57 protein-coding genes and 1 tRNA gene (1 of these 58 running past the window's edge) are annotated in these 57,671 nt (G+C 36.1%); 23 read left to right on the top strand and 35 right to left on the bottom strand.

Features of this window, described 5'->3' with window-relative positions; genetic code table 11:
* The 7 genes from GXZ72_04425 to GXZ72_04395 form a co-directional block, all read right to left on the bottom strand.
* Positions 1–889, bottom strand: the 5' portion of a protein-coding gene (locus tag GXZ72_04425) for a UbiA family prenyltransferase (GenBank protein ID HHT18785.1). 35 nt of this gene lie to the left of the window's left edge; the window shows 889 of its 924 coding nt (coding positions 1–889); its start codon is at positions 887–889; the stop codon falls past the left edge of the window.
* Entirely contained in the window at positions 819–1,649 is an 831-nt protein-coding gene (locus GXZ72_04420; protein ID HHT18784.1) for a winged helix-turn-helix domain-containing protein, read from the bottom strand. Before GXZ72_04420 ends, GXZ72_04425 begins: the two co-directional genes overlap by 71 nt.
* A 455-nt stretch (positions 1,650–2,104) precedes the next feature.
* Positions 2,105–2,254, bottom strand: a complete 150-nt coding sequence (locus tag GXZ72_04415) for a hypothetical protein (GenBank protein HHT18783.1) — start codon at positions 2,252–2,254, stop codon at positions 2,105–2,107.
* Between the two features lie 171 nt (positions 2,255–2,425).
* Positions 2,426–3,046 (bottom strand): endonuclease III, encoded by a 621-nt coding sequence (locus GXZ72_04410; GenBank protein HHT18782.1) that lies wholly within the window; start codon positions 3,044–3,046, stop codon positions 2,426–2,428.
* 116 nt (positions 3,047–3,162) lie between these two features.
* Entirely contained in the window at positions 3,163–3,630 is a 468-nt protein-coding gene (locus tag GXZ72_04405) for a GTP-binding protein (GenBank protein HHT18781.1), read from the bottom strand.
* 385 nt (positions 3,631–4,015) lie between these two features.
* Entirely contained in the window at positions 4,016–5,404 is a 1,389-nt protein-coding gene (gene aroA / locus GXZ72_04400) for a 3-phosphoshikimate 1-carboxyvinyltransferase (protein ID HHT18780.1), read from the bottom strand.
* 33 nt (positions 5,405–5,437) lie between these two features.
* Positions 5,438–8,170, bottom strand: coding sequence for a valine--tRNA ligase (locus tag GXZ72_04395; GenBank protein HHT18779.1), 2,733 nt, complete (start codon positions 8,168–8,170; stop codon positions 5,438–5,440).
* Between the two features lie 371 nt (positions 8,171–8,541).
* Here GXZ72_04395 and GXZ72_04390 point away from each other — a divergent pair, with 371 nt between their 5' ends.
* Positions 8,542–8,898, top strand: a complete 357-nt coding sequence (locus tag GXZ72_04390) for a hypothetical protein (GenBank protein ID HHT18778.1) — start codon at positions 8,542–8,544, stop codon at positions 8,896–8,898.
* Positions 8,899–9,092: 194 nt separating this feature from the next.
* Positions 9,093–10,760, top strand: a complete 1,668-nt coding sequence (locus tag GXZ72_04385) for a phenylalanine--tRNA ligase subunit beta (protein HHT18777.1) — start codon at positions 9,093–9,095, stop codon at positions 10,758–10,760.
* Between the two features lie 26 nt (positions 10,761–10,786).
* On the opposite strand, the gene GXZ72_04380 is transcribed toward GXZ72_04385, so the two are convergent.
* The 9 genes from GXZ72_04380 to argB form a co-directional block, all read right to left on the bottom strand.
* The gene (locus GXZ72_04380; GenBank protein HHT18776.1) at positions 10,787–11,233 is read right to left on the bottom strand and encodes a hypothetical protein; all 447 of its coding nucleotides are present in this window, start codon (positions 11,231–11,233) and stop codon (positions 10,787–10,789) included.
* Positions 11,226–11,633, bottom strand: a complete 408-nt coding sequence (locus GXZ72_04375) for a YjbQ family protein (protein HHT18775.1) — start codon at positions 11,631–11,633, stop codon at positions 11,226–11,228. The genes GXZ72_04380 and GXZ72_04375 overlap by 8 nt, the downstream gene beginning before the upstream one ends.
* A 124-nt stretch (positions 11,634–11,757) precedes the next feature.
* On the bottom strand, positions 11,758–12,231 hold the full coding sequence (locus tag GXZ72_04370; GenBank protein ID HHT18774.1) for an aspartate carbamoyltransferase regulatory subunit: 474 nt from the start codon (positions 12,229–12,231) through the stop codon (positions 11,758–11,760).
* A 243-nt stretch (positions 12,232–12,474) separates the two neighbouring features.
* Positions 12,475–13,683: a preprotein translocase subunit SecD gene (locus tag GXZ72_04365; GenBank protein HHT18773.1), complete on the bottom strand. Its 1,209-nt coding sequence runs from the start codon at positions 13,681–13,683 to the stop codon at positions 12,475–12,477.
* Positions 13,680–14,519, bottom strand: coding sequence for a protein translocase subunit SecF (locus GXZ72_04360; protein HHT18772.1), 840 nt, complete (start codon positions 14,517–14,519; stop codon positions 13,680–13,682). Before GXZ72_04360 ends, GXZ72_04365 begins: the two co-directional genes overlap by 4 nt.
* A gap of 168 nt (positions 14,520–14,687) precedes the next feature.
* Positions 14,688–15,182, bottom strand: a complete 495-nt coding sequence (locus GXZ72_04355) for a flavodoxin (GenBank protein HHT18771.1) — start codon at positions 15,180–15,182, stop codon at positions 14,688–14,690.
* A gap of 173 nt (positions 15,183–15,355) precedes the next feature.
* On the bottom strand, positions 15,356–16,366 hold the full coding sequence (locus GXZ72_04350; protein HHT18770.1) for an N-acetyl-gamma-glutamyl-phosphate reductase: 1,011 nt from the start codon (positions 16,364–16,366) through the stop codon (positions 15,356–15,358).
* A 376-nt stretch (positions 16,367–16,742) separates the two neighbouring features.
* Positions 16,743–17,396: a DUF166 domain-containing protein gene (locus GXZ72_04345; GenBank protein HHT18769.1), complete on the bottom strand. Its 654-nt coding sequence runs from the start codon at positions 17,394–17,396 to the stop codon at positions 16,743–16,745.
* Between the two features lie 80 nt (positions 17,397–17,476).
* Positions 17,477–18,358, bottom strand: coding sequence for an acetylglutamate kinase (gene argB / locus GXZ72_04340; protein HHT18768.1), 882 nt, complete (start codon positions 18,356–18,358; stop codon positions 17,477–17,479).
* 266 nt (positions 18,359–18,624) lie between these two features.
* Between argB and GXZ72_04335 the strand changes: the two genes are divergently transcribed.
* The gene (locus tag GXZ72_04335) at positions 18,625–19,380 is read left to right on the top strand and encodes a hypothetical protein (protein HHT18767.1); all 756 of its coding nucleotides are present in this window, start codon (positions 18,625–18,627) and stop codon (positions 19,378–19,380) included.
* Positions 19,381–19,402: 22 nt separating this feature from the next.
* On the opposite strand, the gene GXZ72_04330 is transcribed toward GXZ72_04335, so the two are convergent.
* The 3 genes from GXZ72_04330 to GXZ72_04320 all read right to left on the bottom strand — a co-directional run bounded on the left by GXZ72_04330 (position 19,403) and on the right by GXZ72_04320 (position 21,132).
* The gene (locus tag GXZ72_04330) at positions 19,403–20,095 is read right to left on the bottom strand and encodes a hypothetical protein (protein ID HHT18766.1); all 693 of its coding nucleotides are present in this window, start codon (positions 20,093–20,095) and stop codon (positions 19,403–19,405) included.
* 297 nt (positions 20,096–20,392) lie between these two features.
* Positions 20,393–20,746, bottom strand: coding sequence for a winged helix-turn-helix transcriptional regulator (locus GXZ72_04325; protein HHT18765.1), 354 nt, complete (start codon positions 20,744–20,746; stop codon positions 20,393–20,395).
* 314 nt (positions 20,747–21,060) lie between these two features.
* Positions 21,061–21,132, bottom strand: a tRNA-Gln gene (locus GXZ72_04320).
* A gap of 972 nt (positions 21,133–22,104) precedes the next feature.
* Here GXZ72_04320 and tsaA point away from each other — a divergent pair.
* Positions 22,105–22,500, top strand: coding sequence for a tRNA (N6-threonylcarbamoyladenosine(37)-N6)-methyltransferase TrmO (gene tsaA, locus GXZ72_04315; protein HHT18764.1), 396 nt, complete (start codon positions 22,105–22,107; stop codon positions 22,498–22,500).
* Between the two features lie 493 nt (positions 22,501–22,993).
* Positions 22,994–23,569, top strand: a complete 576-nt coding sequence (locus GXZ72_04310) for a hypothetical protein (GenBank protein ID HHT18763.1) — start codon at positions 22,994–22,996, stop codon at positions 23,567–23,569.
* Between the two features lie 693 nt (positions 23,570–24,262).
* On the opposite strand, the gene GXZ72_04305 is transcribed toward GXZ72_04310, so the two are convergent.
* Positions 24,263–24,820: a manganese efflux pump gene (locus GXZ72_04305; GenBank protein HHT18762.1), complete on the bottom strand. Its 558-nt coding sequence runs from the start codon at positions 24,818–24,820 to the stop codon at positions 24,263–24,265.
* Positions 24,821–24,998: 178 nt separating this feature from the next.
* On the opposite strand from GXZ72_04305, the gene GXZ72_04300 reads away from it, so the two are divergent.
* The gene (locus GXZ72_04300) at positions 24,999–25,619 is read left to right on the top strand and encodes a tetratricopeptide repeat protein (protein HHT18761.1); all 621 of its coding nucleotides are present in this window, start codon (positions 24,999–25,001) and stop codon (positions 25,617–25,619) included.
* 362 nt (positions 25,620–25,981) lie between these two features.
* On the opposite strand, the gene GXZ72_04295 is transcribed toward GXZ72_04300, so the two are convergent.
* The 3 genes from GXZ72_04295 to GXZ72_04285 all read right to left on the bottom strand — a co-directional run bounded on the left by GXZ72_04295 (position 25,982) and on the right by GXZ72_04285 (position 30,006).
* Complete coding sequence (locus GXZ72_04295; GenBank protein HHT18760.1) at positions 25,982–26,359, bottom strand: hypothetical protein; 378 nt, start codon at positions 26,357–26,359, stop codon at positions 25,982–25,984.
* Positions 26,360–26,962: 603 nt separating this feature from the next.
* A complete protein-coding gene (locus tag GXZ72_04290; GenBank protein HHT18759.1) occupies positions 26,963–29,281 on the bottom strand; it encodes a PAS domain S-box protein in 2,319 nt (772 codons plus the stop codon).
* Between the two features lie 197 nt (positions 29,282–29,478).
* On the bottom strand, positions 29,479–30,006 hold the full coding sequence (locus GXZ72_04285; GenBank protein ID HHT18758.1) for a hypothetical protein: 528 nt from the start codon (positions 30,004–30,006) through the stop codon (positions 29,479–29,481).
* A 584-nt stretch (positions 30,007–30,590) separates the two neighbouring features.
* Here GXZ72_04285 and GXZ72_04280 point away from each other — a divergent pair.
* From GXZ72_04280 to GXZ72_04255, 6 genes are all read left to right on the top strand, one after another.
* On the top strand, positions 30,591–30,785 hold the full coding sequence (locus GXZ72_04280; GenBank protein ID HHT18757.1) for a 4-oxalocrotonate tautomerase: 195 nt from the start codon (positions 30,591–30,593) through the stop codon (positions 30,783–30,785).
* Positions 30,786–30,931: 146 nt separating this feature from the next.
* Positions 30,932–33,025 (top strand): thioredoxin domain-containing protein, encoded by a 2,094-nt coding sequence (locus tag GXZ72_04275; protein ID HHT18756.1) that lies wholly within the window; start codon positions 30,932–30,934, stop codon positions 33,023–33,025.
* Positions 33,026–33,361: 336 nt separating this feature from the next.
* Positions 33,362–34,258, top strand: a complete 897-nt coding sequence (locus GXZ72_04270; GenBank protein HHT18755.1) for a zinc ABC transporter solute-binding protein — start codon at positions 33,362–33,364, stop codon at positions 34,256–34,258.
* Between the two features lie 41 nt (positions 34,259–34,299).
* Positions 34,300–35,046 carry an ABC transporter ATP-binding protein gene (locus GXZ72_04265; protein HHT18754.1) on the top strand — a complete coding sequence of 249 codons (747 nt, stop codon included), beginning with the start codon at positions 34,300–34,302 and terminating at the stop codon, positions 35,044–35,046.
* A gap of 31 nt (positions 35,047–35,077) precedes the next feature.
* Positions 35,078–35,887 (top strand): metal ABC transporter permease, encoded by an 810-nt coding sequence (locus GXZ72_04260; GenBank protein HHT18753.1) that lies wholly within the window; start codon positions 35,078–35,080, stop codon positions 35,885–35,887.
* 137 nt (positions 35,888–36,024) lie between these two features.
* Positions 36,025–36,660, top strand: coding sequence for a hypothetical protein (locus tag GXZ72_04255; GenBank protein ID HHT18752.1), 636 nt, complete (start codon positions 36,025–36,027; stop codon positions 36,658–36,660).
* 612 nt (positions 36,661–37,272) lie between these two features.
* Here the strand turns inward: GXZ72_04255 and rpiA are convergent.
* From rpiA to GXZ72_04240, 3 genes are all read right to left on the bottom strand, one after another.
* Positions 37,273–37,989 (bottom strand): ribose-5-phosphate isomerase RpiA, encoded by a 717-nt coding sequence (rpiA, locus tag GXZ72_04250; GenBank protein ID HHT18751.1) that lies wholly within the window; start codon positions 37,987–37,989, stop codon positions 37,273–37,275.
* A gap of 67 nt (positions 37,990–38,056) precedes the next feature.
* Positions 38,057–38,491: a UPF0179 family protein gene (locus tag GXZ72_04245; protein HHT18750.1), complete on the bottom strand. Its 435-nt coding sequence runs from the start codon at positions 38,489–38,491 to the stop codon at positions 38,057–38,059.
* A 46-nt stretch (positions 38,492–38,537) separates the two neighbouring features.
* On the bottom strand, positions 38,538–39,584 hold the full coding sequence (locus GXZ72_04240; GenBank protein HHT18749.1) for an NAD(P)-dependent glycerol-1-phosphate dehydrogenase: 1,047 nt from the start codon (positions 39,582–39,584) through the stop codon (positions 38,538–38,540).
* A 236-nt stretch (positions 39,585–39,820) separates the two neighbouring features.
* Here GXZ72_04240 and proS point away from each other — a divergent pair, with 236 nt between their 5' ends.
* The 5 genes from proS to GXZ72_04215 all read left to right on the top strand — a co-directional run bounded on the left by proS (position 39,821) and on the right by GXZ72_04215 (position 44,491).
* The gene (proS, locus tag GXZ72_04235) at positions 39,821–41,224 is read left to right on the top strand and encodes a proline--tRNA ligase (GenBank protein HHT18748.1); all 1,404 of its coding nucleotides are present in this window, start codon (positions 39,821–39,823) and stop codon (positions 41,222–41,224) included.
* 167 nt (positions 41,225–41,391) lie between these two features.
* Positions 41,392–42,078 (top strand): hypothetical protein, encoded by a 687-nt coding sequence (locus GXZ72_04230; GenBank protein ID HHT18747.1) that lies wholly within the window; start codon positions 41,392–41,394, stop codon positions 42,076–42,078.
* Positions 42,079–42,096: 18 nt separating this feature from the next.
* The gene (cofC, locus tag GXZ72_04225) at positions 42,097–42,768 is read left to right on the top strand and encodes a 2-phospho-L-lactate guanylyltransferase (GenBank protein ID HHT18746.1); all 672 of its coding nucleotides are present in this window, start codon (positions 42,097–42,099) and stop codon (positions 42,766–42,768) included.
* A complete protein-coding gene (gene thiD, locus GXZ72_04220) occupies positions 42,765–43,514 on the top strand; it encodes a bifunctional hydroxymethylpyrimidine kinase/phosphomethylpyrimidine kinase (GenBank protein HHT18745.1) in 750 nt (249 codons plus the stop codon). Before cofC ends, thiD begins: the two co-directional genes overlap by 4 nt.
* A gap of 203 nt (positions 43,515–43,717) precedes the next feature.
* Positions 43,718–44,491, top strand: a complete 774-nt coding sequence (locus GXZ72_04215) for a hypothetical protein (GenBank protein ID HHT18744.1) — start codon at positions 43,718–43,720, stop codon at positions 44,489–44,491.
* 274 nt (positions 44,492–44,765) lie between these two features.
* On the opposite strand, the gene GXZ72_04210 is transcribed toward GXZ72_04215, so the two are convergent.
* The 9 genes from GXZ72_04210 to GXZ72_04170 all read right to left on the bottom strand — a co-directional run bounded on the left by GXZ72_04210 (position 44,766) and on the right by GXZ72_04170 (position 52,478).
* The gene (locus GXZ72_04210) at positions 44,766–45,197 is read right to left on the bottom strand and encodes an ACT domain-containing protein (GenBank protein HHT18743.1); all 432 of its coding nucleotides are present in this window, start codon (positions 45,195–45,197) and stop codon (positions 44,766–44,768) included.
* Positions 45,198–45,259: 62 nt separating this feature from the next.
* On the bottom strand, positions 45,260–46,561 hold the full coding sequence (locus GXZ72_04205) for a phenylacetate--CoA ligase (GenBank protein ID HHT18742.1): 1,302 nt from the start codon (positions 46,559–46,561) through the stop codon (positions 45,260–45,262).
* A 274-nt stretch (positions 46,562–46,835) separates the two neighbouring features.
* Entirely contained in the window at positions 46,836–47,534 is a 699-nt protein-coding gene (locus GXZ72_04200) for a superoxide dismutase (GenBank protein ID HHT18741.1), read from the bottom strand.
* Positions 47,535–48,081: 547 nt separating this feature from the next.
* The gene (locus tag GXZ72_04195; protein ID HHT18740.1) at positions 48,082–48,591 is read right to left on the bottom strand and encodes a ferritin; all 510 of its coding nucleotides are present in this window, start codon (positions 48,589–48,591) and stop codon (positions 48,082–48,084) included.
* A 23-nt stretch (positions 48,592–48,614) separates the two neighbouring features.
* Entirely contained in the window at positions 48,615–48,776 is a 162-nt protein-coding gene (locus GXZ72_04190; GenBank protein ID HHT18739.1) for a rubredoxin, read from the bottom strand.
* Positions 48,777–49,118: 342 nt separating this feature from the next.
* Positions 49,119–49,277: a rubredoxin gene (locus GXZ72_04185; protein ID HHT18738.1), complete on the bottom strand. Its 159-nt coding sequence runs from the start codon at positions 49,275–49,277 to the stop codon at positions 49,119–49,121.
* A 353-nt stretch (positions 49,278–49,630) separates the two neighbouring features.
* Positions 49,631–50,026, bottom strand: coding sequence for a universal stress protein (locus GXZ72_04180; GenBank protein HHT18737.1), 396 nt, complete (start codon positions 50,024–50,026; stop codon positions 49,631–49,633).
* 67 nt (positions 50,027–50,093) lie between these two features.
* Entirely contained in the window at positions 50,094–50,648 is a 555-nt protein-coding gene (locus GXZ72_04175; GenBank protein ID HHT18736.1) for a flavin reductase family protein, read from the bottom strand.
* A 96-nt stretch (positions 50,649–50,744) separates the two neighbouring features.
* Positions 50,745–52,478 carry an ABC transporter ATP-binding protein gene (locus tag GXZ72_04170; protein HHT18735.1) on the bottom strand — a complete coding sequence of 578 codons (1,734 nt, stop codon included), beginning with the start codon at positions 52,476–52,478 and terminating at the stop codon, positions 50,745–50,747.
* Between the two features lie 676 nt (positions 52,479–53,154).
* Between GXZ72_04170 and GXZ72_04165 the strand changes: the two genes are divergently transcribed.
* The 6 genes from GXZ72_04165 to cbiT all read left to right on the top strand — a co-directional run bounded on the left by GXZ72_04165 (position 53,155) and on the right by cbiT (position 57,363).
* Entirely contained in the window at positions 53,155–53,682 is a 528-nt protein-coding gene (locus tag GXZ72_04165; GenBank protein HHT18734.1) for a nicotinamide-nucleotide adenylyltransferase, read from the top strand.
* Complete coding sequence (locus GXZ72_04160; GenBank protein ID HHT18733.1) at positions 53,679–54,116, top strand: molybdenum cofactor biosynthesis protein MoaE; 438 nt, start codon at positions 53,679–53,681, stop codon at positions 54,114–54,116. The genes GXZ72_04165 and GXZ72_04160 overlap by 4 nt, the downstream gene beginning before the upstream one ends.
* Before the next feature lie 78 nt (positions 54,117–54,194).
* Positions 54,195–54,863 (top strand): hypothetical protein, encoded by a 669-nt coding sequence (locus GXZ72_04155; GenBank protein ID HHT18732.1) that lies wholly within the window; start codon positions 54,195–54,197, stop codon positions 54,861–54,863.
* Between the two features lie 102 nt (positions 54,864–54,965).
* Positions 54,966–56,129, top strand: a complete 1,164-nt coding sequence (locus GXZ72_04150) for an HD domain-containing protein (GenBank protein HHT18731.1) — start codon at positions 54,966–54,968, stop codon at positions 56,127–56,129.
* Positions 56,130–56,242: 113 nt separating this feature from the next.
* Positions 56,243–56,803: a UbiX family flavin prenyltransferase gene (locus GXZ72_04145; GenBank protein HHT18730.1), complete on the top strand. Its 561-nt coding sequence runs from the start codon at positions 56,243–56,245 to the stop codon at positions 56,801–56,803.
* On the top strand, positions 56,800–57,363 hold the full coding sequence (gene cbiT / locus GXZ72_04140; GenBank protein ID HHT18729.1) for a precorrin-6Y C5,15-methyltransferase (decarboxylating) subunit CbiT: 564 nt from the start codon (positions 56,800–56,802) through the stop codon (positions 57,361–57,363). The genes GXZ72_04145 and cbiT overlap by 4 nt, the downstream gene beginning before the upstream one ends.
* The last annotated feature ends 308 nt before the right edge of the window (positions 57,364–57,671 follow it).

Below are 57,671 nucleotides of genomic sequence, written 5' to 3'. Positions count from 1 at the left end.
TTATGAAAACCAGAAATATCCATTCTCCATCTACTAATAATTCCATTCTAAGACGGTTATTGGTTTTATAAAAATAGATGATGTAGAGGTAACAGTAAATTAAACAGAATATTAAGGGCAGTGTAAGGGGTTTGAACAATCCGTAAGATACGCAGATCAGGATCAATATACTCATGGTAGAATTCAAGAAGAGAAGAAGTAGAATAGTTCTTTCAGGACCCACAACCACTGGTATAGTCTGAACTCCAATTACTTTATCTCCCTGATAATCGATCAAATCAAAAAGAACAGTATTAATAAAGCTTTTTATAAAAAAGAAGTAGAAAATAAACAGCATAACCTGAAAACTAGTTTTTCCATTAACTATGGGGAGAAATGTATTGCCTACAGTCCAGCTAAGTGCAACGATTATGCTTTTAACTGGAAAGATGTTCTTAAGTCTAGGTATATTTGGATGTAATTTTTTGCTGTACATTATTCCAGCTAATAGGGGAAATAAAATAATGAGCAAGACCTTCCAACCATAAAAACATCCGATTAACACTGCCAAGAAATAGGTTAACCCAGCACTGTATTTAAATAATGGTTTGTATTTCAAAATAAAACTGGTTCGTTCTGGATTGTTCAATTGGTCTTCTTTAATATCAGTTATTTTGTTTAAGCCGTAAACTGAGTAGATCACTAGGAATGTTGTAAATAATAGGGGATAAATCTGAGGAGTATTGTATAAAGAAAAAGAAAGATAGGTTTTAAAACAGCCACTGATGGCTATGAATAGGGAACTAGAGCTTATAATTATGAAAAAACGTCGTAAAAATTCATAACTGGAATTTCTGAGACTGGTTTCGATAATATTCAAATAGCTGGTTACCCCAGACAACCGCGTCATGATCATCACTAATCAGATCTTTGCTTTTATCATAATCTCCCTGTTCATAGAACAAGCCCAAAGATAAATATTTATCAGTGACAGTGAAAGCAATTCTCACCTCTGGATGGATAATCCCTATTTGAATGTTTTCTCGGGTCATAGAGTTTTTAAGTGCTTTTAAATTATCCGGGTCAATGTCTTGAATTATTTTTTGAATTACATCCTTGGTTAATAGGAGTTCTACATTGATATCATTTTCTAGTATTAAATGTTGGAATAGATCAATGTAATTAAAACGAAAAATTGATGAAACACCTTTAATATAGTTAGATTGTAGAATAATTTCCTGATATTTTTCATGAGGTTTGTAGATTTCTCCGGACTCGGATTCAACCAGGGATGAGTTGTATAAGTTTCCTATTTTTTTAATTAGTTCTGGGGGAATTGCAGAAAGGTCATGATTTAACCAAAACTTCTGGAATTTACTGATAACCCCAATTGTTTTCATATTCTCCTTTAGGTTGTAGGTTATCAAATTACCAATAGGGGTGAGGATGTACTTTTCACCATCTTTAGATGTGAAGTTCCTTTTTTCCAAGTTGCTAAGATTGTAAGATATTGTGGAACTGCTGATGCCTAATCTTTTTTTAAGCTGGCTCATGGTTTGAATGCCTTCACTTAAACAAATCAATATTTTAACCCTAACTGAAGAACTAGAAGTGTATTTTAGCAAATCCTTAATATCGTGATGTATATTAATATAATCCAGAGTAACCATGAATTACCTCCCTTAATATAATAAGAACAGTCCAAAACTGGTTTAAAGCACTTATTTTTTTGTAACATTACTATTCTAATAAATATTAATATAATAATAAATAAGTTATATTCTTTGTTGTTACGTACTTAATCCACATAATAAAATTTTTATAACATCTACTAACATGATGTTACATAATTTCTTATTGATTGTGTTTCAAAAATTGCATTAGTTACCATAATGTAGCTACTTTTAAAAGAGTCCGGAAAAAGATATAGGGTTCGTTTTGTATTCAAAATATGGAAATTCACCTAATAATTAGATATTTTTATAATAACAGATTAACGTGTGAGAAATTGATGAATTGATGTTGTAGTAGAATTAGAAAATAGTATTAAAAATTCATATTCCATAGGAAAAAAGAAAATAAGGGGTTACACTTATGTATCCATCTCTTCCACAGTTCCCACAAGTCAAAATTCCAGTACTTGCACATTTCGTACTTTTAACTGTCTTTGCCTCAACCCTTTCCTGAGTTGCGGTGGTTTTGTTTGCATCATCTGCAGCAAGTGCTTGGGTGGGTGTAGAGTTCGCTGGTTTTTCCCCACTGTCGTCTGTACCATACTATTTTTAGGCTGCTCATAGCACGATTCATAAAAATCTGTATTTACCAGTTTCTTTTAAATATTTATGGTTTAACCATTACATTTAGTTTTTAACCATTATGTTATAAAATAGGGGTAAATAAACTATTTAAAAAAAGGTTGTATTGAGAGGGAAGTTTATTGATTTGTTTATTCTTTAATATTCCCTTTTTTAACCTGGGTTTGGTAATAATCACAAAAATCTTGAAGTGGACATTCATCATGTAAGGGTGATTGGGGCCGGCAGATTGTCTGTCCAAATTGCACCATTAAATCGTTAAGCTCAATCCAGTACTCTTTTGGAACTAATTTTTCGAGTTCTTCCTCGGTTTTTTCAGGTTTTTGGGTGTTGACCAATCCTAAACGGTTACTTATGCGGTGAACATGAACATCTACTGGTATGGCTGGTTTTTGAAAGCCATAAACCAGTACACAGTTAGCAGTTTTACGTCCAACTCCTGGAAGTGCCAGGAGGCCTTTAATATCACTAGGAACCTTACCTTTGAATTCATCCAGTAGTATCCGGGAGACTTCCACAATCCTCCTGGCTTTAACATGGTAAAAACCAGCAGGGCGAATTAGGGGCTCCAACTGGGCAGGGTCAGCATTGGCTATGTCATTGATGGTTTTGTATTGGGAGAAAAGCTGTTCTGAAGCACGGTCAGTGTTGTCATCCCTGGTTCTCTGTGATAGGATGGTTCTAATCAACACCCGGTAGGGATCACCATCTTCAAACACCCTCAAATCATAAAGATTTTGAAGATTTTCCATAATTAGATCAATTGGTTTATCCAAATTAGAAGTAGTTTTAGTAGAATTAGAAGTCGGTTTATCAGAATTAGATTTGTTTGAATTTAATTTCTCAGAACTTTGATGGGGGGTGATGATTATCGCCCCGATTTAACCATTTCTAGAAGAACTCCCACTCCATCCATTATTCCTTGTCCTTCCTGGGCAATAGTGGGAATAATAGGGGCTTCACAATTCAATTCCAATTTATCGCGGTTTAAATCCTGTTTATTTGAAAAAACAACATAGGGAATTTGGAATTGATCCAAACGTTCTATGATCTCCTGATCCGTGGAGGTGATTCCATTACTGTTATCAACTACCAGTATAGCACCGTCCAAGCCCTCTGAGAGGATTTTGCGCATGAATTGAAAACGATCCTGACCAGGTGTTCCGAAGAAATGCACCTTTTCACCACTGATATGGGTACTACCATAGTCTAAACCAGTAGTAGTGCCATTATATTCAACCTTAGCCCTATTATGGCAGATCTGTTCTAAAGTAGTGGTTTTCCCAGAATTATAGGCGCCCATAACTACAATTTTGGTTTCCTTGTTTTTCTTCATTTTAATCCCCTGCAGATCCTGCGATATATTTACTTGCTAAATCAAACTCGATACTTTACTAATCACATTACAATGTTTTTTAGATTTGCATTCTCAAAACATGATTCGGTAAATTAATCATTAATTACTGTATTATTCATGGTCTCATATATAAGTATTTCCTTATTAGGGTATGGGTCATCATCTAATTATGTCATCCACCATCAGAGGGTATCCTCTAAAGGCTATCATCATCAACTGGTTTTGCATGATGATGTTCTTCATAGATTGGTATTGCATGGTGATATTCTAGAGTGAACAGTATTTTCTGATGTGATTGTTCACTAAAATACATCCCCTTTATGACTTTGTTGCAATGACTTGTCTGGAGATAAAAATTAGAGTTTTATAGTATTTTAACTGGACATCCCAGTTTCTGCATAACTTGTGGGAAGTTAGGGAAAGATACCTCATGTGCTGCTGCATCTTTAATGCGCATTCCCCCAGTAACTAAACCCACCAGTGTCAGGGCCATAACCAGCCTATGGTCGCCATGACTCTTCACCACACCTCCATGTGCCCCTCCACTAATAATAAGGCCGTCCCGTTTTTCTTTAAGTTTCACTCCGAGTTTTGACAGTTCAAGAGCCATGGTGTGAACTCGGTCTGTTTCTTTGAATCGTGCGTGTTCAACCCCTACTATGTGGCTTGTTCCCTGGGCCACACTGGCCAGAGCAGCAACTGTAGGAAGGAGGTCGGGGGTGTTTTCCAGATCCACATCAGTCCCCTGAAGTGACGTAGTAAAAAGTTCACCAGGGGGTAGGGAAGCGGCACTGGTTGCAGAATGCAGAGGGACACTCCCACCAGTTCCCTTGATTATAACATGATCGGTTTTTTGCTTAATATCAGCACCCATTTCCTTTAAAATATCCAATATCACCTTATCGCCCTGTTTTGAATCTGAAAAAAGGTTTTGGACTGTTACTTTTCCTTTGAGGATGGCAGCAGCAGCGATCAGGTATGATGCTGATGAATAGTCACCTTCGATGGTGTATTTTTGGGAATGGTAAGTTTGATTAGGGATGTGATACTGGTTTTCTTTTTCATGGTTGATCTTCACTCCGAATTTTTCCATGATATCCAGGGTCATGTCAACGTAGGGTCGGCTTTTAAACTCACCCACTACCTCTAGATCTACATGTGTCTGGGCGTAAGGTGCTGATAATAATATGGATGAGATGTATTGTGAACTCACATCACCCTTAATCTTAGTTTTGCCTCCTCTGAAACCATTTTTAACTATAATTGGAGGTAAACCGTCATCATTTTTTGAAAATGCTTCTACACCTAATGGTTTAAGGGAGTCTAGTAGATCTTGCATGGGACGTTTTTTCAGTGAATCATCACCAGTAAGCACGGTACGTCCTGGTGCTAAGGTGGCCATTGTTGTTAGAAAACGTAGGGTTGTTCCACTGTTTTGAAGATTCAACACCTTTCCTGGATTTTTGAACTTTCCACTGGTTCCATGGACTAGGCAATGGGTATCGTATTTTTTAACTTCACATCCCAATTTTTGGCAAGCATACAGTGTGGCAAGGGTGTCTTCTGAGTAAAGAGGGTCTTCCAGGCGAGACTTTCCCTGGGCAAGGCATGCTAATAAAATAGCTCGGTGGGTGTAACTTTTAGAGGGTGGTGCTTTTACTATTCCTTCAATTCTATCTGCCCTTTCCACTACCAATTCCACTGGATCACCATTTTCATTCTTAAAATCATATTTTTTCTTAAACTCATCCATTTTGTAGGGGGGTGGGGTGTTTTTATGGGGAGTTTAGATTACCAGTTCCACAACCAGGTCCAGTTTTTCCATGAGAATTAGGTCTACTTTTTCTCCAGTACTCCCTACCAATTCTTTCCTACTGGTGATGTGTTCAGTTCCAACCTTGGATCCTTCAATATCAATGTAACCATTTTCTGTAATTTTTTGTGCGATCATTTCCGGATCTTCTTCTTTTAAGTATTTTACAATTATTGGGGCTTGGCCCTTAAATTCTGGGCCTATTTTATCCATTCTGGGGGTAACTTCCACCACTATTTCACGGACATCTGGTTTTCCACGAGTTATCACAACATTTTCAATACGCATGGTCCCTTTAATATCCGATTCCAGCAAATCAAGATAATTGTAGACCTCTTCCGAAGATGTGTAGATGGTTGCTTTTTTCAAGGGAGTATTCAGGGGCATTTTTTTACTGGCCTTGAATCGTCTAAGTTGGCTAATTACATCCACTCCTACTTGGCCAACAGCCTCAAAAGACACGTCTAACAAGTTTTCTTGAACTTTTGGCCACATTTCAAGGTGAATACTCTTATAGGTGGGATTATCTGACTTCACACTTCTGGATTGGTTGTTATCATCTTCTTTTGCACTTCCAGCTTGGCTGTTGTTTTCAAGGTAATAATTTATTTCTTCAGTGAAATGGGGGGTGAAGGGTGATAAGAGTCTTAACGAAGTTGATATCACTGTTTTCAGGGTGTAAAGTGCTGCTTGTTTTGATTGACTCTCGTCATCTGTGTAAAGTCGGTATTTGACTGCTTCGATGTATTCGTCACAGAAGTCATGCCAAATGTAGGATTGGATACTGTTGCGGGCATGGGCGAAGTTGTACTCCTCCATGGCTTGGGTTACCTCCCCTACCAGATGGTTTAGGACGGATAATATCCATTTATCAAGAGGTTTTAAACTGTTTATTATGTTTTCATCATTTTCTTGTTGGTATCCGGCAAGGTGCATGTTCACGAAGCGGAAAGCGTTCCAAAATTTCCTTAAAAATTTGTATCCGTGCTGTACATCTTTCCAGGCGAAGGGCACATCAGAGCCTGGTACACTGTTAGCAGCCCACAGACGCAGGGCATCAGCCCCATACTCTTCCACCACTTCTTCGGGGATAATGACGTTACCTCTAGATTTACTCATTTTATGGCCGTCTTCTCCAAACACCATTCCATTGACCACCACATTTTCAAATGGGGCTTTTCCAGTTAGAGCTAGGCTACGTAGTATGGTGTAGAAGGCCCATGTTCGGATGATGTCGTGTCCTTGCTGGCGGATACTGGATGGGAATAATTCTTTGTATTCTGGTAATGGCCAGCCAGCAATTACCAGGGGTGTTATGGAACTGTCCATCCAAGTGTCCAGGACATCGACTTCTGGAGCGAAGTCTGTAGCTCCACATTGGCAGGGATTTGAAGGCTGAGTTTGTGTTGGGTCTATTGGTAGTTCCTCTTTTGAGGGTAACATGACTTTGCCGCAGGATTTACAGTACCATACTGGTATTGGTGTGGCGAATATTCGTTGCCTGCTTATGCACCAGTCCCAGTCCATGCTTCCCGTCCAGTTTAAGAGGCGGGTTTTCATATGTTCAGGCATCCATTCCATAGCTTGGGCTGTTTCTATGATCTGGGGGTTTAATTGTTTGACTGCAACGAACCATTGTTTTTTAACCAGGATCTCAATAGGTGTTTTGCATCGCCAGCACTGACCCACATTCTGGTCTACCTTCTCTTTTTTAGTGAGGAAACCTTCCTTTTCAAGGTCTTCTACTATGAGTTTTTTACATTCTTCTAGGGTCATTCCACAGTATTTGCCACTGACTTTTTGCATTATTCCTTGTTCGTTTATGGCTTCAATTATGTCTAGGTTGTAACGGTTTACCCAAGTTACGTCGGTTTTATCCCCGAAAGTACAGATCATAACTGCCCCGGTACCGAACTGAGGATCAACTTCTTGGTCGGTGATTATTTCAACTTCACGGTCAAAAAGGGGTACTTTTACTTTTTGGCCAGCTAGGTGTTGGTAGCGTTCATCATCAGGATGCACTACCACTGCTACACATGCTGCCAGTAATTCCGGCCGAGTAGTGGCTATCGGCACACCAGATTCATCATTGCTTGCAGGAAATTCGAGGTAGTTGAGGAAGGTTTCATTTTCCTGGTACTCAACTTCGGCAAAAGCAATGGCTGTCTCGCAGCGGGGACACCAGTTTACGGGGTGCACATCCCTGTAGATTAAACCATCATGGTACATCTGGAGAAAACTGGTCTGTGTTTTTTCCTGATACTCAGGGGTCATGGTCACATACTCTCGGGACCAGTCCTGGCAGTAGCCCATTCTCTGCATCTGTCTTTTCATACCCTGAATATTTTCACGGGTTAGCTCAATACACATCTTCCTGAATTCTTCCCGTGAAACATCATTCTTCTTGATATCATGGATCTCCTCAACTTTAACTTCAGTGGGCAGACCGTGGCAATCCCATCCCTGGGGGAAAAGAACTGAATATCCATTCATACGTTTCCAACGAGCTATCAAATCCATGTAAAGCCAGTTTAATACATGGCCTATGTGGATGGAACCAGTGGGATATGGTGGGGGGGTGTCAATAATATAACGTGGACGGTTTTCATCTGGATTAAAATGGTACAGATTAGTTTTTTGCCAATATTCTTGCCATTTAATTTCTTTTTTATGATGGTAGTCCTTGGGAACCTCAACTTCGTTCATCTTAGGTCTCCTCTTGGTTAGTGAATAATCATAAATTCTTAAATCTGCCAAACCAGTAAAAAAATTAATATAAACTTAATATACATCCTTTCAGGTTTGGTTTTATTAAAATTTTATTATATTTCTAAGTTTTATTAACTTTTGGATATGGTCTATTAGTAGGATATGAATTTCTGGGTTAAATAATATATTTCCAAGTAAAATATTTAATTCTAAGAATATCAATATAATAGACTATAATAGTTTAGAGTATAATCTTTTTAATATACAGTCACAATGGTTATACTTTAGGTCATTAAAAACATGGAATTACAATCTACGGAAATTAAATCCCCCATTTTTATTGGTTTAGATAAAAGGTGAAAATCAATATGGAAATGTTATGGTTCTACATTGCAGTGATCCTGGCAATCAGTGATGAAGTACACACCCAAATATTCTGGAAAATGTTCTTTGATTTTTATGTATTATTAGCCGGATTAATCCAGGAAATCTTGGATTCCAATATAGCATTGTGGATGGTTCATGAAGTTATGGAGGCAATTTTCCACTTTGTCTTAATATCTATACTTTTCTTATCAGTGGAGATAGGGTTTTTAGCAGCACTAATCCACCTGTTAGTTGACTTATACCATGAAGCTGCTGGGTTGGAGATGAACTCATTACAGCACCGAGCACTGCACTTCACAGTAGAGTCTATTTTCTTCATAGCCATATTTGGCTTGTGAAACACCTACAAAAAAATTTATACCATAAAAAAAATTCCGATATCAAGTCTTATATTAGATATAAGTAATTCTTGCAATAAAAATCAAAATAAATTAGACGGAAATAGTCATAGATTAAGCTTTTTAAAATATAATCCTAAAATTGAAATATTTTCGAAACAATTAAAAAAAAATGTTATAGAAGAGGAAAAGGTATGCCAGTTATAAAATTCACTTACACGGATCTGGGAGAACTACTAGGTCAAAATATTGGCCAAAAAGAACTCATTGACCTACTACCCATGATAGGGAGCGATATTGAAGATTATGATGATAACGAGGTTAAAGTAGAGTTCTTCCCCAACCGTCCAGATTATCTGTCTGTGGAAGGAGTTGCCAGAGCACTCAAAGGATTCCTGAAAATAGAAGAAGGATTACCCCACTATCACCTGGAAAGCTCAAACACCAGCATAACTGTTGATCCAGAATTAGAAGAGATCCGACCCTACACTGCATGTTGCCTGGTGAAAGGCATTCATCTTACTGAAGATAAGCTACGCCAACTCATGGACTTCCAAGAAGACTTGCACTGGGTTTTAGGTAGGGATAGGAAAAAAGTAGCAGTAGGTATTCACAACCTTGATGTTCTCCAGGGACCTTTCCGTTATTTAGCTTGCCACCCTGATGAAGTGTCCTTCGTACCCCTGGAAATGGATGAACCAATGACCCTCAGGGAAATACTCACTGAACACAAGAAAGGACGATCATACGCCCACCTAATAGATGAACACGCTAAATATCCAATAATTATGGACTCTGAAGATAACATACTATCAATGCCTCCGATCATCAATGGAGAACTCACCAAACTAACCACTGAAACACGAAACCTCTTTGTGGATGTAACTGGAACTGATCAACTGGCAGTGGAACGCACCCTAAATATAATTGCCACCAGCTTCGCAGAAACCGGTGCCCAGATACAGACAATGGAAAACATATACAAAGATGGAACCCTCACTAGACCAGACTTAACACCCAAAAAGCGCATGGTAAGCGTGGAAAAAGCTGAAAAGATTATAGGAATATCTTTATCTGCAGACAAAGTGGCGGATGCTCTGAAAAAAGTTCGCTTCGATGCAGAAGTCATTGACCAGGACACAGTTAAGGTGATGATTCCTGCCTATCGAGTTGACATTCTTCACGAAGTGGATATAATTGAAAACGTGGCAATTGGCTATTGTTTCCGTAAGATAAAACCAAAATTACCCCAAGTGGCCACAGTAGCCCGGGAAGATCCTTATCATAATTTTGATCAGAATGTCCGGGAAATCATGAATGGACTGGGATTTTCTGAAATAATGAGCCTAATGCTCACCAACGAAGAAAACCACTACCAAAAGATGATGATCCCGGAAACTCAGCGGGTGGAAGTTGCCCAGCCAATCAGTCAGGACAGGACCATGATCCGTCAAAGCCTGTTAAATGGACTTCTAGAATTCTTTGAGGATAATAAACACGAAGAATTGCCCCAGAAAATCTTTGAAGTGGGGGAAACTGTTTATCTGGATGAGGAGAAGGAAACCCGGACCGTGGGTGTAAAGAAAATGGCGGCAATGATCACCCATTCCCAAGCTAATTTAACTGAGATCAAATCAATCACCCATGCCCTGGTTAGCAATTTAGGCTTGGAAATGGTTATTGAAGATCTGGATCAGCCCACATTCATTCCGGGGCGATGTGCGTATCTTACGGGTGTTAAAAAGGGAACTTCTGAGGTGTGTCTAGAGGGGTTCTTCGGTGAAATAAATCCTCAAGTCATTAGGAACTTTGAACTAGAGTATCCTGTGGTAGCAGTGGAGGTTGCGTTTAAGGGTTTTTGATTAAACCCTATTGGGAACTTTTTAATTTAAAAACCCCTAATAAAACAAGCCTTAATTTTTTTAAGTTTTTCTCCCTGCACTATATAATAATTTTTGATTTCAAATTCTTTGGCTGCTTCCATAATCTGCAAACCTAACAGATTAGCTTCCAAGGCAAAATGGACATCATCACTTTTTTCAAATGCCTTATGAACAATCTTGGTAACTTTCGAATATGCCAATTTTAAATCATCAAGTGGTACATGATGGTAGCTTACCTTGAAATTGGCAGGTAGATTCAAACCAGAAATTAACAAGCCCAAAGGTTTTTTACTGAGATTGTCTTCATGGATCAACAACAATTTCTGGGAGCATGTTTTTGAAATCGCATCTTCTAAAAGTGAATTAGTTATGTTGGCTATGAGAATTGTGTTCATCATATTTTTTTTTATAGTTTTACGGTACCTGAAAATAAAGGTTTTTTCACTAACCAATCACTGTCACTGTTAAGTTTCGCTGCCTTGGACCATCTAATTCAATGAAAAAGATACTCTGCCAAGTTCCCAGCATCATCTTACCATTTTCAACTGGGACGGTCTGGCTTCCTCCCAATAAAAAGCCCCGAATATGACTATCTGCATTGTTATCAATACGATCATGCTGGTATCCAGCACCTTGTGGAATGACCTTTTCCAACGTTAATTTGAAATCTCTTACTAAACCAGATTCATTTTCATTAATAACCACTCCAGATGTGGAATGGGGGCTGTAAACATTTAAAAGTCCCTCTTTAATGCCACTGCGTGATAAAATTTCGGAAACTTCAGTGGTGATATCCTTTATTTCTACCCTCTTCTGGGTGTTGATCTTTAATATTTCCCGTGCTTTTTCCATTAAAATCCCCCTCACACTTTTTTTGGGAACAAACCCATTTTTAAGTGATTTCTTGCAAGCAGTGATCCTATCTGAGTATTTTTGGATTAAGGGTCTATGGATTCTTAAAGTTAGCAGTTCTTATCTAAAATAGTTGGAATTGTGTATCAACATCACTCTGGTCCATCATCCGTTCACAGTAGTAGCAGCGAAGGATTAATGGTTCATTATTCAATACTATGAAGCGTGTTTTGACTGGTTCATCAGTGTTAGTAATGCAGTTAGGGTTTGAACAGCATATTATATTCTTAATTTCATCTAAAAGGTTGACTTTTCCTTTTTCAACAATTTCGTAGTTTCTAATAATGTTTATAGTGGCATGAGGTGCGATTAGGGCTATTTCATCTACTTCTCTTGAAGCCAGTTCCCTGCCTTCGATCTTAACAATATCCTTACTACCCATCTGACTGGATTCCACATTCATGGCCAAGGTCACACCAGTCTCTTGACTAGGCAGTTCCAATATTTTAAGGACTTTTAAGGCATTATTCGCACTAATATGATCAATAACTGTGCCATTTTTAATGGGTTTTACCTTCAATTCCTTAGGAGTTTTCATGTTTCACCCTTAACAAGTTCTTGAAGTAGATTATTCTGATAATATTTTATAAGATTATCCATTATTGATGATGAAATTTTTAGGATAAACTTGTAATAGACTGATATTTTAAAAAAAATATTCACAAAAATTCCAGAAGAGAATACAGAATTATTTTTTAAAAATAATTTAAATACATTCAATTTTTAAGACAAAACACCAAAAAAAGGGAGAAATGTTGGAATTTTTAAAAAAATAATTCCATCAGCGTTTATCCAGCACCATTTCAATAAACTTAGCATAAACTGGTCTGGTGATGAATATTCCAACTAAAACTCCGATTATAGTGGTGAATGCAAAACCAGATAGCACACCTATACCAGTGGCTCCTCTGCTAAACCCAATGTATGCTAGTGGTAGCATGGCTGCGACAAGAGTACCGGCAGCAGCAAATATGACAAAGAAAGCCTTTTTTATCTGAGACCGTACTCCGCCGATTCTTTTTTTCTCCTTAAACCCTTTAAGCACCTCATCAGTGATGATGATCTGATCATCAACTCCAGTTCCAATAGCCGCAATTATACCAGCAATAGCTGCCAAGTCAATGTTCCAGTGAATCACCGCGGCAGTACCTAAAATCAGAATGAGTTCGGCAATGCTGGTCAACATTATTGGAACAATTAGTATGATCTTTCGGTACTTTAGCATGATTATTCCTGAAATAACCACCAATGCTAACAAGCCAGCTATCAGAGCACCATGAATAAACTGATCACCTAGTTCTGCGGAAACACTGCTGACACCCACAATTTTAACTTTAACTGGCAGTGCACCGGATTGTAAGAGTGTTTGAATACTTTTAGCCTCTTTCACTGCTTCTTCCTTGGTTGGTGATCCTCCACTGATCTCCACAGTTGTGGATGCTTGACCAGTGGCCAGTCCTGGGGAAAGTTCAGGGGAGGTTATAAGTTGATCATCCAGATACATTTCAACAGGAACACCACCCTGGCCCTTAGCTATATTAGCAAAACGTTTAGCACCTTCCAATGATACTGTGAAAGGAACACGCCATTGGTTCCCGGTTACTTGGAATGGTTGTACATTGGTAATGTCTGAACCCACAAGGGCTGTTTTATTTTTGATTTTTGCTTCGAATTTACCATGAGTTCCCACAATTTTTGCCACATCATCGGGTTGTACTCCGGCAATTTCAACGATCACATTTTGATTCCCACTGGAGTAAACCTTCACATCTTTAACACCGAAAATGTTCAACCGTTTATCCATAACTGCAGTAACAGTGTTCATAGTAGCACTATCTACAGGCTTTTCCAGTTGAATCTGTATAACTGACCCGCCTTTAAGATCTAAACCCTGTTCAATCCCAAAAAAGGACATGGCAGCTATGCTCCCAATAATCAGCACGATAAGTAATATAACTCGTTTATCTTTGAGAAATTCCTTGTACTTCATTTTCGTGCCTCCAAGTACCATCTAAGTATGCCAAGGTTCATTAGCCAGGTGGTTAAAATATCCGCAGTTAAACCGATAATAAGCACAGCAGCTATATCTGCCAAAGTCTGAGCTGAGGGGATTAGGAAAATAACCACCAAGTATAGGGTGACCATGGAACTAATGGATGTTACAGCCATGGTCAGACCAGTTTTCATTGCAGTAATAGCTCTTTGTGTAATTGTTCCTTCCTTTCGTTTCAGGATTCTGGTGGTTAACAGGATATCAGTATCTACACTGTAACCAATAAGCATGAGTATGGCACCCACAGATGCAACTGAAAGCGGGATTCCGAATAAGCTCATTCCCCCAATGGCAATGATAATATCTGAAAGTGCAACTGTGATAACTGCAATACTGGGAACGAAGTCACGGAAAATTATAAACACAGTTATACTCATAAAGATGAATGCAAAGGCCAGAGCATAATAGATCTGGGTCATTGATTCTTTACCCAATACTGGACCCACTGATCTGTAACTGGAGATAGTTCCAGTTCCCTCCAGAACAGATGATAATTCCACCACATCCACATTGCCTGCAATCTCTACAGTAGCCTGATTTTTACTAACCATAACATCAACTTGTTGATTGGAAATACCATCACTAATTAAAGCTTTTAGTTCACCTTGACTTATTGGCTTTTCCAAATGTACAACAACTGTTGTTCCACCTTTTAATTCGATACCCTCCTCCAGACCAATGGTAAGTGCCAATATAATGGCTATGATGGTGATCACCACTGGAATGATGATGAGGGGTTTGTATGATTCTAGAAACCGTTCATAGTTTATCAAACAGATCACCAGTTTTTCTATTTAAGAAATTAAATCAATTTTTTCATATTTGTAATAGTTTGTTTTCGATATATCAATTTAATTTAACATTAATAACTTGATTCATTATTACTAGTTTGATTTAAAATTGTATAGTGTTATATATATTATTAAGTGTTTTCTGGCTTATCAGATTCCATATATGTGAAGATCTTCTTCTTGGACGATTTTTGCAACATCATCCACTAGTTCTTCAATTTTTTTACCACCAGTTTTCACTTGGAAAGATTTAATCATCCTGCCACCCCGAGGCTCTATTTTTTCTCTGATTCTCTCAATCACCTTCTGACCACCAGAACTGCCCATAGTAGCAAACAGAATAACATCTTTACCCTTAAAATCGCATTGGTCAATAAGGGTGATAATAGCTGGTGCAGGTTTACTGCCCCAAGTAGGACTTCCAATATAAACCAGATCATAATTGGATAGATCCACAGTTTCAGGTTTGATTAAAGTTTTCTGCTCACGAAATGCATCCACTGAAGCTTTTAAATAGTTCAATGGACCGTTTCGTTCAGTCAAGTCAACTATTTCAACTGTGTCAGCATTAATTTCCTCAGCCAGAGTTCTAGCTACCAGTGCTGTTTTCCTACTTCTTGAATAAAACAAAATAATAGTTTTCATTTTTACCTCAACCAATTAATAGTTCTGGTGCGTTTTTTTTAGAAACTAGGGGTTCATTTAAGAATAAATCTATTATTAGAAGATTATTATAAGGTTCACACTAATTTTTCATGTATTCTTTTCATAAATCCTTATAATCTTCATAAAATATGTGGATCAAAGTTTATAAAACTTTAGGGATGTAAACCCACAGCTTCCAGGGACATTGTCTCGGCAAACCCACACATCAAATTCATGTTTTGAACAGCCACGCCTGATGCACCCTTAACCAGATTGTCAATTGCAGAAATAATTACTAATCTGCCGTTTTCATCAATTTCAAATCCACCTATGTGGCATAGGTTAGACCCGCGAACAGAACTGGTTCTTGGAACTTCCGACACATCCATCACCCGAATGAAAGGTTCATCATTGTACTGTTTTTGGTAAAGCCCAAATACTTCATCAGGTGTAACTTCAAGATGTGGGAAACAGTGTAGAGTTGTTATAATACCTCGGATAACTGGTACAAGGTGGGGTGTGAATGAAACTCGCACATTTCCATATTTTCTGAGTTTTTCCTGGATTTCTGGCATGTGACGATGGTTGGTTAATGCGTAGGGCACTACATTATCACCAATATTGGGGTAATGGGTGGCTGGAGTGGGGTTTATACCAGCACCACTCACACCACTTTTAGAATCAGCAATAATAGTGTCCACTAAGCCGTTTTTCACAAGAGGTATTCCAGCCAGTATTGCACCAGTCACATAACATCCTGGATTTGCAACCAGGTTTGCATTTTTGATTTTGTCCCGGTACATTTCAGGCATTCCATAAACAGCTTCTAAGGGTTTTTTATGTTCCAATCCGTACCATTTCTCATAGACGCCAACATCATCGAATCGGTAATCCCCACTTAGATCAACTACTTTAATCCCCTTTTCCACCAGTTCAGGGACTATGTTCATGGAAGCACCGTGGGGGGTGGCAGTGAATGCTAAGTCAACATCCAAGTCTGATGGGGATTGATTAGTGAATTTCAAATCCATGTCATGCAAGTGGGGATGTATCTTACCTATAGGGGTGTCTGCGTACTGTCTGGAAGTGGCAGCCACAACTTCCACTCCACTATGAATTTCAAGGAATCTTAAAAGTTCGCCTCCAGTGTAACCACTGGCTCCAATAATTGCTACTTCTAACATATGTCTCACATTCATTTCTTAGTTGGGCTGGTTATTAAATTATTTCCATTCACTGAGATTTCTATTAATTGAGAATACTAAGCTCCTTGTTCACTTATTATTTTTAAGGGGAGGCACAATTGAGATACGCATAATAGATTTTAATTTTTGATCTAATCCCCACATCCAACTCATATTAGCCTATAGAATCATTATCATTACCCTAATTTTTCCATGATAAGTCTACCAACTATAAAAAAGTTGCATGATAAGTCTACAAACTATAAAAAAGTGTGATTCCGGGATATATGCATGATTTTTTTAAAAAAAATTTAGGATCCAAATTAATTAATTTCAAAAAAATGAGTCAATATTGAAAATGATTTTCGTATAAAAATTAATCAGAATGATCATCTTCTAAAGCATCTTCAAAGGCATTTTTATGTAAATTAGCGGCCATCTCCCTTTTAGATTCATCATCAGTGAAAAGTCGCATCCTACCAGCTCTGCAAGGGTAATGTTGTATTTTGAGTCCTACTTTAATTGGTAAATTGGTGGTTGATTCTCCGGTAACTGCCTCAGCCACAAATTTAGTGCTACCACAGGGAGCACACCTTAAAACCTCCACATCAACTACTTTATCCCCTTGACAGTTAACCCTGACTTCTGGTTTCCCAAACACAGAAACAAACTCATCAAAAGCAGCATTACCATTCTCAGTAAGGTCGCACATGTTTTCAGGACACGTGACATTACCATAGCTTTCTAACTGGTTTTTAAACCATTCACCTTTCCAGGCGCCTACAATGATCCATTCCACTTTATCATGAAGGGCTTCAACCAAGTCAAGGGCCAGATCAGGATGTAAAACATAGCTAAGAATAAGATCAAACTTTTCCAGCTTATTGATGATCTCTGGTGAAATATCAATTTCATCCATAAAGGCAGAACCTGGTGGATCTATCAAGATATACTCAGAGTCAAATTCTTCTTTAATTGTTTCATAAGCCCTTTCACCATAAGAATCATCAGTTATGATTGCTACTCTCATATTAAAAAAACTCCATTGGATTTGGATAAATTATTTACTCGTTTTTCATCAGATGCTAAACAATATATTCAGTATGTGGTTTATTTGGTAATCATGGTGCCGATACCCTGTTTAGTGAAAATCTCAAGGAGTATGCTGTGTTTTATCCTTCCATCAATTATATGTGCCGATTTAACTCCATTTTCCAGGGCACTGATACAAGTTAAGACCTTAGGTAACATACCGTCTTGCACTGTTCCATCTTCTATGAGTGTTAAAACTTCTTTTATATTGGTTTTTTTAATAAGACTATGGGGATCTGAAGAATTTCGAAGAATGCCTGGGACATCGGTGAGTATGATGAGTTTCTCAGCACCAACCTCCCCAGCCACTTCGCCAGCCACAGTATCCGCATTTAAGTTTAAGGTGTTAGCCTTATCATCCACCCCAATTGGGCTGATTACGGGTATGTACTGGTTTTCAGTTAAAACTTCCAGGATTTCGGGGTTTATAGATTCAATTTCTCCCACCAGTCCCAAGTCAACCATTTGCTCCTCACCAGTATCCTGGTTTACAACAACTTGGGGGGAACGTTTACGAACTTTTAATAGTAGGTTATCTTCCCCAGATAATCCAACACTTTTACCACCGTGCAATCCAATGTTGGCCACTATTTCCGTGTTGATCTTCCCTACTAGGACCATTTTCACAATGTCCATGGTTTCCTGATCAGTTACACGCAATCCTCCAATAAATTTTGGTTCCTTACCTAGTTTGTTCATGGAACGGGATATTTCAGGACCCCCTCCATGAACTACTATAGGGTCCATGCCTACATATTTGAGTAGTACGGTGTCACGGGCTGTGGAACTCTTGGCATCTGAATCGATCATGGCATGGCCACCGTACTTGATCATTATCTTTTTCTGGTGGAATTTTTTAATATAGGGAAGGGCTTCAATAAGAATATTAACTGTTTCCATAAAAACACCTTGTTAATTAGTTTTTGATAAATTAATATAAAATTTCTGAATGTAATTAGCATGTTTTTTTTTTATTTTGCCTTTTTTTATAAACCTTGATAGATTTTTCCAAACTCAATGCTATTTTAATAGTTAATTTATATCTTCTCAGATATTATAGGTATTGTTCAATTATTCACTAAGCATTTACCATCTTATTTTCTCCAATATCTAAATCAAACTGTGAAATAGTAACTAAATTAAATGTAGGGGTGAATAATAATAACATGGCAGATTATAAGGTGCAATCGGAGGGAGACAATGATGATTTTGTTTACACCCGGTCGTTTCGAAAGATATATAACATGTTTCGCAGTTTAAAAAACCAGAAAGGAAGATTTGTATTAATTACAGGTAGTCCTGGGACTGGTAAGTCTGCTAATATTTACACTGCTTTGAAAATTCTTGATTTAAATGTTTATGATCCCACACTTTTTTTGGATGACCCAGATATGAGTTCTTCTGAGGTTTTCAGTGAATTTTACAGGACACTGAGAAAAGATCTCGGTGTTAAAACCAATGAAGAAGTTTACAAGAAAGTGCAAGAATATGATGTAGTTTTATTAGCAGATAAGATTTTAGACTCAGAATTCATTGATCAAGATAAGGTTGGATTGAGCTTATGGTCATTGAATAAAGGTTTTGATACTTTCCCCTTCTATTTTGGTATATTAATGGAATATTTTAAGCATAAGAATGATCTTACCCAGGTAAATGTCGTAATTCAAACTGCCTTCGTTTTCAGGTTTAAGGGTGTTAAATATGATATTTTAACTGATTTTTTCATAGTTTCACAGTTTATTGTTTTTATTTTAAACCTGTTTTTTGATGTAATACGTATTTCCTATTCTAAGGAGGAAACCCGAGAGATTGTGAAAAAGAACTTCAAAGTTGATGATAAACAAATCATGTTATATATTGAGGAGTATGGTTGCAAACCTCGGGTTATTTTTGAAAAATTGGAAAAAGAGTTAAAAAAATAGGAATAATATTGTTTTTATATTCCTATCTGAAGTCGATCATTCCCTGCTGGTAGAAGTTCTGAAGTTCAGTATAGTGTGTTAACTCGTAATTAGCATAGGGGTCTTTAAAGTAGGGTAAAACCATGCCTCTTAATGTGTATACATAGGCGGGTATGATTCCATATTGTTTCCTCACTATATCAAAGAATAATGGGAATCCGCAACCCTGAGCAATCATAGGGTTGTCTTTACGGGCCGTACCATGCCAATACATGGGTATAGGTCCTTCCTGCCCATTTTCCCTGGCAACACCATAAATATAGTCTAAAGCTTCATCGAGGGTGTTGAAAACGATTCCATCACTCTTATATTTATATCTACCTTCAGGGGCGCCGAATAATGCTATCTGTAATGAATCCCAGTAGTCAGTATCACCTACTGCACCGGTTCCCTGGGAGTCAATGAAGGCCAGTTCAAGGATCTCTATATCTCCCTCTTTGTAGTTACGGTAGTTAGAACTACCAGCAAAATGCACTACTAGTACTGATTTAGAATTATGTTCTTTGGCGAATTTGGCTAATAATTGAGAATGCAAGTGTCCCGGATACATATCGGGATTGGCGACTTTCACAAATGATAGCCTACCTTCGGGGGTGATTGGACCATTTACTGTTGATACATAGGCGTAACCTACTATTAACAGGATAACAGCCAGTACAACTAACGACCATCTCATTATATTATATCTCCTGCTGAAATATCATTTTCATCTGTTTATTGTATTCAATTGTTGGGGGTTGTTTTTAGTATATTCCACTAAATTCATAGTTACTTTAATAAATCAAGTTTTTTTTTAATTTTTAAGTTCTGAAATAATATCTTATTAACCATATCCGATAGTATATGGTCTGTTCCCCCTAAAAATTTTAAAATTATCATAAAAATTGCTGGTACTTTATTCTGTTATATCATTGTTTTTTTTTATTCTAATAAAACTTTTTTTGCTAGGTTATTCTGTTAACAACGGTTTTTTTTATTTTTCGGCAAAGCTGGTTCCCATTTTTATCATATCTATAATTTCATCATTCGATAGTGAGTAATAGGTCATTTTACCTTCTTTCCTGAATTTTACCAAGTCTTTATCTCTTAGCAGTCTAAGTTGGTGAGAAACTGCTGAATCTGTTATCTCCAGAACTGCGGCTAAATCGCAGACACAAATCTCTGTTTGAGTTAAAGCATAGAGTATTTTGACTCTAGTAGGGTCACTGAGCACTTTGAAATGATCGGAAATGAGTTGAAATGTTTCATCTTGAAGCATTTGTGATTTAACACCCCTCACTGAGTTTTCATTGATACATTGGAAATCACAAAGTTCATCATCATTCATATAGATCCCTTTTTTTGCTTTATTTTTACAATATAATACTTTACTTAAATTATCATTAATATAATATATACTTAATTGTTCAAGTATTCATTTATTATTAATTGGCATCTTTTTTTTAAAAAACCATAGCTGGATATAGTCTGTATATATTAAAAAAGGACTTATCTAAATAATTAATACACGGCGTTATTGGACTATAACTAGCTTTAACAAGAATTTATGGCAAATATTTTTATTAAATATGAGAATTACTGTAACATGCTCAAAATGAGAAACCTAAGAAATAATTAGGCTGTTTATGGGATGAATAAAGATAGTCCCTAGCGGAGTCGAACCGCTGTCGCGAGATCCAGAGTCTCACATGATTGCCACTACACCAAGGGACTAAGGGAATAATTTTAACCTTTTACAATATAAACTTTTAGCCCTTCAAACCCACTTTCAGGAACAGGGTATTGATTCTTTTCAATTCCTTGAAAAAGGTTTTCAATGTTTTAATTTATCTACAAACATGTTTTTTCATTTTGATTAATCGAAAAAAGACCTAGTTCTAATAATATACCCATGTCAATATCTTTTCACCATTATTGCTGGTGGGTTTAGATTATTTCAATGATTTTGTTGATACTAGTTACATTCCTTTTTAGGGTTAATATCAAAAGACTGCACTATGGTAGTGGAGTGATTAAAATCTATTTATAAAACACAGTAAGAATATTAAACAAGATATATCCCAGAACTTAGGAAATATTATGCAAGTTATACAATGATAAATAAACTTTTTTTAATGATTTAGCCCAAGGTAAAAGTGATAATGCTACATTAGAATGATATTTGGATATTTTTTATTATTAATCAGATTTTTTTATGAAGTTTTTTTGGGCAGGGTATCATGAATATTTTTGGTTTTGCTCATCAAAAATATTAACTGTGGAAAAAATTTTTAAACATGAATTTTTTTGTTTAAAGTGCTTAATATTCTAATATAAATTTTTATAGGTCTCCGAAACCTATATAAAGGATGTTATATAAGTTTAACTTGCAAATACTTTATTAAACCACGATCAATGGAGAAGCAATAGCAATATTACTAATTGCCTCCCTAAATTTATGCCCGCAGGACCCAACCAAAACTCCCCATTCAAATAATCCCTGCGGGGTTCTCCATTGATAAATGACTATTTCTAAAAATTTCAGTAATTAATATCCTGTTAACTTTTACTCGTAGAGATATTAATTATAATTCTGAGAATTTTCTGATAAAAACTTCAATCTGAAACTAATAAATCTAATAGGTTAATTAGATAATATATACAACGAGTTAGTCGAAAAATTATAACAGATGAATTTGAGGGTAAATGGAGTTAAAAGCTATTGGTTTGGTTAAATCTCCTTATAAAATAAAAAAAGGATCCCCACACCAGGGAAGGTTCTCTGAAGAGCTTTCTACAATTGAAATCTTTCCAGAGTATGCTGAAGCATTGGAAGGAATTGAACACTTCCCCAACTTAATTGTAATCTATTGGATGGATCGTTCAGGGCCAGTGTCCCTTAAAGTAGTGCCCCATGGCCGAACCAAAAAAAGGGGTTTATTTTCCACCAGAGCCCCGGTAAGGCCCAATCCCCTGGGATTATGCATGGTAGAACTAGTAAAAAGGGATGGAAATATATTAATTGTAAAATGGTTAGATGCTCTAGATAACTCCCCAGTCCTGGATATAAAACCATTTGTATCTGATATTGATTGCTTGTGATGGCTTCACTATTTATTCAGGGATAGTAAAGTTACTGTTAGATTTTTTTGGTAATATTATATTAGGTGCCTTTTTTGGTGTAGTGGATAGTTTTAGTGCTTTGTTTATGCGTTGAGTGCTGGAATTGAACTTTTTTTAATTAAAATATTCAACAAACTCTATTAACAATCTAGCAGCCGATTAAGGTTATGCTTATAAAATATACTTCTTAATACCAATGTAATTTTTATTTAATAATTTATTTCTCCTGAAAAGCAAATTTATGATCAACAGTCATAAAGATTTTAAGGATATAAAATTATATTACCTAAAAAATACTGTTACATTAATAAAACAGTATTTTGAAAACTTATCTCAAATGAATTTACAAAAAAAAACAGTACTGGTAAAACAAAAACCTTATTGTCTTTTTATTACAGGGGGAAAAAATTGAATTAGCTAAGGGGTTATTTTTTTCAATAAAATTCATGATTCATAGAAAGGAGACAAGTAAATGGACTTTAAATTAGCTGTAGAATTAACCAAAGAAATAAGAAAAGTGAAAGGAGTCTTATCTATTTTTTTCCCAGGGGCTGCAGCTTCCAAAACCTTAAAGGATATTGATCTAGTTGTTTTTTACTCTAATAAAATAGATTCTGCTATGAAAAAAGTTGATGAGTTAGTAACTGGTAAATTATGTGTAAAACATATAGATCTTGATGATTTGACGAAAGACGCCGAACTCAAAAGCGCTATGAGTGGGGAAGGAGTTTTATTACACGGTAAAGCTGTTGATATGACTGCTGAAGGTTCCAGATTAAAATCACGTATAATATTATCCTATGACACCACTAAAATGAACCAAAACGACAGGAACAAACTTAACCGTGCACTTTATGGGGGCATATCTACCTACCGGAAAGATGGGAAGAGAATAGTCAAAGAATATCCTGGCTTGGTGGAACGAGTTCATGCAGAAAAGTTAGGTAAAGGGGTATTGATGGTTGATCGGTTCAATTCATCTATGATAATACAAACCTTTAAAAGTTACAGTGCGCAATGGAGAGAAATTCCAATTTGGACTTATTAAAGTACGGATATATCAAGTAATAATTCAATGAATACTTTTTTTAGCATTCCATAAACTGTGGTCAAAAAGTATGTTATTTGTGAATATCAGATTAATTTAACAACCACCGAAAACATGTAGTTTAGGGAGTTGCGCTGTCCTGGAAAGGAGTTATATTGAATTAAAGAATGATACCTATATTCCAATAAATTAGCTGAATTACTTATTTTTTTTGGACTAATATTGATTGTTTTTGAATAAGTAGAGTTTGGCAACCAACACTATTTATCCCTAGTCAAAAAAACTAATATTCTTATTTTGATTAATTCTATTTTTGTACCTTGACTTCTGAAGCACTTAGCATCCCTGCACATGAAATAAGCAGCGATTATTATGAATCCAGACTGTTAAAAAAGTACAAAGTTGCCAATAAATTGCTGATATTGCTAGTAAAAGTTTTTCTGGATCTGTTTTGATGCTATATCAAGAATTAATTATTTTTTGACTTATGGAGTGATAGTGGCTCGAAAAAAAATGAAGATAGCCAAGTTGAGAAAGTTCTACAGGATATATTGGAGAGTAATTATGAACTATCCTCATCTTAAATTGTTGAAAGACTTTAAAAAAATTCTTTCATTAGAAAAAAATTCAGATGATCTATTATTATCTATTTTAAACGATGATTAAGTGGTTAAATATAGTTTTTATTTGGATTCAAAAAAGTAAATATTCTAGAAGGATCTTAAACCCAATTCCTATCAGAATAAACCCGCCTAATAATTCAATTTTACCTTCGAAAAGGTGTCCAACATTTTTTCCAATGTAAACTCCTAAAAAGGATAATCCAAAGGTAACCAAGCCTATGATGATGACTGGTAATAATATGTTGGTGTTTAAGAAAGCGAAGGTAACTCCCACTGCAAAAGCATCAATGCTGGTGGCTACAGAAAAGATTAGAATATCTTTCATTTGGAAAATCTGGCATGATTCGTCATTTTCATCCCTGAATATACCCTCGTAAATCATTTTCCCACCAATTAATAATAGGAGAAGAAAAGCAATCCATGGTGCCCAAAATGATACAATAACTGCTAACTGATCACCTGCCAACCAACCAAAAACAGGCATTAGTGCCTGAAAACCACCAAAAAATAGTGCTATAATGAATGCATGTTTTAAATTCCATTTAAGTATCATGCCCCTTGTTATTGACACACTAAATGCATCCATTGCCAATCCTACAGCTATCAAAAATATAGAGAGAATATCCATAAGTTTATACTAGTTATGCCATTTAATATAACTATAAACAAATCTATAATCAGACGATATTAGTCATTTGGAAATTTATTTTCATAAAAATGTAGAAGGTGCTTTATTAATCACAGATGAAAATACACCAGTGATGGTTTTTTTTAAGCACTACTAAGTAGGTTTAAGGTGATCATAGTTGGATGAAAATATTTCTGATAAAAAATCTAATAACATAAGCATTTTATTAGAAAAAGGTAACAAGCTATTTAAAAATGGTGATTATCAGTCAGCTCTTTTATTTTTTGATGAAGCTCTCATTCTAGATCCTGAAAATAGTAAAATATGGGATAATCGGGGAGTTGCTCTTTCTCGTATCGGGCTTCATGATCAGGCTATGGAATCATATCATGCGGCTCTTGACATCGAACCAGATAATCCACAAGCTTGGTCTAATTTAGGAGTGTTATATGCGGCTCAAGCCCGATTTGAAGAGGCAATAAACTGTTTCGAACAATCTCTTGATCTAGTTCCTGATAATGACGAAGTCTGGAATAATCATGGCACTGCCTTGTTTAGTTTAGAAAAATATGAAGAGGCTCTAAAATCTTTTAACCATGCTCTTGATTTAAATCCGAAAAATGCCCAAGCATGGGCTGGTAAGGGATCAGCACATAATTTCCTCGGTGATTATAGTAAGGCAATTGAGTCCCTGGAAACCTTTATTAAACTAGCATCCAATGATCTTTCTCCCCAAGTTGAAGAGGCATGGGCCTTAATATTTGAATTGAAAATGAAAGCAAATGAGAGAAAAAAATAACCGAGAAATATGATTATGTCAAATGAAAATAATAATGCTTCCAGAGATGAATAGGAGTTAGTAGGGGGGAAAAATGGCTTCAATTCTCTGGAAGCATATTATATCTGGTTTCAACCAAAAAATAGAGTTAAATCAGGTTAAAACCAGGTTTTGTGTGCAGTACAGTACTAGGAAAAGTCTGGTATTTTTGTCCAATTTCCCCATCCTATGTGTACTACTCACACATTTGGTCTATATGTCTAGGTATTTATATACTTTTTGGTAGATTTATAGTGACATCTACAGAGCTAATCTTCGTGCAAGCAATGGTTCAAATTGAAAAAAAAATTATTAAGAATAATATTATGGAAAAGTAAGATTTTTTAATCGATTATTTTAGGTAATATCTTTTTTACATTATCCATGTTCTCTTCTCTAAGGGGAAGGACATGTCGCTTACCTTCAAAATCGAATTTGAAACGGTTCACAGGTGAACCAAATTCAATATTACTGATTTTTGTTAAGGGATATTTAATGACTTTGCCAGTTCTACGGGTGCCCCAGAATGATTTTCGATATTCTATCAAGCAATTTTCTGTAATCTCCAAATCGAAAAAGTCATCTTCAAAGAATAAAAGGATATTTGTCAAGTCTCGGTCACATACTAAACAATTTTCAGATTCATCAGGATTTGCAATGCCACATTCAGGGCAGATTAAATTAAAACCAGCAATTACTTGGCCATCCTCTGGAAACTCCATATTATCACAGACTTGTTCCATATGATTTGAGTGATTATCCAATTCTTAGAAAAATTATTGGGATGAATTTGATTTTATAAAATCTTTTTAATTTAATTTTCGCTACACTCCTAAAAAATATAATAAATATTTTTAGGCCATGAGCTTTGAAATTTTAAAAAAAAGGTATCCTGAAGGGAACGGCGGCGGATGTTCCCTTTCAGGACAAGGGGTTTGTTAGGGTGGTGGATAAGGTAAAAATCCAGATATAGACAAAGAGATAATATGAACTTTATGTTCATATTAAAAAGCAATTTTTTCATTGCTAAACTGGATACTTACCTTTAATCATTAAATCTATTCACAAGCAATTATATTTTTAATCCATCATTGTGAAATGTTGCACAAAAAATGTGTATATGCAGTGCAAACGGTCACCGCAAAATCTAGACAATACGTTTAAAACAATAAAACCATTTTAGACCTGTTTTATCAAGTGATTTTAAAAAAACTTCAAAAAAAAAGTTACCATACAAAATCAAATGATTCTTTAATAAATTGAAGAATTTGCTCGTTAGTTTAGTAACGAATCAACATCAACGCCAGTAAACAGTATACAGTGTATTATTTGTAACCATTAATTTTTGCAGCGGTAATATCAGTTGCTATTCCTACTCTACGGAAAATCTCCTTGTTGTGATTAATCTCTGGAAAAGCCCTTACTCGAATCCATACTTCTTGGTTATCGGGACGTAAAACTCGGCATTCAATTTCTTCTCTGTTTTGAGATGTTTTTTCATTTTTCCCGAAGATGTGAGATACAAATTTTTCTCTATCATGGGAGTGTATTGATTCAATCCAAGACCTGGGGTTTTGATATAAGTCTTCAATTGATTGGCCCCATATTTTATAATAAGATGGGCTCATGTATAGAATCTGGCCAGTTAAAGGGTCAATGAGCCAGAAAACTTCGTTAATGTTCAGGGACATTAATTGGAAAATGTCTTCTCTCATTTTTAGCTTAAATTCATTTAATTTCCTACGGGTGATGTCTCTGATAATGAAGGTGGTGAAGATATCATCATCATTTTGTAATGTGTTAAGTGACATTTCCAGTGGGAACTCACTACCATCTTTCCTCATCCCATATGTTTCAATAATATTTCCTGGTTCAAGATCATGTTGGTTATAATAATCTAATTTTGTTTGAAAATCTTCAATATAATGTTTAGGTATCAAAGTATCAAGATATTCGCCTAATATTTCGTCTTCCCGGTATTCGAAGATTCTTTCTAAGCTCCGATTGCAAAATATTATCTTCTCATCAACATCTACAATGATTATAGCATCTATTGCAGTTTCAGCCAAGTTACGGAACCTTCTTTCACTGGTTTTTAAGATTTTTTCTAACCTTTTACGTTCTGTGATATCATTGAGCACGCCACTTAAACCAATAACATTCCCTTCTTTATTTTTAATGGCATTAGCCCGCAATAACACGGGGAAAACATTTCCAGATTTATCAACCATATCTAACTCGCCATTCCAATCATTGCCCGACATTATTTTTTTCAAAATATTGTTTCCTCGTTCTTTATCTGCAAAAAGATTCACTATTTTCAATGGTTTATTGAGTTCATCAACAGTGTATCCGAACAATTCAGTGAATGATTTGTTCTGGTAAAAATGAGAACCATCAGGCATAGCTATACCAATGGCATCTCCGGTACCTTCAATACCGGCCAGTATACGTAAGAGTTCATCTTCATTTTGTTTTCGTTTGGAAATGTCCCTGGTTATGGACATCACCATTTTTTTCCCTTGCAGATTGAAAAGATGATTACTAATTTCAGTTACCAAGGTTCTTCCATTCTTAGTGATGAGGATGGATTCAAAGGTTGCCCTACCTTCTGTGGTCAGTTTTTTCATTATTTCAGGGATCTTATTCCGTGTATTATCGTTTATAAAGTCTTTAGGACTCATTTGGAGGAGTTCCTCTTTGGTGTAGCCAAGTCTGCGGCACACAACATCGTTGACTTCGGTAAAGTTACCTGGCATCCCATTTTCATCCACAAGGTGTAAGGATATTCCATCATTGGCCTTGTTAAATACCTCTCGGAATTTTTTTTCACTCTTTTTAAGGGCAGTTTCTGCCATCTTAAGTGGAGTTATATCCCGAGCAATTAACTGTACTGAACCCATTTCCCCATTTTTACCAGGCATGGGTTGGATATTGGTGCTGAAATAATATTTACTCCCGTTAAGGGTGATTTCTTTCTCAATGATTTGACCCTTCCCGGTTTTAATAACAGTCCTGATAGTTTTCATCTGGGAGTCAGCCTTTTCCTGGGGGAAAATATCCCACATGGTTTTACTAAGGAAGTCTTCCTTTTCGCATCCAAAAAAACGAGCTGCACTATGGTTAGCCATGAGAAACTGGCCATCATAATTTATGATAGCGATGGGGTCATCTGCATTTTCTATTAGCAAACGATATTTATCTTCGCTTTCAGAAAGCGCATTTTTCATTTTCATCTTATAAAAGGCCATTTCAACTGTTAAAAGGAGTTCTCTAGAATTAAAGGGTCTGGGAAGGCATAATGTGTTTATTCCCCTATTTGAATCAATAACAGCATCACAAGAATTAGAAGTTACACAAACAACAGACATTGGATTTTTCTTATTAATTTTTTCTAAGACATTCTCCATATATGGCTTGTTTATTAATACTTCATCTATTAAAGCCAGATTAGCAGAATCACAATCCATACTGTCATAATCGACATAATTAAGGTTTTCAAATTCGGTATCAGTATCTGTGGAATTATTTTTTCTAGAAAAAGGTAATGGTAATGTGTGGTAATAGTTTGATGAGAGAATATTATTGATTTTTTCAGTTTCCGAATCATCATCCATTGCTATAATTATCTTCGATTCTGACATAAATACTACCAATTTCAATTGATCATAAAGTAGGTTATTTCTTACTAATAAGACGCAAATAGAAAGATATATAAGGTATAGGATTGTGTTGTGTTAATTAATTCATTAATAATAATAATTTTTAAAATTGACGGAAAACTTCGTAATATTGACGTTTAACGAAATAAAAGTGAAAGGTATTTTGTGTTCATCACTAGTCACACTTTTTTTTGATACTGCACATAGCTTTGGGGATAATTAGCCATGAGATAATCCCTTAATCCCCTTTTTTCAAGATCTTTAATGACTTTTTCTTGTATTTTCAGTTCATTTCGCGCTTCGTCCAGTTGGTTTTTAGTGACAAAAAGGCGGTGTTCTATTTGGTGTTGTTTTCTTTGCAACTGTTGAAAATTGTTGAGTCTTTCATCTATTTGTTTCATTTCAAAATCCTGAACTATCTTTTTAAGGCTTTTTTTATCTTCAATTACATCAAGGAGGATTTCCTGGTTGTTGGTTAATTTTTCTTTTAAAAAGTCAATCTCCGAATCTTTATCAGCTAGTTCTTGTTCCAAAAATTTTACACGGGCTTTCAAGTCCTTAACAGAATTATTATCAGTTGAAATACCAAAATCCGAGGTATTGGGAGATTCGTCCCCAGTATCATCTTCACTTTCTTTGGTTTTATGTGAAATTTGGTTATTCTGCTTCTGTGAAATTTCTTTGTTAAATAGTGGTTTATTTTTCATGCTCCCAGTCGCCTGTTAATTTTTGTTTGACTAATGATACAGTATAGTGGTAGATTTTTTACCATAAAAACCAACTTACCATTGATGGATATCATTGTGATCCTTTGTTGGATTATTATATTTGCTTATCATAACATCCATGGTAATTTTGTTGTGTCTACTTATTTAACTTCAACATATTAGGCAAAATCTGATAGTTGTTTTATCAATAACACATATCTTTTTGTTATATCACTAGTACAAAGCTAGATTTATTTTCGAAAATAATCATTTGAAATTAGCACAATTATTCATATCTAAAATGGGTTCATAGAAATATTTTTTAAAAATCATAGAAAACAGTTAATATTTCCTGTTAGATGTATACTAAAAGGTGTAGATCAGTGCATTTCGATAGATTTTCCATTGCTAATATTAAATTCATGATTAATCACAATAATTTGATATTAATTCTTGATTTATATTGAAAAAAAATTTCTCCAAAAATCTTTTAAAAAAAAGTATGTCCAAAAAAAAATAATCTTATTTTAAAATATTTTATCAAATACCTTGACCTAATAATATATTATTGGAGGTGAAAAAAGATGCCAGTTATAACAATTGATGGTCCGAAAATGAGTAAGGAGCAGAAAAGAGAACTTGTAAACTCATTTGCCAAAACAGCCAGTAAAATAATTGGATTACCAGTTTCGGCAATGGTGATTTTAATCAATGAAGTTGAATCTGAGAACGTGGGAGTGGGAGACATCCTCCTATGTGACCGTGAACAGCCAGATTAATTAACCCATTTTTTTTGATTTTATTTTTATTAAACGAAAAACTTGTAAATTGAAGAAATAGGCCAAAAGTTCCATTTCATGTATTAAATGGATAATAAAATGCTAACTTGCTGAATAAATTAGTCTATGTAATCCAATGTGATATAATGTCCAACAAAACATCCTCCCCTACCCTGAACCAGAACCACCTCAAAGATGAAAAAAGTCCTTATTTACTCCAACATGCAGATAACCCTGTTGACTGGTATCCTTGGGGTGATGAAGCATTTCAAAAAGCCAAAAAAGAAGATAAACCTATATTCCTATCTATAGGTTACTCCACATGTCACTGGTGCCATGTCATGGCACGTGAATCTTTTCAAGACCCAGAAATAGGCAAAATCATGAATAAAGTATTCGTATCAGTAAAAGTTGACCGGGAGGAACGCCCTGACATTGACAGTGTCTACATGGCAGCATGCCAAATGATAACTGGTACAGGGGGCTGGCCATTGACTATAATCATGACTCCTGATCTTAAACCATTCTTTGCTGGAACCTATTTCCCTAAAGAAAGTGGAAGCCGAGGTGCCGGACTCAAAGATCTTATATTAAATGTTAATGACTTGTGGAATAATCGTAAACAAGATCTCCAAAAATCTGCAGAAGAATTGACTTATTCACTACAACAACTATCCAAAATTAAGTCAGGACAGGAATTAGAAGAAAACATCCTTAACAAGGCTTATAAATCACTAAAAGAGAACTTCGATGATGAATATGGTGGTTTCGGAGATTATCAGAAGTTCCCCACACCACATCATTTATTATTTTTACTGCGATACTGGAAAATGAAGGATGATGTCAATGCACTCAGCATGGTGGAGAAAACCCTAGATGCCATGGCATATGGTGGAATCTATGATCATGTGGGATTTGGTTTTCATCGCTACAGTGTGGACCGGCAATGGATTCAACCCCATTTTGAGAAGATGTTATACGACCAAGCACTACTGGTTATTGTATACACCGAAGCATACCAAGCCACTGGAAATAAACGATACAGAGAAACTGCCCAGGAAGTTCTGGAATATCTGATGAGAGACATGCAATCATCATCAGACGGTTTTTACTCAGCAGAAGATGCTGACAGTGAAGGTGAGGAAGGAAAATTCTACCTATGGACTGCCCATGAGATTAAAAAATTACTGGGACCAGAAGATGGAGAACTATTCAGCCAAGTTTACAATGTAAATAAGGAAGGAAACTTCAAAGAAGAAGCCACTGGTTTTAAAACAGGTAAAAATGTATTATATCAGACAAATAGTTTGAAAGATCTTTCAAACCAATTGGAAAAAACATCCGAAGAACTCTGGTGGAAAATGGAGAGTGCTAGGGAAAAATTATTCGCCGCACGACAGGATCGTGTTCACCCCCATAAGGATGATAAAATACTCACTGACTGGAATGGTTTAACAATCGCTGCACTGGCCATAGCTGGAAGGGTTTTCAAGAGGAAAGATTACATTTTGGCCGCTAATAAAACCCTGAATTTCATTTTATCTCATCTGAAAATTGATGACCAACTCATGCATCGTTGGCGTGATGGAGAGGCAGCGGTTAATGGCAATCTTGATGACTATGCCTTCCTGATTTGGGGGTTGTTGGAGATGTACCAGACCACATTCCAAGCAGAGTATCTAAAAAATGCTATTGATTTTAACCAAAAACTAATGGACCATTTCTGGGATAAAAAAGAGGGAGGTTTCTATTTCACAGCCGATTTTGTCCCACAAGTTCTGGTCAGGCAAAAAGAAGCATACGACACTGCGTTACCGTCAGGAAACTCAGTTCAAATGTTAAACCTCCAAAAACTGTACACATTAACTGGTAACAATGAATATCATAAGATAGCTCTTGCCATGGAAAAATATTTCTCAGGAATAATAAACTCATCTCCACCGGCATTTACTATGTTCCTTTCTGCAGCAGCCTTCAAGATCGGACCATCATTTAACATACTCTTAACTGGTGATAAAAATGCAGAGGATACCAGTATAATGTTAAAAAAACTTCAAGAACAATACTTGCCTAACTGTGTAATTGTCTTTGATTCTGGTGATAAAAATCTAAAAAAACTAATTGAACACATGGAAGATAAAAAAATGATAAATGACGAGATTACAGCATATATTTGTGGTGATGGGACTTGTTATCCTCCAGTAAACAGTTTCAAGGAAATATTAGACATAGTTACCTGAATGAGTAGGTGAAATATTGATTTAAACCTATATCTAGCTTGGCATCGGTTTAATAATAAAAAAGGTTAATTTTTTTTTTTAAAAGGTGGATAAGGCAACCAGTCCGAAATTAAAAGATTTCAATAATTTTTTTCATAAATCAAGCCATAGCAGTGATCTTTTTTTTCTCAATAACTCCCTCCTATAAGTGACTAGAAGCGAGTTTTACCCAAGCGTGGTGTATCTCGGTATCAAACAAGTTTATTAAAAAAAACATTGTTAATTTTTATTTTAGAAAATTTATAATATTAATAAAGCCAGATTATCTCTAGGATTATAAATTTATGCGGTGCTTCAATGGAGAGAAAAGTAGTATTGATATTATTTGCATCTTTAATTTTAATTTTACTCTTATTAACTGGTTTGCTTCTTGCCAACAAAAATTTTAGGGATATGAACAGGCAATCACAATATTCCAATGATAAGATCGGGGTTGTGGTGACAGTTGGGCCTCAGGAGGAATTCGTAAAACAAGTTGGGGGAGATCGGGTGAATGTCACTGTTATGGTGCCTCAAGGTGCTGATCCCCATACATACGAGCCGCTACCAAACCAGATGAAGCAAGTTCAAGATGCAAAAATTTATTACATAGTAGGATCGGGTATTGAATTCGAACTAGCTTGGATGGATAAATTAAAAGGCATTAATCCAGAAATGAAAGTAGTGAACACTTCTCAGAGAATAGAACTACTCCCAAACACAGTGGAAGATAAAAGGACTGATCCTCATGTCTGGGTTTCACCTAAAAATGCTAAAATTATGGTAGAAAATATTTATACCAGCTTGGTAGAGGTTGATCCTGAAGGACAAGATTATTACCAAAAAAATAGGGATGAATATCTCAAACAATTGGATGAACTTGATAAAAATATCCAACAAACATTATCTGGAAAAAAACACACCAAAATCATGGTTTACCACCCGTCATGGGCCTATTTCTGCCGAGATTATAATCTCATACAAATACCAATCGAATCACAGGGAAAAGAACCCACACCCCAAACAATAGCTAGCATGGTGGATCAAGCCCGAAAAGACAACATAACAGTTATCTTTGTAACTCCTCAGTTCAGTTCCAGCAATGCCCAAGTAATTGCCCGTGAAATAGGTGGGAAAGTAATAGTTGTAGATGCTCTAAGCGATAATTACTTGGAAAACATGAAAAAAGTGGCCAGATCATTTGCCAACTCATAGATAATGGTTGATTAATACTGCAGATCGATACCGGTGATAATATGGTTAAAAACGCTGTAGAAATTAAAGATGTCTGCGTAAAATTTAATAAATATCCAATACTTCATGACATTGACCTTATAATTAAAAATAATGATTTTTTAGCCATAATAGGTCCTAATGCTGGTGGTAAAAGTACTCTGCTTAAGGTTATACTGGGACTAGTGAAAGTGGACCAAGGCACAGTGAAGGTATTTGGGGAAAGTCCTGGAAAGCCATCCAATCCCATAGGATACCTTCCACAACACGTCTCTTTTGACCCTGATTTTCCTATTAACGTTTTTGATACAGTTTTATTCGGAAGATACCATGGTTTTTTTCAAAAGTATTCTGATCTAGACCATGAAAAGGTAAAAGAGGCCCTGGCAGAGGTTGGTATGTTGGATATGAAAGATCGTCAGATGGGCCAACTATCAGGAGGGCAGATGCAACGGGTTTTCATTGCCCGTGCTATTGTGCGGGAACCAAAACTACTATTATTAGATGAGCCAATGGCCAGCATAGACCCTGAAATGCAGAATTCCTTTTACAGTCTCCTATCAAAATTACGGGAAAGGATGGCTATAGTGCTGGTTAGTCATGATGTGGGTGCAGTTTCCAGCCATGTGGAGAACATTGCCTGCCTTAACCGGAAACTTTACTATCATGGAGCTGCTGAACATGCTGCCAGATCCCTGGAAAAGATGTATAAATGTCCTATTGACCTACTTAGCCATGGAATCCCCCACCGGGTATTGAAAGACCATTAATATCTAAAGTTGGAATGGGAGATTGAGATAAATGACTGGAATTCTGGAATACTCTTTCATGCAGAATGCATTTTTAGCCGCAGTTCTGGTTAGTGTGGCCTGTGGTGTTGTGGGTACATACGTTGTTATTAAAAGAATAGTCTTCATAAGCGGAGGAATATCTCACGCTGCCTTTGGAGGTATAGGTCTGGGATATTTCCTGGGAATCAACCCCATACTGGCTGCCATTCCTTTTAGCATAATGTCTGCTCTGATCATGGGGATGACCAGTAAAAAAATCAAAATCAGTGAAGACACAGCTATAGGGATCCTCTGGAGTCTGGGAATGGCTATTGGCATCATATTCATTAATTTAACACCAGGATACGTTCCAGATCTAATGAGCTATCTATTTGGCAGCATACTAACTGTGCCAGTAAATGACATTATCATAATGCTTTTTCTGGATCTAATTATTATTGTAACAGTTTTATCCTTTTACAAAGAGTTTCAAAGCATATCCTTTGATGAAGAATTCAGCCAAGTTATTGGAATGCCCACAACATACATTTACCTTCTTCTTTTATCAATCGTAGCTCTTTCAGTGGTGGTTTTGATAAAAGTGGTGGGGGTCATACTGGTAATAGCTCTTTTAACCATTCCTGCAGCCATTGCCAAACAATATACTTATAAGATCGGGCATATGATGATATTCGCTGTGATTTTAGGAGTCATACTCACTATGGGGGGATTATACGTATCATACCTATTCAACCTTGCATCGGGGGCTACTATTGTCTTGGTATTAGGCCTTGGATTCATATTTTCCTCAGCAATACAAAAATTAAAAAATTCAATTTAAAAATAAGTGAAATTTTACAGGAATAATTCATTATTTTTTGTCAATATTGAAAGGAAACTTCCCTAAATTGAAGGGATATACTATTAATAATGTTTGGCATAGTAAAAAATATCTTAAATAGGAGATAATTTAAAACTATGAAGTCACATAATTTCAGCAAAATATTAGTTGTACTCCTAATCCTAGGATCAATTGGCACAGCAACTGCTGATGTTATTGAACCTGGTCAAAAGAATGTTCCATTTAGTTATCAGATTACCAATATTCAAGATTACCCAGATTATGTTTTTATTCTGCATGGCACACCTAATCCCTCTGCTGAGATCTTAACCTCATCAGAGTTTAGTTTTTACAAATTAAGCACGTGTTCAGTATATGCAGTACCTCGGACCGTGTTTGATTCGGCTAAAATGGATCAAATGGATGAAACAGAAATAGAAGATTTCCTTAAAAACAACACCCGTGTAGCTTCATCAAATCTAACCCTGGAAGGTATGTTTGGAACGGTAAATGTAGCTGATCCTCTGGAAAGTGCATTAATTTTGCTGGAAATTAACTCGATAAAGGATAATAATCTGGATATTAAAAAGACAAAAATCATCTATAACTACAGTAATGGTCAGAAAGTTGAAAAACCATTCCAGAGTCAAAACCAGATTCCTGAACCAACAACCCCTGGACCATCATGGGAATTTTATTTATATTTCATTGCATTGCCTATAGTGGCACTGGCAACAATATTCATTATAGTGCTGCGGAGAAAATCCCAGTAAATGTTTTTTAGTTGCAATTCTCTTAATGGGTACTATTAGCAATGATGTAAAACCTATAAAAACAGAATACTACCTTAAAAGTATTCATCTAATCTAACAATCATTCACATATATTTTACCGGTTACTTCAATAATATCGTATTTAAATTATATAATTATGTATTTGATAATATTCCCTTGGATTCTTACATTAATAATTGAATTTGCTATTTTATGGCTTTTTATAAGAAAAGAACCCTTTAAATTATTTTCAGTGTCTTTATTAATCAATTCTGTGACTCTTCCTCTGGCTACGTTAAGCTATCAATATTTGTTTTTCAACCTATTATTAACTGAAACTATTGTTTGGCTAAGTGAATCAATTTTTTTGAAAATATTACTAGAAATAGATTATAAGAAGGCTTTGATTATTTCATTGGTTGCCAACCTGGTCACCAGTGTTTTAGGATTATTTATCAAAGTACTATATTGAAAGGATATATAATAGCTATGATAAGTTATTTTAAAGAATCAAAGCCATAATTGATGGTTTTAAGTATATTTTCCGGATATAATATTGAATTTTAATCAATTTTTATATATTACCTTATTATACACTGTGTCACAATATTATTATTTTTTTACAGATTCAACTCCGTTTGCAGTGCCAATTAAAACTTGGTCTGCTATACCTGGGAATATCCCATTTTCTACCACACCGGGTATGTTGTTGAGTTCTATTTCCAGTTCTTGGGGATCCTGGATTTCTTTAAACTGAACATCCACTACAAAATTGTTGTTGTCGGTAATAACCGGCCCATCCTTCATCTCTGCCATTCTAAGTGAAGGTGTTCCTCCTAATTTTTTGACTTGTTGGGTAACTGGCCTGTATGCTGATGGTATAACTTCCAAGGGCACTGGGAAATCTCCCAGTTTCTGAACCTTTTTAGATTCATCCACAATTACTAGAAACTTTTTGGCTGCAGAATCCACAATTTTTTCCAGAGTGTGAGCTGCACCACCACCCTTGATGAGATTCAAATCAGGGTCTACTTCATCAGCACCATCCACTGCCAGATCAGGCAAGTGTTCATCTAAGGTGGTTAAGGGTATTCCACAATCTTTAGCCAAGAAAAAAGACTGATAAGAAGTTGGTATTCCCATAATCCCTATTTCTTCATTTTTTATTCGGTCTCCCAGTTTTTGGATAAAGTAATGGGCCGTAGAGCCAGTTCCCAATCCTAAAATATCACCATCATTCACCATCATGGCTGCTTTGATGGCAACTTCCTTTTTTGCATCATCTACTAACTGAAAAGCTTCCCATGTTACTTCTTTTTTAGGATGCATGAATACTCTCCATTATTTAGATTAGAAATATTATAAAGAAGGTATAATTATAAACAAATCACCAGATTCATTGTTGTTTTAATAGGACAACACTTAAGTTTAATCCTTTAGGACATTTTTCTTGGGGATTTCCCATTTTTTTTATGATCTTACATTTGTCTTCATGGTAAATGCCCTCTGGAAAGCAGAGTCCCCTCATGGAACACTCTTCATCACAGTCAGGCGGTACGAAAACAATATTTGAACCTTCAAAGGCACGTTTGGAGTCTATCATAGCTTTTATTATAGCTTTTTCCACATCCACAACTTTCACTTTACCCCCATTATGAATCATGCAAGGGTGTTCGGTATTTTTAACATCTCTGATTTTGTACATTCTTCCTTCTTCTAGGGAATCAATACAGGTTACCTTAAAGCGACACTTTTCGCACTGGCTGGCAGCCCCATAATGCATGAATTTAAGTCCTTTTTTTGCTAAGTCGTTTCCAATGAGGGTTATCATTTTTTATCCACTCCACGGATTAATTTATATGATTGATTGACAGGAATTAATCAATAACTCTTGTCTTACGTGCTAATGTTTCAGCGGCTTTTTCGGTAAGTCCTCTGTCACCTAATATTGTGTACCTTTCTTTTCTAATAGTGTGTGATTTGGTGAGAGCTTCGATAATATATTGTGGATCAATACCAAGTTGAGATGCGTTTATCGGAGCTTTGATGGTTTTAAGGGTGTCACGTATGAATTCCCAGTCACCGCCATGTAGATACATCATCATAATACTCCCTATTCCACATTGTTCTCCATGCAAGGCTGGTTCAGGGGCTATAATGTCAAGTGCGTGGCTGAATTTATGTTCAGCACCACTGGCTGGTCTGCTATTACCAGCAATGCTAATGGCCATTCCACTGGATATGAGAGCCTTCACTACTATGGCTGCACTCTCAATAAGTCCTTCTTTAATGTCACCAGCAGATTTAATCATGGTTTCTGCCGTAATTAGAGATAATGCAGCTGATGAGTCACTGAAATCTTCGTTTAACAAACGGTGGGCAAGTTTCCAGTCGAGAATTGCAGTGTAGTTTGATATGATATCTCCGCATCCAGCAGCTAAGAGTCGAAAAGGGGCTTGGCTGATGATTTGTGTGTCAGCAATGATCCCTACCGGTGGTTCTACTTCCATAGAAACACTTCCTTCCTGGTTTTTTATGGAAGCTCGTGGGGATGAAATACCGTCATGCGAAGCAGCCGTGGGAATGCTTATTGAATGCACACCTAAGTTGGTGGCTGCCATTTTAGCAACATCAATCACTTTTCCACCGCCCACTCCAAGAACAGCATCAACACTACCCATAGAATCTTGAACTTGCCTAACAGCATCAGTGGATGCTTTTTCAACGATCACAGTATCTGCATCAAAATCATATGCATTAAGGCTTTCTATTACTTTTTCACCAGCAACTTTTAGGGTATGGGGGCCAGTGGCTACCAATAACTTACCAGTTAGTTTCAAATCCTTGCAGATGGATCCTGTTTCAGTTATTACTCCAGGGCCACTGTGTATTTCTCGTGGTAATTTCACCCGATTAAAATCCATGAATATCTCCTTTTTTCAATCTCCATATATTCTTTAGGGTGAAAGATAAAATAATTTTTGATTTAATTTTCAGCCATACAATTTATCAAATTTTTTCTTAAGATTTTTTTACAATCTAGAAAAGAATATATTTTAGCAAATATTAGCTATACTTATTAGTCTAAAAATAAAACTGAATAGAAATAATTCATATTTGCTATATTGTTATATTTATTCAATTTACTATTGGTGAAGAAATGTCAAATTTTAGCGAATGGTTTCACAATATCCTTGAAGAAGCAGAGATAATTGACACACGCTATCCCATAAAGGGAATGCATGTCTGGCAGCCCCAAGGTTTTAAGATACGAAAGTATGCCTTGAAATTACTCCGAGAACTCTTAGACGATGATCATGAGGAAGTTCTTTTCCCACTCCTAATCCCTGAAGATGAACTGGCTAAGGAGGCTATACATGTTAAAGGTTTTGAGGAAGAAGTTTACTGGATAACACATGGAGGTTTAACCCCTCTTAATAAAAAACTGGCATTGAGACCTACCAGCGAAACTGCAATGTATCCTATTTTTAAACTATGGGTTAGATCTCACTCAGACCTTCCCATGAAATTCTACCAAGTAGTAAACACCTTCCGTTATGAAACAAAACACACAAGACCCCTTATAAGAGTTAGGGAAATCACAACCTTCAAAGAAGCCCACACTATTCATGTAAACTCTGAAGGCGCCCAAAACCAAGTGAATGATGCTATTGAAATTTATCAAAGCTTTTTCGACCAATTAGGAATACCATACATTGTTACCCGGCGCCCGGATTGGGATAAATTCCCAGGGGCTGATTATACTATGGCCTTTGACACCATCCTTCCTGATGGTAAAACTCTCCAGATTGGCACAGTGCACAATCTGGGTCAGACATTCGCCCAAACATTTGATATAACCTATGAAACAGCAGACGGTGAACATGAACATGTTTATCAGACATGTTATGGCTTATCAGACAGGGTAATTGCATCCATCATTGGAATTCACGGTGATTCATCCGGCTTGATACTTCCCCCAAGCGTTGCCCCCTATCAAGTGGTTATTGTACCGGTACTCTTCAAAAAAGGAGCCCAAGAAGTAATTGACTTTTGCAGACAACTAGCCAACAAACTAAAAAAGCATGGTATGCGCGTACATTTTGACGACAGAGACTTGCGAGCAGGTAAAAAGTACTATGAATGGGAAATGAGGGGCGTACCACTTCGACTTGAGATAGGGCCAAGAGATATTGCAAATAATAAAATGGTGACACTACGCCGAGACACAATGGAGAAAGAATTTCTCGACTACCACGAGGAAACCATAATAAATGATATAAACCAAATATTAACTGATATTACTGGAAATCTTAAAAATAAAGCATGGCAGAAATTTAATGAAAACATACGACCTGCTAAATCATTAGAAGAAGCCAAAGAATTAATACAAAATAGGGGAATAATCTCTTTCAACTGGTGTGGTGATGAATCCTGTGGTAAGGAGATTGAAGAATTTGTCCAAGTAGATATTTTGGGTTTGCAACAAGAATCACAAGATGAAAAATGCATAAATTGTAATTCACCCTCTAAAACCATTGCTCTTCTTGCCAAAACTTATTAGAACTAAAAATTCTGGAATAATGGAAATTATCTAAATATAATAGGTTAATTAAAAAAATTAAAGTCTGAAAAAATAGATATATTCATACAATACTTTACTATACTCTGAAAAATTCGCATACTAATCATATGCATATGTATTCTATCCACATAACTAGGAGGTAGGACATGAATATAAGATTAATAGCCTTAATTGTAGTTTTGATTGGTTTCTCGTTTGGATGCGGAGTCCTCAGCTTCCTTTATGGTGGTGGAATCAACCTTGAGCAAGCTTATAACAATAATCAAATCAGCTTTGTACAAAAAACTTATGCTGGGAGCATTCCACACAACGTAATTGTGAAAAATAATGGGAGCCAACCAGTGGTGGTGGACAAGGGAACCATACTCACCAGTGATGAATCACAAGATCTGGTGATAATTGAAAATAAGAAAATAAGTCCCAATAGCAACGATTCTGTCCAAGCTTACTGCCTAGAACCAAATCAAAAAGCAATCCCTCACAAGAAATTAAAACCTTCAGGAATCGTTTCACCTGAAATCAACCATATAATAGACAATTCAGAACCTTCTAACCTCCAAAACGCCACTAAATCCCAGTTGCAGATATGGATTCTTGTCGGGAAAGGAAATGTAAACCCCTATACTGGTGAAGCTAGGGCCCTGGTTGAAAATCAGGGAATAAGATATTATCAACTTCGACAAAATTTATCGAACGCAAAAAACAGTGTCATGGAACAGTTTAACATGACTGATACAACTATTGAAAACATTTCCATCACCTCAGATTCAAACACTGCAAACCAATGGTTCAGTGATTTAAGACAGTGGTTAAGGTTCAATCTAGGAATTTAAACAAAAACAAAGATTTACATGAAAAAAACATATGCAATCATACCGGTTTCCAAGTTTTCACAAGCAAAAACACGACTATCGCCAACATTAACACCGCTGGAGAGAGAAAACCTACTTAAAGCCATGTTAAAGGATGTTATTAATAAAATTAAGGATAGTGTCCAAGGGGTGGTAGTTATAAGTTCAGATAAAGATGTCCTTAATTTTGTAAGTCAATTTGACGTGGTTTGCTTAACAGAAAAGGGCAAAACAGATCTTAACGGTGCACTGATGCAAGCAGTTAACTGGTGTTCAGAACAAGCTCATCAGGTTTTAATCATCCCCTCAGACATTCCACTTATCCGAAAAAGTCAAACTCAAGAAATTATTGGATTAGCCGAAAAATGGCCTGTTATCATAGCACCAGCCAAGGGAGGAGGCACCAATGCTCTTTTAATACCAACGCATGGGGTTCAAATGAGATTTGGTGACTGCAGTTTCTTCCAACACCTCAAACAAGCCCAAAAATCATCTTTGCCTTGTTACATATATGATTCATTCTATCTTTCTTTGGATGTGAACACTGCCGAAGATCTGGGTGAAATAATGATCCATGGTTCTGGAACAGAAACCAGAAAATTTTTAAAAAGCATAGGACTCAAAGTCAAATCCAACCATGGAATGGAACGATTACGGGTTGAAAGAACATGATGGCCCTTTCAATAGCAGGATTAGATCCATCTGGAGGGGCAGGCATCTTAGCCGACGTTAAAACATTCACAGCCCTTGGTGTTTATCCTACTACTGTTGTAACTGCGCTCACTGCCCAGAATGTTAGTCGTGTGGCAAGTGTTAAAGCAGTTGACCCTGATTTTGTGGCACAACAAATCGATCTGGTACTTGAAGAGGAAGACATTCAACATGCCAAAACAGGGATGTTATATTCACCCAAAATTGTAAAAGTAGTTGCCAGGAAGGTTAAGGAATACCAGTTAAACCTGGTGGTTGACCCGGTTATGGTGGCGGGTTCTGGTGGCAGCCTATCCCAAGCAAACATGGCGGGGTCCTTAAAAAAACATCTTTTACCCCTTGCCAGGTTAGCCACACCCAACATCGATGAAGCAGCAAAACTCAGCAAAATGGTAATTAAAGATGAAAAAGATGCATGTGAAGTAGCAGTCAAACTGGGAAAGATTTGTCCAACAGTGGTAACTGGAGGACATTTAGATGGAAGTGACATTTTCTATGAAAACTCACTGAAGAAAATTATAGGTAAAAAATTAGACAGCATCAACACTCATGGATCAGGATGCACCTATTCGGCAGCTGCAACTGCCTACATGGTAAAAGGACTAACCATCGAAGAATCAGTGCGTAAAGCATCTTATTTTACCAAAAAAGCCATAGTAAATGGTTCTCATGGTACTTTAAATCAATATTGGTCATTGAAAGACTAAATTCACATATATCCTATCTATTGTTAAAAAAACAGAAATTTTTTTGTGGCAGCAGCGTCCATATACCTATATTAAGATAAAATTATTAGGGGAAGTAAACCTATAAATTACTATGAACAATTATTGTCAGATTGAATTAATGGTTTTAATTACATATTAACATCAAAAAAAGCTAGGACAAGGTTTTAGTTGAGGTGTATGTTATGGTTTCCAGTGAAGAAATAAAAAGAAGATTAGCAGCTAAAAGAAAAGGTGAACAACCTTATCAGGAAAAACCACCAGCAGAAGGATATGTTAACTGTCCTGAGTGTAACACCCCCAATGTAGAGGGTGCTAAGTTTTGTGTGGGGTGTGGAGCATCCCTTGTTGACAGTAAACCTGAACAAGATACTGTGATTTGTCCACAATGCCAAGCAACAAATCCTGCTGATGCTAAGTTTTGTGTGGGGTGTGGAGCATCCCTGGTTACAGAAGAAGTTGCAGATACTCAAGATGAAGATCAAACCAGTGATTTCAAGTTATGCCCATCTTGTAACCAGAAAAATGAGATAAATGCAAAGTTTTGTGTAATATGCGGACACAAATTTCAAGAATCAGTTAATGTTGATGAAGCACCTGCTGAGCCAACAGAAAAAGTTGCTGCTGAACCAGTAGAAGAGGTAGTTTCTGAACCAACACCAGAAGTAGTTGAAGAAATTCCCGAAACCAAAGATATACCTGAAATAAAAGTACCTAAAGACTTAAAATTAGATACTGCTGAAATGGAAGCAGAACCAGTTCAAGATAGTGCGGTTGATGAAGAAACTGTTCAATCAGAACCAGCCGAGATTGGTGAAACTAATCAATTAGATGAATCTGATAAGGAAAACCTTGACCCTGTGGATAAAATCAAAAAGGCCAAAGACCTTTTGGATATTGGTGCCATAACCCAGGAAGAATTTGAACAGATTAAAAACAAATACTTGGAACGTATTTAAAAAAAACATTGATTGGGGAGTCAGCACAAATTATACTCTGACCCCCACCCCCTTATTATCATTTAAACTTTTAAAATAATTTATTTTTTTAAAACAACATAATTACTGGTATTAATGAAAGATGTAAAAGTCCTTTATTAAGAAATAATCTCAACTTTATTAAGGAAATCATCTCTAATCAAGCTATTATTTGTTTATAAATCGAGTACAATTAAAAAATAAGAAAAATTGAATATTTTTTTTTTAAAATGGATGATTAATGTTTTCACTAGATCTAAAGTATGTTGACTTCTTCTGTTGAGAGAATTGTAACTCCACCATCTTCTAAAACTCGTATACTTGCGTTTAGGTCTTCAGTACGTATTACAACAATTGCTTTATTGGTTTTCTTTTCAACAAAGGCGTAGAGATATTCAACATTCACATCTGCATTATTCAAAAGTCCCAAAACAGCATCCAATCCTCCAGGCTCATCAGAAACTTCCACGGCAATAACATCATTTACTTTTACCACGAAATTGTTCTCAACCAGTTTTTCTTCAGCCAACTCGGGTTCTGGAACAATCATGCGTAATATACCGAATTCTGAAGTATCGGCAATGGACAGAGCTCTGATATTCACACCAGCATTAGACAATACATTCAACGCTTTCCAAAGTCTTCCTTTCCTATTTTCCAGAAACACTGAAATTTGTTTTATCTTCATTTCACAATCCCCTTTTTTATTTACATCCCTCAAATTCTAACTTAATTTGGATTATCTCTGATTTAATTTAAATTTCGTTTATCTACAACCCGAATTGCTTTACCTTCGCTTCTAGGTAAACTTTCAGGTTCAACCAAATTAACAGCAACTCTTAACCCGATTTCGTCATGGATTTGTTTTTCTATAGATTTTTTCACTTGTTCCACATGTTTTACTTCATCAGAAAAAAGTGCAGGGGAAGTTTCTACATGAACTTCTAGTTCATCCAGTTGCTGTGGTCTGGTGATAACGATCTGGTAGACTGGTTCCATTCCAGGTATTTTTAGTAGGGCTCTTTCAATCTGTGATGGGTAAACAATAACTCCCCTAATTTTTAGCATATCATCTGATCTTCCAGTGATTCGGTCCATTTTAATATTGGTCCTACCACATTTGCAAGTCCCCTGATGTAGTGCAGTTATGTCCTTGGTTCGGAAACGTATTATTGGCATTCCCTCCCTGGTAAGTGTTGTTAAGACAAGTTCTCCTTTCTCGCCATGGGGTAATGTTTTTAGTGTGCTTGAATCAATGATTTCTGGATAAAAATGATCATCGAAGATGTGAAGACCTTTTTTAACTTCGCATTCCTGGGCCACTCCCGGGCCAATAATCTCAGTTAACCCGTAAATATTCAATGCTGAAATGTTTAGTCGTTGTTCAATTTGGTTTCTCATTTCCTCAGTCCACATCTCCGCACCTAAGACTCCGGCTTTAAGTTTAAGATCTCTGGTATTAATGCCCTCTTTTTCCAATACCTCTGCCAGGTACAGGGCATAACTAGGGGTGCAAGTGATGATTGTGCTCTGGAAGTCTTGCATTATCTCGATCTGACGTTGGGTGTTACCAGCACTTATGGGAATTACAGTAGCCCCGACTTTTTGAGTTCCATAATGTATGCCTAACCCTCCAGTGAAAAGACCATAACCATAACAATTTTGTATGACATCTTTCCTTGTGGCACCAGCCATGCTAAGTGCCCGGGCCATAACTTCGCTCCAGATGTCAATGTCTTTTTCCGTGTATCCAGAAACAGTTGGCTTTCCAGTTGTTCCAGAGGATGTGTGAACTTCCACAATATCATCACTTGGAACTGCGAACATGCCAAAGGGGTAGGCGTCCCTGAGATCGTTTTTACTGGTGAATGGTAATTTCTCAATATCTTCAAGGTTCTGGATATCTTCAGGGGCCACGCCTTCCTTGTCAAATCTATGATGATAATAGGGCACATTATCATAGGCTTTTTTAACTACTTCTTGTAATCTATTAAGCTGCAATTCTTCTCTTTCCTGGACTGACATGCACTCAGCCTTCTCATTCCAGATCATTTCCTACACCTCGATTAATGAAAATTATAACAGAACTTATTAGCTTTAATATCAAAAATCTAATTGATGTTAATTGATATTACGAATATTCCCTATTAAATCCTTTTTTTAGTAATTCAGTATATAATTTCAATTATAAAAGGAATGATATTTAATTATTACTAAAATTTTCCTGCACAGTTGAATATGGGCGACAAATAACTGGGATTACCAAATTTACTTGGATTTAAAAAAATAATTCTAAAAAAAAGGAATATAAAAGAGGAATGACTTATTATATGGTTTTAAGCCAATTATCGAAATTTTCTTTGAATTCTTCAAGTTTTATGTCCAGTATTCGGCGATTATCAACCAGATTGAGACTACCAGCTAATAATTCGATTTCCAGCCGTCTGTTTACTTCTTCCCAGTTTACAATGTTCCAAAATGCCCCTACATAGTCTGGTCGCACATTTTTATAGTCCAAGTAGTAGGCGTGTTCCCATACATCCAGCACCATTAAAACTTGGAAGTGAGGTATTACATTTACATTGTGTTTTTCGATTTGTGTGATGAAAAGGCGGTCTGTAGCTCGGCAAACTGTTAAAACAGCCCAACCTGAACCTTCAGTGCTAATTGCTGCTTGGGAAAATTCCTGTTTAAATCTTTCGAATGATCCGAAATCTCTATTAATATATTTGGCAAGGGTTCCGGTGGGTGCTCCTCCTCCTTTTGGTGCTGGTGCCATGTTTTCCCAGAAAAGTTTGTGGAGTACGAATCCACCTACATGGAATGATAATTCCTTGGCCACGGCTTTAACATCAAATTCCAAATTTGAACGGCTGTCAAACTTGTTCAAGATTGCATTAGCACCATCAACATATGCTTGATGATGTTTTTCGTGGTGTATCTGCAACTGTTCCTCAGAAATGTGAGGTGCCAAATCTCCATATCCATAGGGAAGTGGAGGTAGTTCATATATTTTTTTTGCCATACTATTTCACTCCTTTGGGATTTCAAGTATTATTTCAGCCATTACCTACCATTTGCAATATTTTTTGGTAGTATAACCACTAATCGAAAATATAATTGTATTTATACTAGTTCACACCTCTTTAAAACCGTCCACAATATAGCAGTATCCTTGTTTGCGGGTTAACCATTCCACCTAATTTTTTGTATCAGTTATAATTGGGAATGGGATAATTCTACACGTAGATTATTATTTAATTGTCAAACTTTTCTCCTAAGGTAATGTCATTATCTGGATGATACTGTGTACTACTCATAATTTTTATCATTATTTTTATTTATTAGTTTTTATTTACCTTGGAGTAATGAATCTTAGATTTTAAGACTCGATTAAAACATTTTAAAAAAATGATATAAGTTCAGTTTAAAAAAAAGTTCCCAACATGTTTTTTCTTAGTTTACTATTAATAACAAGTTCATTGATTAAGTGGTTTTAAAAGAACATGTAGTTATTGTAGGATATTAATTTCTAAAAAAAAAGAGAATTGATTGAAAAAAATAGGTTTTTTTTATTCGTCGGTGGGTGTGTGGAATATTCTTTGCCCTAATTCCTGGTCCAACATGTAAAGTCCTCTATTTGATTCTCCAGCCATTTTGACTTTTTGGAGAACTCCACTTGAAGACTCTTCTTCTTCTACTTGTTCGGCTACAAACCATTGGAGGAAGTTGTTGGTGGCATGATCTTTTAGTTCAATTGCCAAGTCAACCAAGTCATTTATAAGCCCAGTAACCATCTTTTCATGCTCATAAACTTGTTCAAAGACGGATAATGGAGAATCCCACTCTTTTTCAGGTGTTTCTATCTCAGCAAGTTCCACTCTGCTACCTCGCTGCACCAAATAATCATAGAACTTCATGGCATGGCTTAACTCTTCCTGAGCTTGGATTCTCATCCAGTTTCCAAATCCTGGTAAGTCCTGGTCTTCGAAATAAGCAGCCATTGCTAGGTAGAGATAACCAGAATATAGTTCTCGGTTTAATTGGAAGTTCAGAGATTCCTGCATCTTCTCATCCAACATCAATATCAGCCCCTATTAATTCTTTAATCTACAGGTTCGAACATGTCTTTACCAGCACCGCACAATGGACACACCCAATCATCTGGGAGGTCTTCGAAGGCAGTACCAGGAGCTATTCCTCCTACGTCATCTCCTTCTTCAGGGTCGTAGATGTATCCACAAGGTTTGCACAAATATTTTTGCATGTTTAAACACCTCTTTTTTAATTAAATTCATGGTAAGTTCATGAAATTGAAAAATTCTAATTAAGTCCAGATAGCACGTTTTTTATCAATTTAGGACTTATTTCACCAGCATAGTTGGATGGGCTGGTAACTCTATTATGTAATTCATCCCAAGCAAGTCATGGTTTTATTTTCCACTACTCGTCTTTATTTATAAGTAAAGTTGCAACCATTGTTTGGCACTTATTTTTTTACCAAAGTATAGATAATACCTTTTTTTTAGATGATTATTTTTTTTTAATTATTATTTAAAAAAGGGGTTTTTTTTTAAAGAGAATTGTCTTCTATTGGATGGTATTAAGTTTATAACTTTATAAATCGGAATTTCCCAGCTCCACATTTAGGGCAGGTCCAATCTTCGGGTAAATCTTCAAAGGCGGTTCCAGGGGGGGTGTTGGTTCTTGGTTCTCCATCTTCAGGATCATAGATATAATTACATACTTTGCATTTGTATCTGTGCATTATAAAAATTCCTCCCTACATCAATAAAAATCTTTTTCATCTAATCTAGACTTATAATCTTCTACCATAACCTTTGAAACTCTGACATAATTTTTTTTGTTACAATAATTTTTTATATCTTTATATTCATTTCTGATTAATAATCCTATGGGTGTATCCTATAGTTTATTTTTAAGGCTTAATTTCTTCCAATAACTAAAAATACTTGGAATAAGTTTAAAAACAGGATTAGACAATGATGAAACTATCTGGGTTAATTAATAGTTTTGGTGTTTTTTGGTTTATGTGTGATAATATTGAAGTTCATAGAGTAATTGCACGTGTTTTATCTTTTTCACGAAAAATTAGTAAAATCATTTAACCAGTAAAACTGGTATGTCAACTTTTTTGATGGTGTTTTCAGCAACACTGCCCATTACCAATTTTTCCAAACCTGATTTTCCATGGGGGCTTATAACCACTATATCAGCTCCTGCCTTAGCAGCGATCTTTTTCATATCATGTAAGGGGCTTCCTACAATCAATATTTCATGGACTTCAACACCAGTTTTTTGTCCCTTCCTTTGAACATTGTGGAGAATAGTCTTTCCCTCATCCTCCAACACCTCGTAGGGATAGATTAACTTATCATCAATGATATGAACTGCAACCACCTTAGAGTTCAAATCTTTCGCCAAGGCCAGGGCCATATCTTCTGCCCTTTCCGCATATTCTGATCCATCTGTAGGAACCATTATAGTGTCAAACATGTTTATAACCATCCTATTATTATTTTAAACCCTTTTTTCCTAAATTCTATTTATAACTGGGAGTTTTTTAATCTCTGAGGATCCGGCGATGATCCCCCACAACAAAATCTTTTCCACCCAGGTGCAGTATGGGTTTTGTTTTTTCCACATTTAAGAGTCCTTCTTTAATAGCATCTTCCCGGGCAGCACTTTTTAGCACTTCACCTACTACTAAATTGTGGTCACCGCATTCAAGAATTTTCTGGACCCGACATTCCATATGGGCAATGCTTTCTCTAATCCAGGGTGGTGCAACTTTTTGTGAGGGCATCTGGGTCAATCCAGCTTTTTCAATCTCATTAACTCCGTGGGGGAATTTCTCACTGGTAACCCATAATTCAGGGAGTATATCTGCAGATGGAATGTTTATTACCATTTCATTGGTTTGTTCAATGTTTTGGAAAGTATGATGGCTGGGAACCGATGCTATTGCAATTAAAGGTGGATTGATGGATACAGGCATGGTAAATGAAAAAGGAGCAGCATTAACCTTCCCATCAGGGCTAATGGTAGTTACTATGATTGTTGGTCGAGGTGCAAGCACCCGGTAAAAGTATTCCAAATCCAGTTCTGCAAATTCCATATTTTCACAACTCTTCTTAGTTTAATTTGAATTGAACGTTATCTACTATGATGCTGGTTTTTTTTTAAAAAATTTCTTCCAATCCCTTTGGTCATACTATTTTTCGGCAATTTTTTTCTTCCAATCCTTATTGTCCTTAAGATAATCTGCACCACAGCTTTTAATGAATTCATCACATTCTTCATCTGGATTTCCATCACCAATCATCTTACCTTCATCCATACGTATTGCCCTGGTAGAAAGTTCTTCAATAAAATCAATATGATGGCTGACCATAAGAATAGTAGTATTAAATTCCTGATTGATATGTTTCAAGGAGTTTGAAACCATTCGAAGAGTTATTGGGTCCAGATCACCAAATGGTTCATCTAATATTAGGACTTTAGGTTTTGATGTTAACACCAGTGCCAGTGTGGCTCTAACCTTTTGTCCGCCTGATAATTCATATGATCGTCTGTTAAGAATATCCATTGGCAAATTCAAAGCTTTAAACACTGGTTCTGCATATTCTTTAATTTTATTATCTGGAAAACTCGGGAAAAGTGTTTCCAAAATATCTGAAGAGAGACCTATCTGTTCGAGACGATCTTTAGCTTCGTTTTCAGGCAGATCGGTTAAATTGTAAAGGACATCTAATGCAAGGTCACTTATGCCTAATTCTTCTGCTTTTTTCTTGGCTTTATCCACGACTTTAATTCCTTTAACACCTAATCGTGCTGCAATTTGGTCCCGAACACGGGCATGGTGTACTAGAGCGAATTCTTGGTGCATGAATCCCATTTGTCTTCGGACTTTCATACGGTTAATTCCTGGCTGATGCATATCCACCCATTGATCGTCGAGTTTAAATGACACTGTTCCTTTGTCTGGCTGGTCTAGACCACCGATAATACGGAGTAAAACTGTTTTTCCAGCACCACTGGGACCTATTAGGGAAACAATCTCACCTTCTTTAATATCAAAAGTAATGTCCTTTAACTCTAGAACATTACCTCCTTTAAGGAGATAAAATTTCCTTTCCAAGTCTTTAGCTTTAATCAGTTTGTCACCAAACTTTTTTGGACTTTCATCGATTATTTCAGGTTCCATATCTCCCAGGAATCTTTTTATTATATCATCTGGTGTTCCTTCATCAACTACGCGTCCTTCTTCCATTAATACCAGTCGTTGAGATAAGTAATGATGAACTTCAGGAAGGTGTGATACTAATATAACAGTAACACCTAAATCCTGATTGATTTTTTTTATAGAATTTAATATTTCCTGTTTAGTTTTAGGGCATGACATAGTGGCGGGTTCATCTAACAGGAGAACTTTTGGTTTTTTGGCTAATTGTCGGGCCATAATTAGTCTTTGTTTTTCACCACCACTTAGCACTGGTGCAAAGTGATCAGCCTTATGATCCAAACCAACCACTCGGAGAATTTCCATAGCTTCGTCTTCAAATTCATCGTAAGCAAAATCAAAATCAGTTAATGCTTCATCACCGTATTTCGCACCATACAATTTTCTTATAACATTATTCAATGTTGTTTCAGACCATAATCCGAAGGATCGTTGGAGATGGATTGCAGTTACTTCGCGTAACTTGCGAAAGTAGTAACTGCTTGAGTCTGGAGTCACTTTAACATCACCTATCTCTATTTCTCCCTGGTCAAATGGTTCCACACCCCTCAATACACGTAGAAGAGTACTTTTTCCAGACCCACTTCTCCCAATAATGCCTAAAATTTCTCCCTCTGCCACTTCTAAGTTAACATTATCCAGTGCCTTAATTTGAGGGCCATCTTCCATTGTGAAAGTTTTTGATAGATTTTTAATCTTAATCATACATATCACCATATAATCTTGTTTTAATCAAATCGGGTTACCATTAAGTGTTAAAATAGTTAATCATCCATAAATATAAGACACTATTTCTTCTTACACAACTCCGGATATATAGCTTATCCTATTTTTATATTGTGCATTTTTTTAAAAACTATAAACATGCCTCGGGCAACTAAAAAAAAAATTCTAAATCGGGTTATCCCAGTAAATATAGCATTTTATAAATTCATCTGTAATATAATTTTGTTTTAACCCATACTAAGGAATATTAATTGTCAAACATTGTTTTTATCTATTATTATCTGATAATTTATCAAGTTGATGAATTTTGGTTAATTATTTATGGTTGCATATATAAAGGTAACTAAGAAAGCCTATTTAAGAAAAGTTCAGATTTATACTATTACAATTTTACATTAAACAATTAAGAAGGGGACATTGATTTGTGTATGGGTTGTGGACTGTGTGGCTTTCAACTTCCAGGCCTTTGCATGGTATTGATGGTTCAACTATTAAGCCAGAATAGTTATGGTTTAAAAATGATGGTATCAGAGTTAAAAAAGTAGAAAACATATCAAATGATGTATCTCATAAAAAGGAATATTGAGAGAGTAACCAATATTTTTTTTTTAAGATTTAAAGATAGAATAAAAAATATAATTGATGGTGTGTTATTATGAGAGGACTGCTTGTGGGAAGGATGCAACCAGTGCATCAAGGACATCTGCAAGTAATTAAAAGGATCTTAGAAGAAGTGGAAGAAGTGATTATTGGTATTGGCAGTGCGCAGCTTAGCCACACCATAAAGGATCCTTTCACTGCTGGTGAACGGATGATGATGTTAAGTAAAGCACTGGCTGAAAACGGTATTCCTGCTTCAAATTATTACATCATACCAGTCCAAGATATTGAGTGCAATTCCCTCTGGGTAGCTCATATGGAGATGTTAACCCCTCCCTTTGAACACGTGTATTCTGGTAATCCCCTAGTCCAGAGACTATTCACTGAAAAAGGATACCAAGTTACTCAACCACCACTTTTTAACCGAGAAATCTATTCTGGCACTGAAGTCAGACGCAGGATGCTTGCTGATGAAAAATGGGATCAATTACTCCCAGAATCAGTAGTTGAAGTTATTCATGAAATCAAGGGCATTTCCCGAATCAAACACTTGGCCAGAAAAGAGGTTAGTGATACAAAATGATAATAGCAAAAATCATTAATAACGATCAAATCGTCACCCTTGGACATTTAACTAAACAATTTAAGGAACACCCCACTATTGATGAGTGTGGAGCAATATTCACCTTTGAAGGAATAGTGAGAGCTAAAGATCCCTTAAAAACCACTGATAGGATCATTTTAAGCTCACCTCACCCAGAAAAAACTGAAGATAAACTTGAAATCATCCTTAAGGAAGTAAAAAAAAAGCATAAAGTTAAATTTATAGGGGTAATTCACTATTTAGGCCAGTTTAAACCGGGCGAACCAATGTTCCTGGCTGCAGTGGCAGGGCCGCACCGTCATGAAACACGGGCTGCCCTGGAAGAAATTGTTGAAAGGGTGAAATATGAATTAGACTTCAAAAAAGAGGAACAAGGAAGTGCAGGGACTAATATAATCATGTCCGGAGGTTAACTTTCTTTCTCCAAAATAGGCAATTATTTTAGTCAAATATTAATAGGTTATTTTCATTGCAGATAGGGAAGAATTCCAATGTCTAAGAAAGTTTCTCTAAATTTTTCTGATAATAAGTATGTTACATTTTTAATAAGTCTTTATCAACGTAATAAACTGGTTTTAGCAATTTCTGCCGGAATTTTTTTAAGTTTCTTATGTTTAGGTATATTGTTTGGCTATTTTTCATCAAACTTCGTAGAGAATATTCTCAAAAAATATTTAAAACTACTTAGAGGAACTATTGTTGAAATAACCACATTTTCAATATTTCTGAAAAATCTACAAGCAATTCTAATTATGTTCTTTGGTGGGATTATCATAATAGTTCCCGCAATAGTTTTATCATTTAACGGATTCTTTTTAGGGGCTTTTTTTGGATATGTAATGCATGGCAGTATTAACACTGCTTCTGGTGTTTTTACAACTTGGCATTTGATTGCCTTCACAATGCCTCATGGTATTTTTGAACTTCCAGCCCTTGTAATAGCTGGTGCAGCAGGATTCAGGATTTCAACCCTGATCATCGGCTTAATTAAAAATATAATAATAAAAAAACCAGTTAAGGAGCAGTACTGGAAGTTTAAGGATTCGGTTGTATTGCTGGCAATTGCCATAGTACTGCTAATTATTGCCGCAATAATTGAAGCAAACTTCACTCCGATTATAGCATACTACCTTACTGGTTTACCAGTAAGTTCACATTGATTCAAGAAAATTATAATTTCATCATCACCAAAAAAAGAAATGAGCAATAGTATATCTAATGAATGATCTAGAAAATTATGATTAAGTGGAATGTAGAGGGGGATGAACTTGAAGTCTATAAGGGACAGTGTACATGGAAACCTTCAGTTAGAAGAGTTCGAAGTCCGTTTAATTGACACACCAGAAATACAGCGCCTAAGGCGGATTAAACAACTAGGATTTACTTATCTAGTATACCCTGGTGCCAACCACAGTCGCTTCGAACACTCCATTGGCACCATGTATCTAGCTTCACGCTTGGCTGGAAATCTAGGTTTAGATGAACATACCCAGACCATGGTTAGAAGTTGTGCCATTCTCCATGATGCAGGTCATGGCCCCTTTTCACATGTTTCTGAAGGAGTAATTGACACATCCCATGAAAAACTCACCTATAAACTCATTAAAGAATCGCAACTAGGTGACATATTATCAGAAAAATTTACCATCAAGGAAATAATCACAATCATCAGTGGAAAAGGGCCATTAGGGCAAATAATATCCGGAGAACTTGATGTAGACAGAATGGATTACTTATTACGAGATTCTTATTATACTGGGGTTGCATATGGGGTGATAGATGTTGAACGTCTCATTTATAATATGAAACTTGAAGATAGGTTGTTACTTAAAGAAAAAGGAGTTCAAGCTGCTGAATCAATGCTACTTGCCCGGTATTTCATGTATCCGAGTGTTTACCAGCACCACACAACCAGAATTGTTAATTCCATGTTCAGACGCTGCCTCAAGAAACTAATCAAAAACAAGATTGTCAACGGCAACGAGATATATAAATATGATGATACAGATATTATTTCAGCTGCCAGGCTCCAAAAAGGTTACATCAGGGATATCATCACTCGAATAGATACCAGACAACTTTATAAACGTGTCTACTCCCTCAAAATCGATGAGACCATTAACCCAAAATCTCTATACAAATTGGAGTTAAAGATCAATAAAATTGAAGCAGAAATAGCCGAAGAACTGGGAGTTCACCAAGACCACCTATTAGTAGATATCCCCGAATACCCAACATTCCATGAAATGACCACTCCAGTATCAGTTAATGGAGATACTGTAACATTAGGGGATGTTTCTAACTTGGTTAAGACTTTAAAGGATGCTCGGTTCAACCATGCTGATCTGTGCATATACTTGCCAGAACAATACGCTGACCATGCATTAAAACTTAACTTCCAAGAATATCTGGAAATCCCTGATTAAAACTTCAATCACATCATATTATTAACAGAATCCCCAGGGAATCCGAGCTTAAAAATATAAACAAAGCAAATAAACATTGCAATAATGAACATTCATGATAAATAGTGATTTAGATGATAGTTGTAGCTATTACAGGAGCAAGCGGTGTTATTTATGGTGTCAGACTCTTAGAAGTTCTTAAAAAAATGGAAAAAGACACTGCACTGGTGGTAACCGAACCGGCAAGGATAATACTGGAATATGAAATGGGAATCAATGAAAACCACCTTAAACAACTTTGCAACCATTTTTACCAACCAAATGATCTTACCAGTGCCATTAACAGCGGGTCATGTCGGTTTGAATCAATGATCATAATTCCTTGCACCATGAAAACCGTTTCAGCAATATCAACCGGATTTGCTGATAATGCAGTTACCCGTGCAGCAGATGTAGCCTTGAAAGAGAGAAGGAAACTGATACTAGTTCCCAGGGAAACACCTTTACGCACAGTTCATCTGGAAAACATGTTGAAGATCAGCAAAGAAGGTGGCATAATCATACCAGCAATGCCTGCCTTTTATCACCAACCCCAGAACATAGATGAATTAGTTGACTTTCTAGTAGGTAAAATATTGGATGTACTGCATATCGACCATCACCTATACCAAAGATGGCAAGGGGAAGTGCCATGATACCTGATGATGATTTCATACAATCTGATCAAGTTCCCGGACCAAGCAAGGAAGAAATCAGGTGCCTGGTAATGTGCAAAGCTATGATAACCAGTGATGATGTGGTAGTGGATGTTGGTTGCGGTAGTGGTGGATTCACAGTTGAATCAGCTCAACTGGCCAAAAAAGTCATAGCCCTTGATAAAAATCCAGAAGCCATAAAAATTACTTCAAAAAATATTAAAAAATATGACCTTGAAGAAAAGGTACAACTCATTAAAGGAGATGCACTTAAAGTTATTGAAAAACTAGACTTCATCGATGTGTTCCTAGTGGGGGGGAGTAGCGGAGACCTATCACAAATAATCAGCAAGGGAATCGAAAAACTAACACCTAACGGTAGAATAGTGATAACATCTATTCTACTCGAAACAAGGGTAGAAGCAGTTCAAACCCTTAAAAATATGGGCCTTTCTCCAGAAGTGGTTGAGGTAACCATAGCTAAAGGGAAGATCATCCAAAGAGGTACTATGATGATGGGGAGAAATCCAATCACCATCATCTATTCAGTTAAAAAATGACTATATTAACCTAATCCAAAAAAGTTTTTAGGGACACTCCCATACTATTCCACATAAAATCACTATTTTCTTACTTATAAGTGTTTTACAAAACCTAATTCAAAATTAAAGAGATATTATCATTTCAAGTCCCAAAAATATAATTACCTGTAATTTATAGGAGGAAATAATGGATTTATCTAAAAATTTTGATTGGCGAGTGAAGCTTGGAATATTTCTGATTGTGCTATCTTCCCTGCTTTATATCAGCCATTATCTAATTTTTAATGATGCACATAGTGTACTTTTTTATATTGGAGCTGATATTG

The organism is Methanobacterium sp. (assembly GCA_012838205.1).
Lineage (GTDB): Archaea > Methanobacteriota > Methanobacteria > Methanobacteriales > Methanobacteriaceae > Methanobacterium.
Note: the sequence above shows the minus strand (reverse complement) of the source record. Positions and strands in the feature narration are given on the sequence as shown.

Bases quoted from the DNA above. Each gene is read 5' to 3' on its own strand.
- GXZ72_04420 (HHT18784.1), bottom strand. From the start codon at position 1,649: ATGGTTACTCTGGATTATATTAATATACATCACGATATTAAGGATTTG.
- GXZ72_04415 (HHT18783.1), bottom strand. From the start codon at position 2,254: ATGGTACAGACGACAGTGGGGAAAAACCAGCGAACTCTACACCCACCC.
- GXZ72_04410 (HHT18782.1), bottom strand. From the start codon at position 3,046: ATGGAAAATCTTCAAAATCTTTATGATTTGAGGGTGTTTGAAGATGGT.
- GXZ72_04405 (HHT18781.1), bottom strand. From the start codon at position 3,630: ATGAAGAAAAACAAGGAAACCAAAATTGTAGTTATGGGCGCCTATAAT.
- aroA (HHT18780.1), bottom strand. From the start codon at position 5,404: ATGGATGAGTTTAAGAAAAAATATGATTTTAAGAATGAAAATGGTGAT.
- GXZ72_04395 (HHT18779.1), bottom strand. From the start codon at position 8,170: ATGAACGAAGTTGAGGTTCCCAAGGACTACCATCATAAAAAAGAAATT.
- GXZ72_04390 (HHT18778.1), top strand. From the start codon at position 8,542: ATGGAAATGTTATGGTTCTACATTGCAGTGATCCTGGCAATCAGTGAT.
- GXZ72_04385 (HHT18777.1), top strand. From the start codon at position 9,093: ATGCCAGTTATAAAATTCACTTACACGGATCTGGGAGAACTACTAGGT.
- GXZ72_04375 (HHT18775.1), bottom strand. From the start codon at position 11,633: ATGGAAAAAGCACGGGAAATATTAAAGATCAACACCCAGAAGAGGGTA.
- GXZ72_04370 (HHT18774.1), bottom strand. From the start codon at position 12,231: ATGAAAACTCCTAAGGAATTGAAGGTAAAACCCATTAAAAATGGCACA.
- GXZ72_04365 (HHT18773.1), bottom strand. From the start codon at position 13,683: ATGAAGTACAAGGAATTTCTCAAAGATAAACGAGTTATATTACTTATC.
- GXZ72_04355 (HHT18771.1), bottom strand. From the start codon at position 15,182: ATGAAAACTATTATTTTGTTTTATTCAAGAAGTAGGAAAACAGCACTG.
- GXZ72_04350 (HHT18770.1), bottom strand. From the start codon at position 16,366: ATGTTAGAAGTAGCAATTATTGGAGCCAGTGGTTACACTGGAGGCGAA.
- GXZ72_04345 (HHT18769.1), bottom strand. From the start codon at position 17,396: ATGAGAGTAGCAATCATAACTGATGATTCTTATGGTGAAAGGGCTTAT.
- argB (HHT18768.1), bottom strand. From the start codon at position 18,358: ATGGAAACAGTTAATATTCTTATTGAAGCCCTTCCCTATATTAAAAAA.
- GXZ72_04335 (HHT18767.1), top strand. From the start codon at position 18,625: ATGGCAGATTATAAGGTGCAATCGGAGGGAGACAATGATGATTTTGTT.
- GXZ72_04330 (HHT18766.1), bottom strand. From the start codon at position 20,095: ATGAGATGGTCGTTAGTTGTACTGGCTGTTATCCTGTTAATAGTAGGT.
- GXZ72_04325 (HHT18765.1), bottom strand. From the start codon at position 20,746: ATGAATGATGATGAACTTTGTGATTTCCAATGTATCAATGAAAACTCA.
- tsaA (HHT18764.1), top strand. From the start codon at position 22,105: ATGGAGTTAAAAGCTATTGGTTTGGTTAAATCTCCTTATAAAATAAAA.
- GXZ72_04310 (HHT18763.1), top strand. From the start codon at position 22,994: ATGGACTTTAAATTAGCTGTAGAATTAACCAAAGAAATAAGAAAAGTG.
- GXZ72_04305 (HHT18762.1), bottom strand. From the start codon at position 24,820: ATGGATATTCTCTCTATATTTTTGATAGCTGTAGGATTGGCAATGGAT.
- GXZ72_04295 (HHT18760.1), bottom strand. From the start codon at position 26,359: ATGGAGTTTCCAGAGGATGGCCAAGTAATTGCTGGTTTTAATTTAATC.
- GXZ72_04290 (HHT18759.1), bottom strand. From the start codon at position 29,281: ATGTCAGAATCGAAGATAATTATAGCAATGGATGATGATTCGGAAACT.
- GXZ72_04285 (HHT18758.1), bottom strand. From the start codon at position 30,006: ATGAAAAATAAACCACTATTTAACAAAGAAATTTCACAGAAGCAGAAT.
- GXZ72_04280 (HHT18757.1), top strand. From the start codon at position 30,591: ATGCCAGTTATAACAATTGATGGTCCGAAAATGAGTAAGGAGCAGAAA.
- GXZ72_04275 (HHT18756.1), top strand. From the start codon at position 30,932: ATGTCCAACAAAACATCCTCCCCTACCCTGAACCAGAACCACCTCAAA.
- GXZ72_04270 (HHT18755.1), top strand. From the start codon at position 33,362: ATGGAGAGAAAAGTAGTATTGATATTATTTGCATCTTTAATTTTAATT.
- GXZ72_04265 (HHT18754.1), top strand. From the start codon at position 34,300: ATGGTTAAAAACGCTGTAGAAATTAAAGATGTCTGCGTAAAATTTAAT.
- GXZ72_04260 (HHT18753.1), top strand. From the start codon at position 35,078: ATGACTGGAATTCTGGAATACTCTTTCATGCAGAATGCATTTTTAGCC.
- GXZ72_04255 (HHT18752.1), top strand. From the start codon at position 36,025: ATGAAGTCACATAATTTCAGCAAAATATTAGTTGTACTCCTAATCCTA.
- rpiA (HHT18751.1), bottom strand. From the start codon at position 37,989: ATGCATCCTAAAAAAGAAGTAACATGGGAAGCTTTTCAGTTAGTAGAT.
- GXZ72_04245 (HHT18750.1), bottom strand. From the start codon at position 38,491: ATGATAACCCTCATTGGAAACGACTTAGCAAAAAAAGGACTTAAATTC.
- GXZ72_04240 (HHT18749.1), bottom strand. From the start codon at position 39,584: ATGGATTTTAATCGGGTGAAATTACCACGAGAAATACACAGTGGCCCT.
- proS (HHT18748.1), top strand. From the start codon at position 39,821: ATGTCAAATTTTAGCGAATGGTTTCACAATATCCTTGAAGAAGCAGAG.
- GXZ72_04230 (HHT18747.1), top strand. From the start codon at position 41,392: ATGAATATAAGATTAATAGCCTTAATTGTAGTTTTGATTGGTTTCTCG.
- cofC (HHT18746.1), top strand. From the start codon at position 42,097: ATGAAAAAAACATATGCAATCATACCGGTTTCCAAGTTTTCACAAGCA.
- thiD (HHT18745.1), top strand. From the start codon at position 42,765: ATGATGGCCCTTTCAATAGCAGGATTAGATCCATCTGGAGGGGCAGGC.
- GXZ72_04215 (HHT18744.1), top strand. From the start codon at position 43,718: ATGGTTTCCAGTGAAGAAATAAAAAGAAGATTAGCAGCTAAAAGAAAA.
- GXZ72_04210 (HHT18743.1), bottom strand. From the start codon at position 45,197: ATGAAGATAAAACAAATTTCAGTGTTTCTGGAAAATAGGAAAGGAAGA.
- GXZ72_04205 (HHT18742.1), bottom strand. From the start codon at position 46,561: ATGATCTGGAATGAGAAGGCTGAGTGCATGTCAGTCCAGGAAAGAGAA.
- GXZ72_04200 (HHT18741.1), bottom strand. From the start codon at position 47,534: ATGGCAAAAAAAATATATGAACTACCTCCACTTCCCTATGGATATGGA.
- GXZ72_04195 (HHT18740.1), bottom strand. From the start codon at position 48,591: ATGTTGGATGAGAAGATGCAGGAATCTCTGAACTTCCAATTAAACCGA.
- GXZ72_04190 (HHT18739.1), bottom strand. From the start codon at position 48,776: ATGCAAAAATATTTGTGCAAACCTTGTGGATACATCTACGACCCTGAA.
- GXZ72_04185 (HHT18738.1), bottom strand. From the start codon at position 49,277: ATGCACAGATACAAATGCAAAGTATGTAATTATATCTATGATCCTGAA.
- GXZ72_04180 (HHT18737.1), bottom strand. From the start codon at position 50,026: ATGTTTGACACTATAATGGTTCCTACAGATGGATCAGAATATGCGGAA.
- GXZ72_04175 (HHT18736.1), bottom strand. From the start codon at position 50,648: ATGGAATTTGCAGAACTGGATTTGGAATACTTTTACCGGGTGCTTGCA.
- GXZ72_04170 (HHT18735.1), bottom strand. From the start codon at position 52,478: ATGATTAAGATTAAAAATCTATCAAAAACTTTCACAATGGAAGATGGC.
- GXZ72_04165 (HHT18734.1), top strand. From the start codon at position 53,155: ATGAGAGGACTGCTTGTGGGAAGGATGCAACCAGTGCATCAAGGACAT.
- GXZ72_04160 (HHT18733.1), top strand. From the start codon at position 53,679: ATGATAATAGCAAAAATCATTAATAACGATCAAATCGTCACCCTTGGA.
- GXZ72_04155 (HHT18732.1), top strand. From the start codon at position 54,195: ATGTCTAAGAAAGTTTCTCTAAATTTTTCTGATAATAAGTATGTTACA.
- GXZ72_04150 (HHT18731.1), top strand. From the start codon at position 54,966: ATGAACTTGAAGTCTATAAGGGACAGTGTACATGGAAACCTTCAGTTA.
- GXZ72_04145 (HHT18730.1), top strand. From the start codon at position 56,243: ATGATAGTTGTAGCTATTACAGGAGCAAGCGGTGTTATTTATGGTGTC.
- cbiT (HHT18729.1), top strand. From the start codon at position 56,800: ATGATACCTGATGATGATTTCATACAATCTGATCAAGTTCCCGGACCA.